57 protein-coding genes and 2 tRNA genes (1 of these 59 running past the window's edge) are annotated in these 53,399 nt (G+C 54.6%); 47 read left to right on the top strand and 12 right to left on the bottom strand.

Annotated features, from left to right (window positions below):
* The 20 genes from rplN to ACFPLB_RS05875 form a co-directional block, all read left to right on the top strand.
* Positions 1 to 287: the 3' portion of a 50S ribosomal protein L14 gene (rplN, locus tag ACFPLB_RS05970; RefSeq protein WP_378228461.1), read on the top strand. The gene continues 82 nt to the left of window position 1, outside the view; 287 of the gene's 369 nt are visible here — the last part of the coding sequence; the start codon falls outside the window, past its left edge; it ends in the stop codon at positions 285 to 287.
* A 12-nt stretch (positions 288 to 299) separates the two neighbouring features.
* Positions 300 to 614 (top strand): 50S ribosomal protein L24, encoded by a 315-nt coding sequence (gene rplX, locus ACFPLB_RS05965; protein WP_378228459.1) that lies wholly within the window; start codon positions 300 to 302, stop codon positions 612 to 614.
* The gene (rplE, locus tag ACFPLB_RS05960; RefSeq protein ID WP_378228457.1) at positions 607 to 1,179 is read left to right on the top strand and encodes a 50S ribosomal protein L5; all 573 of its coding nucleotides are present in this window, start codon (positions 607 to 609) and stop codon (positions 1,177 to 1,179) included. Before rplX ends, rplE begins: the two co-directional genes overlap by 8 nt.
* Positions 1,180 to 1,205: 26 nt before the next feature.
* On the top strand, positions 1,206 to 1,511 hold the full coding sequence (gene rpsN, locus ACFPLB_RS05955) for a 30S ribosomal protein S14 (protein WP_378228455.1): 306 nt from the start codon (positions 1,206 to 1,208) through the stop codon (positions 1,509 to 1,511).
* 12 nt (positions 1,512 to 1,523) lie between these two features.
* Positions 1,524 to 1,922, top strand: coding sequence for a 30S ribosomal protein S8 (gene rpsH / locus ACFPLB_RS05950; RefSeq protein ID WP_378228454.1), 399 nt, complete (start codon positions 1,524 to 1,526; stop codon positions 1,920 to 1,922).
* A gap of 98 nt (positions 1,923 to 2,020) precedes the next feature.
* Entirely contained in the window at positions 2,021 to 2,554 is a 534-nt protein-coding gene (gene rplF, locus ACFPLB_RS05945) for a 50S ribosomal protein L6 (protein WP_378228452.1), read from the top strand.
* Between the two features lie 198 nt (positions 2,555 to 2,752).
* Positions 2,753 to 3,112, top strand: a complete 360-nt coding sequence (gene rplR, locus ACFPLB_RS05940) for a 50S ribosomal protein L18 (protein ID WP_378228451.1) — start codon at positions 2,753 to 2,755, stop codon at positions 3,110 to 3,112.
* Positions 3,113 to 3,358: 246 nt separating this feature from the next.
* Positions 3,359 to 3,934, top strand: a complete 576-nt coding sequence (rpsE, locus tag ACFPLB_RS05935; RefSeq protein ID WP_378228449.1) for a 30S ribosomal protein S5 — start codon at positions 3,359 to 3,361, stop codon at positions 3,932 to 3,934.
* Between the two features lie 25 nt (positions 3,935 to 3,959).
* Positions 3,960 to 4,157 carry a 50S ribosomal protein L30 gene (rpmD, locus tag ACFPLB_RS05930; protein WP_378228448.1) on the top strand — a complete coding sequence of 66 codons (198 nt, stop codon included), beginning with the start codon at positions 3,960 to 3,962 and terminating at the stop codon, positions 4,155 to 4,157.
* A gap of 22 nt (positions 4,158 to 4,179) precedes the next feature.
* The gene (gene rplO / locus ACFPLB_RS05925; RefSeq protein WP_378228447.1) at positions 4,180 to 4,656 is read left to right on the top strand and encodes a 50S ribosomal protein L15; all 477 of its coding nucleotides are present in this window, start codon (positions 4,180 to 4,182) and stop codon (positions 4,654 to 4,656) included.
* Positions 4,657 to 4,786: 130 nt separating this feature from the next.
* Complete coding sequence (gene secY, locus ACFPLB_RS05920; RefSeq protein WP_378228446.1) at positions 4,787 to 6,127, top strand: preprotein translocase subunit SecY; 1,341 nt, start codon at positions 4,787 to 4,789, stop codon at positions 6,125 to 6,127.
* On the top strand, positions 6,124 to 6,714 hold the full coding sequence (locus ACFPLB_RS05915) for an adenylate kinase (RefSeq protein WP_378228445.1): 591 nt from the start codon (positions 6,124 to 6,126) through the stop codon (positions 6,712 to 6,714). The genes secY and ACFPLB_RS05915 overlap by 4 nt, the downstream gene beginning before the upstream one ends.
* A gap of 225 nt (positions 6,715 to 6,939) precedes the next feature.
* Positions 6,940 to 7,308: a 30S ribosomal protein S13 gene (rpsM, locus tag ACFPLB_RS05910; RefSeq protein ID WP_378228444.1), complete on the top strand. Its 369-nt coding sequence runs from the start codon at positions 6,940 to 6,942 to the stop codon at positions 7,306 to 7,308.
* Positions 7,309 to 7,429: 121 nt separating this feature from the next.
* On the top strand, positions 7,430 to 7,819 hold the full coding sequence (gene rpsK / locus ACFPLB_RS05905) for a 30S ribosomal protein S11 (RefSeq protein WP_378228443.1): 390 nt from the start codon (positions 7,430 to 7,432) through the stop codon (positions 7,817 to 7,819).
* A 100-nt stretch (positions 7,820 to 7,919) separates the two neighbouring features.
* On the top strand, positions 7,920 to 8,930 hold the full coding sequence (locus ACFPLB_RS05900) for a DNA-directed RNA polymerase subunit alpha (RefSeq protein WP_378228442.1): 1,011 nt from the start codon (positions 7,920 to 7,922) through the stop codon (positions 8,928 to 8,930).
* Between the two features lie 49 nt (positions 8,931 to 8,979).
* Positions 8,980 to 9,408 carry a 50S ribosomal protein L17 gene (rplQ, locus tag ACFPLB_RS05895; RefSeq protein ID WP_378228441.1) on the top strand — a complete coding sequence of 143 codons (429 nt, stop codon included), beginning with the start codon at positions 8,980 to 8,982 and terminating at the stop codon, positions 9,406 to 9,408.
* Between the two features lie 222 nt (positions 9,409 to 9,630).
* Positions 9,631 to 9,707, top strand: a tRNA-Pro gene (locus tag ACFPLB_RS05890).
* Positions 9,708 to 9,816: 109 nt separating this feature from the next.
* Positions 9,817 to 10,122 carry an ETC complex I subunit gene (locus tag ACFPLB_RS05885; protein ID WP_378228439.1) on the top strand — a complete coding sequence of 102 codons (306 nt, stop codon included), beginning with the start codon at positions 9,817 to 9,819 and terminating at the stop codon, positions 10,120 to 10,122.
* A 53-nt stretch (positions 10,123 to 10,175) separates the two neighbouring features.
* Positions 10,176 to 10,252, top strand: a tRNA-Arg gene (locus ACFPLB_RS05880).
* A 419-nt stretch (positions 10,253 to 10,671) separates the two neighbouring features.
* Positions 10,672 to 10,827 (top strand): hypothetical protein, encoded by a 156-nt coding sequence (locus ACFPLB_RS05875; RefSeq protein ID WP_378228438.1) that lies wholly within the window; start codon positions 10,672 to 10,674, stop codon positions 10,825 to 10,827.
* Positions 10,828 to 10,972: 145 nt separating this feature from the next.
* On the opposite strand, the gene ACFPLB_RS05870 is transcribed toward ACFPLB_RS05875, so the two are convergent.
* Together ACFPLB_RS05870 and ACFPLB_RS05865 are read right to left on the bottom strand one after the other, a co-directional pair.
* A complete protein-coding gene (locus ACFPLB_RS05870) occupies positions 10,973 to 11,404 on the bottom strand; it encodes a L,D-transpeptidase (protein ID WP_378228436.1) in 432 nt (143 codons plus the stop codon).
* Positions 11,405 to 11,673: 269 nt separating this feature from the next.
* Positions 11,674 to 17,595, bottom strand: coding sequence for a kinesin (locus tag ACFPLB_RS05865; protein WP_378228435.1), 5,922 nt, complete (start codon positions 17,593 to 17,595; stop codon positions 11,674 to 11,676).
* A gap of 375 nt (positions 17,596 to 17,970) precedes the next feature.
* Here ACFPLB_RS05865 and ACFPLB_RS05860 point away from each other — a divergent pair, with 375 nt between their 5' ends.
* Both ACFPLB_RS05860 and ACFPLB_RS05855 read left to right on the top strand, forming a co-directional pair.
* Positions 17,971 to 18,285, top strand: a complete 315-nt coding sequence (locus ACFPLB_RS05860) for a histidine kinase (RefSeq protein ID WP_378228433.1) — start codon at positions 17,971 to 17,973, stop codon at positions 18,283 to 18,285.
* Between the two features lie 154 nt (positions 18,286 to 18,439).
* Positions 18,440 to 18,760, top strand: coding sequence for a 2Fe-2S iron-sulfur cluster-binding protein (locus ACFPLB_RS05855; protein ID WP_378228432.1), 321 nt, complete (start codon positions 18,440 to 18,442; stop codon positions 18,758 to 18,760).
* 51 nt (positions 18,761 to 18,811) lie between these two features.
* On the opposite strand, the gene ACFPLB_RS05850 is transcribed toward ACFPLB_RS05855, so the two are convergent.
* Positions 18,812 to 20,311 (bottom strand): MDR family MFS transporter, encoded by a 1,500-nt coding sequence (locus ACFPLB_RS05850; protein WP_378228430.1) that lies wholly within the window; start codon positions 20,309 to 20,311, stop codon positions 18,812 to 18,814.
* Positions 20,312 to 20,553: 242 nt separating this feature from the next.
* Between ACFPLB_RS05850 and folP the strand changes: the two genes are divergently transcribed.
* The 3 genes from folP to folK are packed head-to-tail and all read left to right on the top strand — an operon-like array spanning position 20,554 to position 22,270.
* Positions 20,554 to 21,411 (top strand): dihydropteroate synthase, encoded by an 858-nt coding sequence (gene folP / locus ACFPLB_RS05845; RefSeq protein ID WP_378228429.1) that lies wholly within the window; start codon positions 20,554 to 20,556, stop codon positions 21,409 to 21,411.
* Between the two features lie 3 nt (positions 21,412 to 21,414).
* Positions 21,415 to 21,774, top strand: coding sequence for a dihydroneopterin aldolase (gene folB, locus ACFPLB_RS05840; protein ID WP_378228428.1), 360 nt, complete (start codon positions 21,415 to 21,417; stop codon positions 21,772 to 21,774).
* On the top strand, positions 21,758 to 22,270 hold the full coding sequence (folK, locus tag ACFPLB_RS05835; protein ID WP_378228427.1) for a 2-amino-4-hydroxy-6-hydroxymethyldihydropteridine diphosphokinase: 513 nt from the start codon (positions 21,758 to 21,760) through the stop codon (positions 22,268 to 22,270). Before folB ends, folK begins: the two co-directional genes overlap by 17 nt.
* A 42-nt stretch (positions 22,271 to 22,312) precedes the next feature.
* Here the strand turns inward: folK and ACFPLB_RS05830 are convergent, their stop codons facing one another.
* Genes ACFPLB_RS05830 through ACFPLB_RS05820 form a run of 3 tightly spaced genes read right to left on the bottom strand, consistent with a single transcriptional unit; the run spans position 22,313 to position 23,841 of the window.
* Entirely contained in the window at positions 22,313 to 22,861 is a 549-nt protein-coding gene (locus tag ACFPLB_RS05830; protein WP_378228426.1) for a DUF924 family protein, read from the bottom strand.
* 42 nt (positions 22,862 to 22,903) lie between these two features.
* Entirely contained in the window at positions 22,904 to 23,608 is a 705-nt protein-coding gene (locus tag ACFPLB_RS05825; RefSeq protein WP_378228425.1) for a TIGR02281 family clan AA aspartic protease, read from the bottom strand.
* Positions 23,605 to 23,841 (bottom strand): DUF1289 domain-containing protein, encoded by a 237-nt coding sequence (locus ACFPLB_RS05820; protein ID WP_378228424.1) that lies wholly within the window; start codon positions 23,839 to 23,841, stop codon positions 23,605 to 23,607. Before ACFPLB_RS05820 ends, ACFPLB_RS05825 begins: the two co-directional genes overlap by 4 nt.
* Positions 23,842 to 24,028: 187 nt before the next feature.
* On the opposite strand from ACFPLB_RS05820, the gene ACFPLB_RS05815 reads away from it, so the two are divergent.
* The gene (locus ACFPLB_RS05815) at positions 24,029 to 25,018 is read left to right on the top strand and encodes a nicotinate-nucleotide--dimethylbenzimidazole phosphoribosyltransferase (RefSeq protein WP_378228423.1); all 990 of its coding nucleotides are present in this window, start codon (positions 24,029 to 24,031) and stop codon (positions 25,016 to 25,018) included.
* 23 nt (positions 25,019 to 25,041) lie between these two features.
* On the opposite strand, the gene ACFPLB_RS05810 is transcribed toward ACFPLB_RS05815, so the two are convergent.
* Positions 25,042 to 26,562, bottom strand: coding sequence for a sensor histidine kinase (locus ACFPLB_RS05810; protein WP_378228473.1), 1,521 nt, complete (start codon positions 26,560 to 26,562; stop codon positions 25,042 to 25,044).
* Positions 26,563 to 26,730: 168 nt separating this feature from the next.
* Between ACFPLB_RS05810 and ACFPLB_RS05805 the strand changes: the two genes are divergently transcribed.
* The 3 genes from ACFPLB_RS05805 to ACFPLB_RS05795 all read left to right on the top strand — a co-directional run bounded on the left by ACFPLB_RS05805 (position 26,731) and on the right by ACFPLB_RS05795 (position 28,531).
* Positions 26,731 to 27,195: a thermonuclease family protein gene (locus ACFPLB_RS05805; RefSeq protein ID WP_378228422.1), complete on the top strand. Its 465-nt coding sequence runs from the start codon at positions 26,731 to 26,733 to the stop codon at positions 27,193 to 27,195.
* The gene (locus ACFPLB_RS05800) at positions 27,192 to 27,830 is read left to right on the top strand and encodes a uracil-DNA glycosylase family protein (RefSeq protein WP_378228421.1); all 639 of its coding nucleotides are present in this window, start codon (positions 27,192 to 27,194) and stop codon (positions 27,828 to 27,830) included. The genes ACFPLB_RS05805 and ACFPLB_RS05800 overlap by 4 nt, the downstream gene beginning before the upstream one ends.
* 209 nt (positions 27,831 to 28,039) lie before the next feature.
* The gene (locus ACFPLB_RS05795; protein ID WP_378228420.1) at positions 28,040 to 28,531 is read left to right on the top strand and encodes an Lrp/AsnC family transcriptional regulator; all 492 of its coding nucleotides are present in this window, start codon (positions 28,040 to 28,042) and stop codon (positions 28,529 to 28,531) included.
* Between the two features lie 172 nt (positions 28,532 to 28,703).
* Here the strand turns inward: ACFPLB_RS05795 and ACFPLB_RS05790 are convergent, their stop codons facing one another.
* Entirely contained in the window at positions 28,704 to 29,255 is a 552-nt protein-coding gene (locus ACFPLB_RS05790; protein ID WP_378228419.1) for a hypothetical protein, read from the bottom strand.
* 302 nt (positions 29,256 to 29,557) lie between these two features.
* On the opposite strand from ACFPLB_RS05790, the gene dksA reads away from it, so the two are divergent.
* Complete coding sequence (gene dksA / locus ACFPLB_RS05785) at positions 29,558 to 29,974, top strand: RNA polymerase-binding protein DksA (RefSeq protein WP_378228418.1); 417 nt, start codon at positions 29,558 to 29,560, stop codon at positions 29,972 to 29,974.
* Between the two features lie 84 nt (positions 29,975 to 30,058).
* Here dksA and ACFPLB_RS05780 read toward each other — a convergent pair whose 3' ends face one another.
* Entirely contained in the window at positions 30,059 to 30,742 is a 684-nt protein-coding gene (locus tag ACFPLB_RS05780; protein ID WP_378228417.1) for a hypothetical protein, read from the bottom strand.
* Between the two features lie 536 nt (positions 30,743 to 31,278).
* On the opposite strand from ACFPLB_RS05780, the gene cckA reads away from it, so the two are divergent.
* Positions 31,279 to 33,891: a cell cycle histidine kinase CckA gene (cckA, locus tag ACFPLB_RS05775; RefSeq protein ID WP_378228416.1), complete on the top strand. Its 2,613-nt coding sequence runs from the start codon at positions 31,279 to 31,281 to the stop codon at positions 33,889 to 33,891.
* Between the two features lie 54 nt (positions 33,892 to 33,945).
* On the opposite strand, the gene ACFPLB_RS05770 is transcribed toward cckA, so the two are convergent.
* Positions 33,946 to 34,383 (bottom strand): hypothetical protein, encoded by a 438-nt coding sequence (locus tag ACFPLB_RS05770; protein ID WP_378228415.1) that lies wholly within the window; start codon positions 34,381 to 34,383, stop codon positions 33,946 to 33,948.
* A 353-nt stretch (positions 34,384 to 34,736) separates the two neighbouring features.
* Between ACFPLB_RS05770 and ACFPLB_RS05765 the strand changes: the two genes are divergently transcribed.
* The 12 genes from ACFPLB_RS05765 to ACFPLB_RS05710 all read left to right on the top strand — a co-directional run bounded on the left by ACFPLB_RS05765 (position 34,737) and on the right by ACFPLB_RS05710 (position 46,143).
* Positions 34,737 to 34,862 (top strand): hypothetical protein, encoded by a 126-nt coding sequence (locus tag ACFPLB_RS05765; protein WP_378228414.1) that lies wholly within the window; start codon positions 34,737 to 34,739, stop codon positions 34,860 to 34,862.
* 75 nt (positions 34,863 to 34,937) lie between these two features.
* Positions 34,938 to 35,804, top strand: coding sequence for a VOC family protein (locus tag ACFPLB_RS05760; protein WP_378228413.1), 867 nt, complete (start codon positions 34,938 to 34,940; stop codon positions 35,802 to 35,804).
* Positions 35,801 to 36,631, top strand: a complete 831-nt coding sequence (kdsA, locus tag ACFPLB_RS05755; protein WP_378228412.1) for a 3-deoxy-8-phosphooctulonate synthase — start codon at positions 35,801 to 35,803, stop codon at positions 36,629 to 36,631. Before ACFPLB_RS05760 ends, kdsA begins: the two co-directional genes overlap by 4 nt.
* Positions 36,632 to 36,733: 102 nt before the next feature.
* Positions 36,734 to 38,008, top strand: a complete 1,275-nt coding sequence (eno, locus tag ACFPLB_RS05750) for a phosphopyruvate hydratase (protein WP_378228411.1) — start codon at positions 36,734 to 36,736, stop codon at positions 38,006 to 38,008.
* A gap of 138 nt (positions 38,009 to 38,146) precedes the next feature.
* Positions 38,147 to 38,458 carry an FtsB family cell division protein gene (locus ACFPLB_RS05745; protein ID WP_378228410.1) on the top strand — a complete coding sequence of 104 codons (312 nt, stop codon included), beginning with the start codon at positions 38,147 to 38,149 and terminating at the stop codon, positions 38,456 to 38,458.
* A gap of 310 nt (positions 38,459 to 38,768) precedes the next feature.
* Positions 38,769 to 39,809: a pyruvate dehydrogenase (acetyl-transferring) E1 component subunit alpha gene (gene pdhA / locus ACFPLB_RS05740; RefSeq protein WP_378228409.1), complete on the top strand. Its 1,041-nt coding sequence runs from the start codon at positions 38,769 to 38,771 to the stop codon at positions 39,807 to 39,809.
* 13 nt (positions 39,810 to 39,822) lie between these two features.
* Entirely contained in the window at positions 39,823 to 41,199 is a 1,377-nt protein-coding gene (locus ACFPLB_RS05735) for a pyruvate dehydrogenase complex E1 component subunit beta (RefSeq protein ID WP_378228408.1), read from the top strand.
* A 19-nt stretch (positions 41,200 to 41,218) separates the two neighbouring features.
* Positions 41,219 to 42,559 (top strand): pyruvate dehydrogenase complex dihydrolipoamide acetyltransferase, encoded by a 1,341-nt coding sequence (locus tag ACFPLB_RS05730; protein WP_378228407.1) that lies wholly within the window; start codon positions 41,219 to 41,221, stop codon positions 42,557 to 42,559.
* Positions 42,560 to 42,665: 106 nt separating this feature from the next.
* Positions 42,666 to 44,129: a dihydrolipoyl dehydrogenase gene (gene lpdA, locus ACFPLB_RS05725; protein ID WP_378228406.1), complete on the top strand. Its 1,464-nt coding sequence runs from the start codon at positions 42,666 to 42,668 to the stop codon at positions 44,127 to 44,129.
* Positions 44,130 to 44,251: 122 nt separating this feature from the next.
* Positions 44,252 to 44,509, top strand: a complete 258-nt coding sequence (locus tag ACFPLB_RS05720; protein WP_378228405.1) for a GlsB/YeaQ/YmgE family stress response membrane protein — start codon at positions 44,252 to 44,254, stop codon at positions 44,507 to 44,509.
* Positions 44,510 to 44,679: 170 nt separating this feature from the next.
* Complete coding sequence (gene lipA, locus ACFPLB_RS05715) at positions 44,680 to 45,651, top strand: lipoyl synthase (RefSeq protein WP_378228404.1); 972 nt, start codon at positions 44,680 to 44,682, stop codon at positions 45,649 to 45,651.
* Between the two features lie 12 nt (positions 45,652 to 45,663).
* On the top strand, positions 45,664 to 46,143 hold the full coding sequence (locus ACFPLB_RS05710; RefSeq protein ID WP_378228403.1) for a type II toxin-antitoxin system RatA family toxin: 480 nt from the start codon (positions 45,664 to 45,666) through the stop codon (positions 46,141 to 46,143).
* Here ACFPLB_RS05710 and ACFPLB_RS05705 read toward each other — a convergent pair.
* Positions 46,098 to 46,607, bottom strand: a complete 510-nt coding sequence (locus ACFPLB_RS05705) for a CinA family protein (RefSeq protein WP_378228402.1) — start codon at positions 46,605 to 46,607, stop codon at positions 46,098 to 46,100. The two genes, ACFPLB_RS05710 and ACFPLB_RS05705, sit on opposite strands and share 46 nt — an antisense overlap.
* Complete coding sequence (locus tag ACFPLB_RS05700; protein WP_378228401.1) at positions 46,604 to 47,833, bottom strand: bifunctional 2-C-methyl-D-erythritol 4-phosphate cytidylyltransferase/2-C-methyl-D-erythritol 2,4-cyclodiphosphate synthase; 1,230 nt, start codon at positions 47,831 to 47,833, stop codon at positions 46,604 to 46,606. The genes ACFPLB_RS05705 and ACFPLB_RS05700 overlap by 4 nt, the downstream gene beginning before the upstream one ends.
* Positions 47,834 to 48,106: 273 nt before the next feature.
* On the opposite strand from ACFPLB_RS05700, the gene dusB reads away from it, so the two are divergent.
* The 4 genes from dusB (at position 48,107) to ACFPLB_RS05680 (ending at position 53,292) form a co-directional block, all read left to right on the top strand.
* Positions 48,107 to 49,105: a tRNA dihydrouridine synthase DusB gene (dusB, locus tag ACFPLB_RS05695; protein ID WP_378228400.1), complete on the top strand. Its 999-nt coding sequence runs from the start codon at positions 48,107 to 48,109 to the stop codon at positions 49,103 to 49,105.
* A gap of 51 nt (positions 49,106 to 49,156) precedes the next feature.
* The gene (locus ACFPLB_RS05690) at positions 49,157 to 51,442 is read left to right on the top strand and encodes a sensor histidine kinase NtrY-like (protein WP_378228398.1); all 2,286 of its coding nucleotides are present in this window, start codon (positions 49,157 to 49,159) and stop codon (positions 51,440 to 51,442) included.
* Positions 51,432 to 52,793: a nitrogen assimilation response regulator NtrX gene (gene ntrX / locus ACFPLB_RS05685; protein WP_378228396.1), complete on the top strand. Its 1,362-nt coding sequence runs from the start codon at positions 51,432 to 51,434 to the stop codon at positions 52,791 to 52,793. The genes ACFPLB_RS05690 and ntrX overlap by 11 nt, the downstream gene beginning before the upstream one ends.
* Before the next feature lie 184 nt (positions 52,794 to 52,977).
* Entirely contained in the window at positions 52,978 to 53,292 is a 315-nt protein-coding gene (locus tag ACFPLB_RS05680) for a septal ring lytic transglycosylase RlpA family protein (protein WP_378228472.1), read from the top strand.
* Positions 53,293 to 53,399 lie beyond the last annotated feature (107 nt).

Here is a 53,399-nt window from a genome sequence, read left to right as displayed (position 1 = left end):
CGAAGCGGAAATATGCTTCTGTTGGTGACATCATTGTGGTGTCGGTCAAGGAAGCCATTCCGCGCGGGCGCGTCAAGAAGGGCGATGTGATGAAGGCGGTCGTGGTTCGCACGGCCAAGGACATTCGTCGTGCCGACGGCAGTGTGATCCGTTTCGACAAGAACGCAGCCGTTCTTGTTGACAGCAAGAAAGAGCCGGTGGGCACGCGTATCTTCGGCCCGGTTCCGCGCGAGCTTCGCGCCAAGAACCACATGAAGATCATCTCGCTTGCGCCTGAAGTGCTTTAAGGAGCCGCAACCATGCAAAAGATCCGCAAAGGCGACAAGGTTGTCGTTTTGGCCGGCAAGGACAAGGGCCGCTCCGGCGAAGTGCTTTCCGTTCAGCCGAAAGAAGATACAGCCATTGTTCGTGGCGTGAACCTTATCCGCCGTCACCAGAGGCAGTCTCAGTCTCAGGAAGGTGGCATCATTACCAGGGAAGCGGCGATTCACCTGTCGAATCTCGCTTTGGCCGATCCCAAGGACGGCAAGCCGACCCGCGTTGGCTTCCGCGTCGAAAAGGACGGCAAGAAAGTGCGCTTTGCCAAGCGCTCGGGAGAAACGATCAATGGCTAAGTCAGCACAGGCAGAAGCCAAAAACATGCCGCGTCTGAAGAAGGTCTATAATGAGACCATTCGCAAGGCGCTGCGCGAACAGTTTAAATACGCCAATGATATGCAGGTTCCGCGCGTCGAAAAGATCGTGCTGAACATGGGCGTGGGTGAAGCGACCGCAGATTCCAAGAAGCCGTCTGTTGCGGCTGAAGATCTGGCGCTGATCACCGGTCAGAAGGCCGTGATTACCCGTGCGCGCAAATCGATTGCCGGTTTCAAGCTGCGTGAAGACATGCCGATCGGTGCAAAGGTGACCCTGCGCAACGAGAAGATGTATGAGTTCATGGATCGTCTTGTGAACATTGCATTGCCGCGTGTTCGTGACTTCCGTGGTCTGAATGCAAAGAGCTTTGATGGTCGTGGCAATTTTGCCATGGGCCTCAAGGAACATATCGTGTTCCCTGAAATCAACTATGACAAGGTTGATCAGATGTGGGGCATGGACATCATCGTTTGTACGACTGCGAAGACGGATGACGAAGCCCGGGCGTTGCTCAAGGCTTTCAACTTCCCCTTCCGCCAGTAACGGCTGCGAGCAAAGGAAAATCTGAAATGGCAAAGACCAGCTCAGTCGAGAAGAATAATCAGCGTCGTAAGCTTGTTGCGCAATTTGCGGACAAGCGTCAGGCTCTCAAAGATATTATCATGGATAAGTCGCTGCCGCTTGAGGAGCGTTTTCGCGCTCAGCTCAAGCTGTCAGCTCTGCCGCGCAATTCGTCGAAAGTGCGTATCCGCAACCGTTGCGAAGTCAGCGGTCGTCCACGCGCTTATTATCGCAAGCTGAAAATTTCGCGTGTCGCACTGCGTGATCTGGGCAATACGGGCAAGATCCCGGGCCTGGTCAAGTCGAGCTGGTAAGGAGAAGACGATATGTCCCTGAGCGATCCACTCGGCGATATGCTGACCCGCATCCGTAACGCCTATGGCCGTAAGAAGACCAGCGTTTCGACGCCTGCTTCGCGTCTGCGCGCCCGCGTTCTTGAGGTGCTGAAGTCTGAAGGTTACATTCGTGACTACAGTCAGACTGATTTCGGCAGTGGTAAATCCGAAATCGAGATCGAGTTGAAATATTTTGATGGTTTTCCGGTTGTGCGCGAAATCTCGCGTGTGTCGAAGCCGGGCCGTCGTGTTTATGTTTCGGCCCGCTCGATTCCGCAGGTTGCCAACGGTCTTGGCATTGCCATTCTTTCGACCCCGAAAGGTGTTATGGCAGATCATGAAGCCCGCGAGCAGAATGTTGGCGGAGAAGTTCTCTGCCAGGTCTTCTGATCCGGTAACTGTTCCTGATGGGAAATGCTGGTGAGATTTTTTTAAAAAAATGATCTCCCGGCAGGTCCCGAAACAATGAGAGTGACGAGGACAAGGCTATGTCTCGTATTGGTAAAAGGCCTTTGGCCGTTCCACAGGGCGTGACCGCAACCGTTGATGGCCAGACCGTCACGGCGAAAGGCCCGAAGGGTGAACTGAAATTCGTCGTCAATGACGAGGTTCTGGTCAAGCTGGAAAACAGCGAGATCAGCGTTCAGCCGCGCGATTCTTCCAAGGATGCACATTCCAAGTGGGGCATGTCGCGTTCGCAGATTGAAAATATCCTGATTGGCGTCAAGGATGGTTTCGAGCGCAGGCTCGAAATTCAGGGCGTCGGCTATCGTGCCGCCATGCAGGGCAAGAATATCCAGCTTTCGCTGGGTTTCAGCCATGAAGTGATTTATCAGGCTCCCGAAGGCATCACGCTTGCTTGCCCCAAGCCCACCGAGATCACTGTGACGGGTATTGACAAGCAGAAGGTTGGCCAGGTGGCTGCCGAAATCCGCGAATATCGCCAGCCTGAGCCTTACAAGGGCAAGGGTGTGCGCTATGCGGGCGAAAAGGTCTTCCGCAAGGAAGGCAAGAAGAAGTAATCAGGAGCGCTTTCGTGCGTTTTTTCCGGACGCACCACGACGCTTTTGCAATTTGTTGTCATCGCATTTGCAGACAGTCAGATGTGAATAAAATATCTGACTGAAAAATGCTTCAACGCCACGGGAAATTGCCGCGGGAGATATAAAACAGGATCTACCGCATAGGGCAATTCCCGTTTTACAAGGCAGGAAATACACATGGCCTCCAAGGAAGTTATCCAGCGTCGCGCTGCCCGTGTCCGTCGTCAGCTTAAGGCTGTGGCCAATGGTCGCCCGCGCCTGTCGGTTCATCGCACCTCCAAGAACATTTATGTTCAGTTGATCGACGATGCAAATGGACGCACACTGGCTGCGGCCTCGACCCTTGACAAGGATTTCAAGACTTCGAAGAAGACCGGCGCCGACACCGCTGCTGCTGCTGAAGTAGGCAAGCTGATTGCCGAACGCGCCATCAAGGCCGGCGCCAAAGAGGTTGTGTTCGACCGTGGCGCTTATATTTTTCACGGCCGCATCAAGGCGCTGGCAGAGGCCGCGCGTGAAGGCGGCCTGATTTTCTAAGAGCGGTTTTGAAAAAAGTCGGCAATAAAACTTGCTGACTTTTTCGTTCAAATCGTTATGAGAGCAGTTTGCAGCCAAATGAAATCATCTGGTATTGCGTAAATGTGGCTTATAAAATCTGGACGATGATGATTTTCTTAAGAAAATTATCATGAACGGGTAAAAAATATCGCCGCCGGTATTCTTGAAACTAAGGATGCCGGCATTCATCAATCGGTGCTTCCGGAAAAGAATAAGGATCAGGGTATGGCACAGGAACAAAGGGAAGGCGGCCGCGATCGCAATCGCAATCGTGACCGCGAAGAGCGTGACGACGGGATTGTCGACAAGCTCGTTCATATCAATCGCGTCGCCAAGGTGGTGAAGGGTGGTCGTCGCTTCGGTTTTGCCGCTCTGGTTGTCGTCGGCGATCAGAAGGGCCGTGTTGGTTTCGGTCATGGCAAGGCGCGTGAAGTGCCGGAAGCCATCCGCAAGGCAACCGAATCCGCCAAGCGCGACATGATCTTCGTGCCGCTGCGCTCAGGCCGCACCCTTCATCATGATGTCGAAGGCCGTCACGGCGCTGGCCGCGTTTTACTGCGCACCGCCAAGCAGGGTACCGGTATCATTGCAGGTGGCCCGATGCGCGCTGTGTTTGAAACACTGGGCATGCATGACGTTGTCGCCAAGTCGATGGGCTCGTCGAACCCGTACAATATGATTCGCGCCACTTTTGATGCGCTCAAGAATCAGATGCACCCGAAAGATGTCGCTGCTGCCCGTGGCATCAAGTATTCGACCCTTCAGGCGCGTCGCGGCTCTGCCGTGACTGCCGAAGAATAGTCGGCGCTGACGAGGGACCATCATCATGGCAAAGAACGCTACCAAGACGATTACTGTTGAGCAGATCGGTTCGCCGATTCGCCGCCCGAAGGAACAGCGTGCAACGCTGGTTGGCCTTGGCCTCAACAAAATGCACAAGCAGCGCACTTTGGAAGATACGCCTTCCGTGCGCGGCATGATCGCTTCTGTCTCGCATCTCGTCCGCATTGTGGACGAGGGCTGAGCGACAGCGCAGGAGACTGGATATGAAACTCAACGAACTGCGTGATAATGAGGGGGCAACCCCTTCCAAGAAGCGCGTTGGCCGTGGTATCGGCTCAGGCGTCGGTAAGACCGGTGGTCGCGGCGTCAAGGGCCAGAAGTCGCGTTCCGGCGTGGCCATCAATGGCTTTGAAGGCGGCCAGATGCCGATTTACCGGCGTCTGCCCAAGCGCGGCTTTAAAAACATTTTCGCGAAGGATTTTAACACCGTTTCGCTTGGTCGCATTCAAACCGCGATTGATGCTGGCAAGCTTGATGCCAAGGAAACTGTGACGGTTGACGCGCTGATTGCGGCTGGCGTGGTGCGCCGTGCCAAGGATGGCGTGCGCATTCTCTCTGACGGTGAACTGAAGGCGAAGGTTTCTTTCGATGTTGCCGGAGCTTCCAAAACTGCCGTCGAGAAGATCGAAAAGGCTGGTGGCTCGATCAAGCTGCCGGAAGTCGCTGCTTCGGCGGAATAAAAGACTGAAATAATCAAGCGGCTGCATTCATGTGGCCGCTTGCATCTTGGCTGCGCCGGGCCTATCTGGGGTCTTCGGTGATACGCGCCGCCCGAAGCGGGCCCCCGCGTTGTCTTGCGGAGAATTTTGTATGGCTTCGGCTGCTGAACAACTGGCATCCAATCTCAATTTTTCGGCCTTTGCCAAGGCTGAGGATCTGAAAAAACGCATCTGGTTTACGCTGGGCGCGCTGTTTGTGTACCGTCTTGGTACATATATTCCCTTGCCGGGTATCAACCCGGACGCTTTTGCGCAGGCTTTCCAGCAGCAAAGCGGCGGTGTGCTTGGCATGTTCAACATGTTTGCCGGCGGTGCTGTCGAGCGGATGGCGATCTTTGCGCTGGGCATCATGCCTTATATTTCCGCATCCATCATCATGCAGTTGATGACTTCGGTTATCCCCACGCTTGAAGCCTTGAAAAAAGAAGGTGAGCAGGGGCGCAAGATTATCAATCAATATACCCGTTATGGCACAGTTCTGCTTGCGTTGGTTCAGTCTTACGGCATTGCCATAGGCTTGCAGGGCGGCAACAATATCGTCACCAGCCCGGGGCTGTTTTTCCAGATTTCCACGGTGATCACACTGACCGGCGGCACCATGTTCCTGATGTGGCTGGGCGAACAGATCACCGCGCGCGGCATCGGTAATGGTATCTCGCTGATCATATTTGCCGGTATTGTTGCAGGCATGCCTTCCGCCATCAGCGGTACTCTGGAACTGAGCCGCACCGGGGCGCTGTCAACCGGCCTTGTGCTGGCCATCATTGTTCTGGCCGTGGTGGTCATTGGCTTTATCGTTTTTGTCGAGCGTGCGCAGCGTCGCCTGTTGATCCAGTATCCGAAGCGTCAGGTTGGCAATCGCATGTTCCAGGGCGACACCTCACATCTGCCCTTGAAGCTGAACACTGCGGGTGTTATTCCGCCGATCTTTGCGTCTTCCCTGCTGTTGTTGCCTGCCACTCTTGCCGGATTTTCCAACCAGCAGAACATGCCGGCCTGGGCCACCAGCATTTTGTCGATGCTGGGGCCGGGGCAGCCGATCTATATGTTCCTTTACGGTGCCATGATCCTGTTCTTTGCCTTTTTCTATACGGCCATTGTTTTCAATCCCAAGGATACGGCAGATCAGCTCAAGAAGCATTCGGGCTTTATTCCCGGCTATCGCCCCGGCGAGCGCACAGCCGAATATATTGATTATGTGCTGACCCGTATCACCGTGGTTGGTGCGCTCTATCTGGTGGCTGTCTGTCTTTTGCCGGAATATCTGATTGCAGCAACAGGTGTTCCCTTCTATCTGGGCGGTACATCGCTTCTGATTGTGGTCAGCGTAACGCTTGATACTGTCGCGCAGATTCAAGGACATCTGATAGCGCATCAATATGAAGGGCTGATCAAGAAGTCGAAATTGCGCGGAGGCAAAAGGGGGCGATGAGACTTATTCTTCTTGGTCCACCTGGGGCAGGCAAAGGCACTCAGGCACAGCGGCTTGTTGAAAAATATGCCATTCCGCAGCTTTCCACCGGTGATATGTTGCGCGCTGCCGTTGCGGCACAGACGCCCGTTGGTCAAAAAGCCAAGGCGGTCATGAATGCAGGCGAGCTTGTTTCAGACGAGATCGTCAATGCAATTGTTGCCGAGCGGATTGACCAGCCTGATTGCGCGAGAGGATTTATTCTTGACGGTTATCCGCGCACATTGGCTCAGGCCGATGCGGTTGAACTGATGCTTGAAAAGCGTGGTCTGCAACTGGACGCCGTGATTGAGTTGCTGGTTGATGACCGGGCGCTGGTCGGGCGTATTGTCAGACGCGCGGAAGAGGCAAAAGCTGCCGGAGAAGCTGTTCGCAAGGACGATAATCCGGAAGTCTTTGAAGAGCGCCTGCGCGAATATTACAAAAAGACCGCGCCGCTGACTGGCTATTACCATGCCAGGAAAATGCTGCGCGGGGTCGATGGCATGGCGTCGATGGATGAGGTCACGGCTCAGATTGAGGCCTTGCTGCCTGAGACTGTTGGTTGAAAGCTGTTTTCTGCCTGATGGTGTCTATTGCCTGGCGCCATCTGTCGCTTGACGAAAGAGGACTTGTAGCGTAAGGCCACGCCTCATTCCCATAAGATTTGGGGCTGCGCATGCCATATGGCATGTCTGGCCTTGTCTTTAAGAAACACCCGCAAGGGCCGGCCTCCACCGGACGTGGGTAAATGCAATAGCGCTGGCGTGGGCCGGCCCAAATGGAGAACAAAGATGGCTCGTATAGCCGGTGTTAACATTCCGACCAACAAGCGCGTTGTGATTGCGCTTCAATATATTCATGGCATTGGCAAGAAATTTGCACAGGAAATCGTCGATTCGGTCGGCATTCCTGCAGATCGTCGTGTCAATCAGCTCACCGATGCTGAAGTTCTGGCAATTCGTGAAGCCATTGATCGTGACTATCAGGTCGAGGGTGACCTACGTCGCGAAGTTTCGATGAACATCAAGCGCTTGATGGACCTTGGCTGCTATCGGGGCTTGCGTCATCGTCGCTCGCTGCCGGTTCGTGGTCAGCGTACACACACCAATGCGCGCACCCGCAAGGGGCCTGCCAAGGCCATTGCCGGCAAGAAGAAATAAGAATTTGGCGGTTGGCGGCAGGTCATCGGGACTGAACCGATTGCCTGCTGTGATATTTTCAACTGCTGAAGGTGTAGCCGCTGGTGTTACGGCGGCGTAGAGATCGTTTGAAAGGAAAAACATGGCCAAGGAAGCCGGTCGCATTCGCCGTCGCGAACGCAAAAACATTTCGTCGGGTATTGCACATGTCAACTCGACCTTTAACAACACGATGATCACCATTTCAGACGCACAGGGCAATGCAATTGCCTGGTCGTCGGCTGGTGCTCAGGGGTTCAAGGGATCGCGCAAATCCACCCCGTTTGCTGCGCAGATGGCGGCAGAAGATGCCGCCAGGAAGGCGCAGGAACATGGCATGCGCACGCTTGAGGTTGAGGTTTGCGGTCCCGGCTCTGGTCGTGAATCGGCCCTGCGCGCCCTGCAGGCTGCTGGTTTTACCATCACCTCTATCCGTGATGTGACGCCGATCCCGCATAATGGCTGCCGCCCGCGCAAGAAGCGCCGCGTCTGACATTATATTTCTCGCTGCCTGAGCGCCTGTTGGCGTTTTGGTGGTTTTCCAGGTCGTCCGCCACGATTGGATGGTGGTGGAGAAACGGAAGGAAGGCAACATGATCCAGAAAAACTGGCAGGAACTGATCAAGCCCAACAAGGTCGAGTTCACGTCAAAGAACCAGACGGTAACAACGCTCATCGCCGAGCCGCTGGAGCGCGGTTACGGGCTGACGCTGGGCAACGCTTTGCGTCGCGTTCTGCTGTCATCGCTGCGTGGTGCTGCTGTGACAGCAGTGCAGATCGACGGCGTTTTGCATGAGTTCTCATCCATCGCGGGTGTTCGCGAGGATGTGACCGACATCGTTCTCAATATCAAGGAAATCGCCATCCGCATGGAAGGTGAGGGCCCCAAGCGCATGGTTGTTCGCAAGCAGGGACCGGGTGCGGTTCTGGCAAGCGATATCCAGACTGTGGGCGATATTGAAATCCTCAACCCCGACCATGTGATCTGTACTCTCGATGAGGGCGCGGAAATTCGCATGGAGTTCACGGTTGATACCGGCAAGGGCTATGTGCCGGCCGAGCGCAATCGCGCAGAGGATGCGCCGATCGGTCTTATTCCGGTTGACAGCCTTTATTCACCGGTCAAGAAAGTCTCGTACAAGGTGGAAAATACCCGCCATGGCGAGGAGCTTGACAAGGACAAGCTGACCATGACCATCGAAACTGATGGTTCGATCTCCGGCGAGGACGCCGTGGCTTTTGCTGCGCGTATTCTCCAGGATCAGTTGGCGCTGTTCGTCAATTTCGAAGAGCCGCAGAAGGAAGCCGTTGCCGAACAGGCAAGCGAGCTTGCTTTCAACCCGGCGCTTCTGAAGAAGGTGGACGAACTGGAATTGTCGGTGCGTTCGGCAAACTGCCTGAAGAACGACAATATTGTTTATATCGGCGATCTTATCCAGAAGACCGAGGCGGAAATGCTCCGTACCCCGAATTTTGGTCGCAAATCGCTTAATGAGATCAAGGAAGTTCTGGCTTCCATGGGGTTGCATCTGGGCATGGAAGTGCAGGAGTGGCCGCCTGAGAATATCGAAGATCTCGCCAAACGCTACGAAGACCAATACTAATCAACAGGCGGGCCTGAGGGCCTGACCGGATCATTCAAGGAGAAGGACCATGCGCCACGGATTCGCCGGCCGCCGGTTTTCCCGCAGTGCAAGTCACCGCAAGTCGATGTTTGCCAATCTGGCAATCTCGCTCATCGAACATGAGCAGATCGTAACCACCCTGCCGAAGGCGAAGGATTTGCGTCCGATCGTCGAAAAGCTTGTCACCCTTGGCAAGCGCGGCGATTTGCATGCACGCCGTCAGGTGATTGCCCAGATCGGCGACGATGCCGTGGTCAGACGTTTGTTTGACGTCATCGCGCCGCGCTATGCCACCCGCAATGGCGGCTATCTGCGCATCATGAAGGCGGGTTTCCGCCGCGGTGACAACGCCCCGTTGGCTGTGATCGAGTTTGTCGATCGCGATGTTTCCGCCAAGGGCGCTGGCGACCGTGCCCGTCTGGAAGCTGAGGGACTGGAAGAGGCAGAAGCTGCCTGATCCTGACCAGGCTGGATTGCACATTTTTTCATATGCAATTCACCTGCCTGATAAAATATAAAGAGCCTGACCACTTGCGCTCAGGCTCTTGTTCTTCTAGGACGATAGCAAGAATAAAGAGGGAAGTGATTTGTTCGCATTTTACTTCATCTCTTTGAAATATCCGGGTTTATAAGTTCAGATGAATCGGTTTGAACGGATTATGAATCAGGGTTTTCATGTCGGAGTGTAGCGCAGCCTGGTAGCGCACCTGATTTGGGATCAGGGGGTCGCAGGTTCGAATCCTGCCACTCCGACCATTTTAAATTCCGGGGAAAACGGCGCTATGTCGTTTGTGATATTGCCGCGGAACGATTTGCACAGTAAGCAATCGGCAATGCCGACAGGCCGAACAGCGATGAGGTTTTCATGTCAGCCCGCATTTTCAGCCCTGCCAAAACTGCCATGCAATCGGGTACAGCCAAGACTGGCCATTGGGTTCTGGAGTTTGAACCGGAACAGCGGCTCAAGATTGACCCGCTGATGGGCTATACCACGTCTGGCGATATGAAGAGGCAAATCAGGCTTCGTTTCCAGACGAGGGAAGAGGCCATTGCCTATGCCGAGCGTGAAGGGCTGGCCTATGAGGTTCAGGAGCCTAATCCGCCAAAGCGGCGTCAGATTTCATATGCTGAAAATTTCAGCCATGATCGACGCACCCCCTGGACGCACTGATTGAACAATCAGTCTTGCCCCGTATATAAATCAAGTCTCTGTTATAAGTTCAGGGTCCCGTAGCTCAGCTGGATAGAGCACCGGCCTTCTAAGCCGATGGTCGCAGGTTCGAATCCTGCCGGGATCGCCATAAAATCAAGTATTTACAGTCACGGCTCTGATAAAGTTCCAACTGTATTTTTTAAACAGTTTCAACTCTTGCGATTTGTTTGTTCGTATTTCCAGAGCATTTCTTATTTTCACGAAAAACGGATGAAATGCTTCAAGCGCTTGTTTTAACCGCATTTGTGCTTGCGTCAGATGGTGCCATCCATACTCACAAAATGCTTTGGATTGGGAATTGTTGGGCGGTCTGTTATGTCACAGATATATAATTTGTGACGCGCCCGACCGTTTACAAGACACGATGCATAGCATGAATTTCTCATGCCAATTCTGGCGAATCATGAATGAGGAATTCTTATGAAGGCACCGATTTTCGCAATTGCTCTTGCTATGCTGGCCTGACCTTCTCTTGCGTGCACACTCGAAGAAGCTCAAGCCAAGGCAATGGAACTCTCAACCAGAATGCAAGAACTTGCCGCTCAGGATCCTCAAAAAGCTGCCGAAGTTGGCCAAAAGCTTTCGCAAGTTCAGACGCAGTCCGTGGCTGATGTTGAAGGGGCCTGCAAGCTTTATGACGAGATGCTGGCAGAATTTGAATAATTTGACACAAAAAATGGCCCTGCTTCGCGCAGGGCCATTTTTCTAGAGCATTTTGCAGCCAGATGGAAACATCTGGCGTCGCACAAATGCGGCTAAAACAAGAGCTTAGAGCATTTCATGCGCTTCCATGAAAACAGGAAATGCTCTAGCGACGGACAATAATCTTGACATTGTTCAAGCCTTCCCGCCGGGCCAACTCGAAGAAGATGGCGGCATTTTTGGGATGAAGGCGGATGCAGCCGGCCGATGCCGGGCGGCCAAGCTTGCTTGTCTGATTGGTGCCATGAACTGCATAATTGCCATTGTAAAAGACCGAATAAGGCATTGGTGCATTGTTGTAGCGACTTGATTTGTGGTTTTTGGAGAGCCATTTGGCCTTCCAGCTACCTGTTGGGGTAACCTTGCCACTTCGCGCTGTCGATACTTTCCAGCGCCCGATCACATTGCTGCGGTGGTGCACTGTCATGGTTTGAGTGGAGAGACTGACATTGGCAATCAGTGTCGCAGCAGATGCCGATATCGGATTTCCGGCCAGAAGCAGAGTGACCAATCCGAAAGAGAACAGAATATGTCTCATTAGATTTCTCCCAAGCTATCTTGAGGAATTTATCCCGGTGATCGTTTTGACAGGGTAAATAACTCAAGCCCCTCGTTTAAAGCGTGTTGTGATCTTTCAGTTTTCTCCTTGCGCTTTAAAACAAGAGCTTAGAGCATTTCGTCCAGTTTTAAAGAAACAAGAAATGCTCTTGCGTAGATGGTCACTGTGTTTTGGTGCAGATTCTATTGTGGCGAATCATAAAAAAGGGCAGGAAAGACCTGCCCTTTTTTAGTTCAGTGCGGTTTTTGTTACCGCAAACGTCCACTGGCATGGGCCAGCATGGTGTAGACCTTGCCCGTATCGGAGGTCAGATAAGTCTGCATCATGATGTTGTCGCGATCCGTGCGCGCAATATCCTTGAGCAGCTTTTCAAAATCCTCGCAATAGCGATCTACCGCGGCCCGAAACTCGGCTTCTGCCTGATATTTGCGGCGGATTTCGTCAAAGGTCTGCTGGCCTTTGAGCGTGTAAAGGCGTCGCGTAAATACATCGCGTTCACCACGCCGGTAGCTGTTCCACAGTTCAATTGACGCTTCATGGTCAATGGCTCTGGCAATATCCACTGACAAGGAATTGAGCGATTCCACGACATGCAGTGGTGAACGCTCAGAAGGCTTTACTGTGCGTGGTGCGTCACCTGCAGGGCGCAACGGCTCACTGCGGGAAGCGCCGCTGAGCAGATCACGGACCCAGCCACTCTGCGCTTGCTGGTTTTCAGATTGCTGCCCCTGTGGCTTTTGGCCCTGAATTATTGGGCGCGTGTTTGAAATATCTGATTTCGGCTCCGGATTTGCAGCCAGTGCACCGCGCAGCGCCGTTTCTTCAAGAACAGTCGGGTGTGGCTGTGAACCTGCTGGAGCAGGCCGCAGCGTTTGCCTGGCCGGGGCTGGAGCAGGGGTCGGAGCAGGAGATTGCTTCTGTGTTTCCGGGCGCAGACTGTTGTGTTGAGGAGCTTCCGGGCCGCGGCTGGATTTGCTGACAATTGCCGACAGTTCTTTCAAGGCGTTGATCTGTTCGGAAACGGCACGGCGAATGGCCGTGGTCGATTCCTTGGCTTCGGCGGGCATTTCCACCACGCCGCGCTTTAATTCGGCGCGGGTGATGTCCAGCTCGCTCTTGATGGCAGCGGCCGTGCGGCGCATTTCTTCGGTGGCGTCAGCAAAGCGTCTGGTTGCCGTTTCCACGACATCGCCAATCGAAGAGCGGATCTTGTCGGCTGATTCCAGTGTCTTGTTTTCAGCCGTCTGCAAGGTGCGCCCGACAAGAGATTCAAAGGATTTCATGACCTTTTCAAGGTCTTCCGACTTCTTCACCAGACCCACCGCCAGATCGTCGAGCGAGGATTGACGCTCCAGCGTATGTTCCAGATTGCTCTGTGCCGATCCCAAAAGTTCGGAGGCGCTGGACAGCAGGCGGCTATGCTCATCAAAGCGGGTGGCGATGGAGGCAACCTCACGCAAGGTGTTGGAGGACAGATCGGTGAGGCGCGTTGTGTTGGTTTCAACCAGACGCGCTGAGCTGGCAAAGGTTTGCGCCGCCTTTTCAGTGGTTGCGGCAAAGCTTTGCGTGCTGCCGGAAAGCTTTTCGTCAATCTCATTCAGATTGCTTGTTGCCCGTTCGATAAGCTGGCCCAGCCCCTGGCTGGAAGCACCAAGACGACCAATCAGATCATTGATGTCTTCAGCAAGATTGGCGCGGGCATTTTCCACCGCCGACAATGTTTCAGCAGTACGGCTGGTCAAGGCATTGGTGAGGCGGGCATTTTCCTGCCGCAGCTTTTCGGTGGCGTATTCGGTGGCTTCCTCCATGCTTTTTTGCAATTGTGAGCCGCCATCGGCAAAGCGCTCGACCAGCGGCCGGGCCGTCTCATCAAGAATGCGGGTGATTTCAGCCGAGCGCGAGGCCAGCATTTCATTCAGCTCGCGCGTATTGGAACCGATGGCTCTGGCTGCTTCATTGGTGCTTTGGCCAATGTGCTGACCAACGGCGCTGAATGTTTCAGCAATGGTGTTGGCACGGGCCACGAGCTGCTGTTCTGCTTGTGAAATCTGCTCATTGAGCTTTTCACCCATTGTCTCGCCAGACCGGGCGAGGCGGCCTTCAACGCTGGCAACCTCCTCGCCGATCCGGCTTGCAATATGGGCAGCGCCGGCAGCAAGACGTTCATCTGCACTGGCAAGTGTGGCTTCAATGGAGCGCGCCTGATCGGCAAGGGCTTTGCCTGTCTCGGCAGAGCGTGCAGCGACCTGACGCTCTGTCTGCTCAAAGGCCCCGATAATATTTTCAGCATGATGGCCGATACTTGCTGCCGTATCTGTAATGCGCGAGGCGATCCGGTTGTCGGCCTCATCGAAGACACGGGCAATTTCGCCAGCGCGACCGGTCAGGGTCTGAGACCCTTCTTCAATGCGGGCCATGAGCTTTTCATCTGCGGCGTCAAAGATGCGGCCAAGATCTGCTGCACGCGCAGCCAGCGCCTCGGCAGATTCGCCAATGCGTAGGCCAAGGCGGGTATCGGCATCTTCAAAGTTGCGCAAAATATCACCGGCGCGCGAGGCCAGAGACTGGGCCGTTTCAATGGCGCGCTGGGCAAGGCGCTGGTCGGCGACTTCAAAACTCTCAACAATCGACCCGGCTTTGGCCGCAAGAGTTTCAGCCGTTTCTTCAGCGCGGGCAATCAGCATGGAAGATGTGTCTTGCGCACGGTTGCTCAGGCGGCTTTCGGCCTCTTCAAAGGCCCGTGAGATATCTTGTGTGCGCAACAGTAGGGCGGCGGAAGTCTGTTCGGCGCGTTCGGCAATCTTGCGGTCGGCATCGGTCAATGCCATGCTGGCCTGCTCGTTAAGCATGGCGGTGATTTCCAGCACCTTGTCACGCAAGGCGCCTGCAACCGATACGGCACTGTTTTCAAGGGTGCCGCGAATATTCTCGACACCGAGTGAAAGGGCGCGCTCCATGGTGCCGGTGCGCTCTTCAATGATCCCGGTCTGGCGCTCAAAACTGTCTTCAATGCGCGCAATATCACCTGAAATCGCATCAGAAATACGTGAACTGGTGGTTGCGATGCGGCCAATATGGTCATCAACGGCCAGGTCGATTTCGCGGCGCACTTCGGCCAGTTTTTCAACCTGTCCGGTAACGACATGTTTAATCTGGCCATGGCTCAGGTGAATTTTTTCCAGATCATCCTCAAGTGCCTGCGACAGGGTATTGCGATCCGTAACCAGGCGCGCGGCATGCTGCTCGATAAGGCTGTTGACGCGGGTCAGTTCTGCATCGAATGTCTGCGAAATCCTTGCCCGCTCTTCAGCCATCTTGTCTGCCTGTTCAGCAATGGCCTGTTGAATGGCGCCAAGGTCGGCTCCCAGTGCCCGTTGCAGAATGTTGCGGCCTTCTGCCAGTTTTTCGACCTGTGTAACGACCAGCCCGTCAATATCGGTGTGGGCTTGCGACAGTTTGGCGAGATCGGCTTCCAGTGCCCGTTGCAGAATGTTGCGGCCTTCTGCCAGCTTTTCCACCTGCCCGGCAACCAGCCCGTCAATGCTGGAGCGGCTTTCGGCCAGTTTGGCAAGGTCATCTTCCAGCGTCCGCGACAGCGCAACGCGCTCCTGCATCAGCCGGTCGGCGTGAGCACCAACCAGATTGTTGACATTGCGCAGGTCCTCTTCAAGCGTGTGGGAGAAACGTTCTCTTTCACCGCCAAGCTGCTGTGATTGCTCGGCAATCATGTTGCGGATGGTGTCGAGATCGCGTTCGAGCGCATCCTTCAAAATGTCGCGCCCCTGAGCGAGTTTCTCAAGCTGGCTGGCGACCAGACCGTCAATGCTGTCGCGGCTCTCCGCCAGCCGGGCCAGATCTGCTTCCAGCGTCTGGGTAAGCAGATTGCGGTCGCCGGAAAGTTTTTCGGAATGCTCGGCAACCATGAGGTTGATGCTGGCAAGATCGGTCTCCATGGCGCGGCGTAGAATGTCGCGCCCTTGTGCCAGCTTTTCCACCTGCCCGGCAACCAGCCCGTCAATGCTGTTGCGGCTTTCCGCCAGCCGCTCAAGATCGGCTTCCAGCGCCCGTGTAAGAATGGTGCGGCCCTCGGCCAGCTTGCTGACATGGCTGGAAACCATTTCGTCAATATTTGCACGAGCTTGCACGAGTTTTTCAGAGTCTTCATGAAGCGACTGCGCCAATCGTGACCGGCTGGATTCGAGTGTTTCAAGGTGGCTGGCCAGCGACAGATCAATGGCGGTACGCGATTCATCGACCTTGCGCAGATCGTCTTCAAGCGCTTGTGAAATCAGGTTGCGGCCTTGCGTCAGTTTTTCGATCTGGCTGGAAACAACCGTGTCGATTTCGGCGCGGCCTTCGGCAAATTTCGACAGATCGTCATGCAGGGCTGCGGCCATGCGCTCGCGGCTTTGCGCCATTTCGGTGCTGTGCTGGCGGACCGCCTCATCAATACCGGCGCGCGCCTGAGCCAGCTTTTCAATATCGGCGTCAAAAGCGGAAGAAACAGTGTCGCGGGCAGCGTTGAGACTGCTGACAAAATCGCCAGCCCGGGATTCAAGCATGGTGGAGGTTGAAGAAATCAACCCGGCCATGCCTGTGTCGATCTGCTCGCGGCCCTGTTCGATGACCTGTGACAGGGAATCCTTGCCGGAATTGAAGGTTTCGGCAATGTCGCGGGTGCGATCAGCCAGAGTTTCATTGATCTGGCGGGCGCGGGCTTCCAGTGCGGCATTGAGTTTCTGGGTGCCGGTATCGAGCGCCTCGGCGCGGGTTTCAAACTCGCTGATCAGCGCCTGGCCACGCTCGGCCAGGGTGCGTTCAATGCCCGAAAGGCTGGCTTCAAATTCAGAGGTGAGGGTGCGGGCAGCCCCGCCCAGCAATGAGACCATGCCGGATGTGCGGTCGTCCAGAAGCTCGGTCAGTGAACGGGTGATGCCATCGGCGCTGTCGGTCAGCTTGGCAATGCGGGTGTCGAGAAGCGAGGCGAAGGCTTCACCCGAAGTCGACAGGCGATCGGTAATGGAATCCAGCCGGTTCTCGACGGAATCGAAAATCGACACAGAGCTTTCATTGATGCGGTCAATCAGACTGTCACCAGAAGAGGTGATGGTCATGGACAATTGGGTTGAAGCACCCATGATACTGTCACGAATGGCGTCGCCAGCAGAGCTGATTTCGTCACGCAATGTTTCATGTGCACCGGCAATTGAGGCGCGCATCCGTTCAGCATGGTCTGAAACGGCCTCGCGTTCGCTGCCCAGACCGTCAACCAGCGAGCGGATACGCGCCTCATTCTCGGAATAGGAGCGTTCGATCTGGTTGACCTCGCTGTGAACCAGCGTTTCCAGTTCGACAGCACGGGCAAGGGTGCGCTCAATGCCTTCGCCCATGGCGGCAACTTCACGGCGCACGGCCTGACCAAGCGCCATGACGCGATCTTGGGCAATGCTTTCAGGCTCGGCCAGACGAAACGCCATTTCCGTCATGGACTGGGCGGCAAGGCGCATTTCCTGCGCACGGCGCACCATGGCTGCAAATGCCCAGAACAGGATAATCGGCAAGATGGTGGCAAATGCCAGACCGATCAGTTGTGGCCGGGCAAGGAATTGTTCAAGTGAAGAGATGCGCCAGATTTCGGGGCCGACCATTATATTGGCAAAAGCAGCCGCACCGGCAATCCAGACAAGCGACAGCAGTGCAACCATCCAGTAAATGGTGTTGGGGGCGCGGCGGTTGAGAGCATGGAGAAGCGACTTGTAGTCCTTCTGGCGGTCGTCATTGGCCGGTGCAAAGCCGGCCGGCTGTGCTGGCTCGACAGGACGAAGATCGACGGGCGCTGGTTGTGGCTTATGGGATGCAGACGCTGGGGCCACAGGCTTTGAGGCTTGGGGTTTGGGGGGAGCGACTTTGTTGACAGTGGGCTTTTGCGCAGAAGAAGGAGCCTGCGGCTGTGGGGGGACCACAGGCTTTGCCTGCTTTTCCTGCGAATTGCGGCTTGCCCGGGCAAGCTCGTCTGCGGCCTCTGCAATCTGGGCTTCCAGATCGTCCATCGAGGCTGCAATATCAAGATCACCCAGATCGACAGCGTCCAGATCAAGTTCGAGGGCTTTTTCAAGCTCCTCGGCGACGTCCTTGTCGAGCGACTGTGCCGTTGTGATTTTCTTCGCCATGCCTTCGCTACCTTAGTACTAGCTGCGTGCTGCGTCTTGTTCTGGTTCTTTGAAACCCTGCAAAGAGGCCAATTATGGAAGCCCCGTATCGTAATGGCACAGGGGGGTAAATAAAATATGCATTTGCGCAAATGCGTAAAACTTTAAATATAAGGTTAACGACGACGTGATGCCAAAGTCGCAGAATCGGAGCCTTTTTGACATTATGCGTGTCGCAATCCTTAACCCGCCATCCACAGGCTTGCCCGTAAGCTGGCTGCTTGCGCTCTTCTGAAACGGGACCGTTCAGGTTTGCACAGATAGAATTGAGGTCGCAATAAGGGCAGGGGTATGGCCAATCTGGAAGATGGCGCTCAAAGCTGTGGGAAACTGTCTTTGAGTGTCGTAGATCGTGCTCATCTGGAACAGCAGACGATGGGTGACCGGCAATTGCAGCAAGAGGTACTGGGCCTGCTGGCGGGGCAACTGCGTTCGGTTTGCCAACATATGGTTCTTGCTTCGCCGCAGGAGCGAGCCAGATTGGCGCATGGGTTGAAAGGGGCGGCACTTGGGGTTGGCGCCTTTGCGCTTGCGCAGTGCGCGGATGCGGTGGAGCAGGAACCGGATGTGAAAAGACATCTGCACCAATTGGAGCAGGCTGCCGATACATTCCTGAATTTTCTGCCGCAGTTGACTTGGGGCGTGGAGTGATTATGTCGGCAATGATGCTTTTAAAAGCCTGTCTCGTAAAGCGTACCGCTTTTTTCTCAGATACTCTCTTTACGCTTTAACCCCTTGTTGTAGGAGCATTTGTGCTTGTGTCAGATGGTGCGATCCGTACTCACAAAATGCTTTAGGTGATGTGATGACCAAATTGTCCTTTATTGCCCATGATGGCACCCGTTTTGATGTCGAGGCTCAAAATGGCTCATCTGTGATGGAAAATGCCATTCGCAATTCCATACCGGGCATCGAGGCTGAATGCGGGGGAGCCTGCGCCTGCGCCACATGTCATGTCTATGTTGACGAGGCATGGACAGGCATTGTCGGAGAGCCGGAGGCAATGGAAGAAGACATGCTCGACTTTGCCTATGATGTGCGCCCGAATTCGCGCCTGTCCTGCCAGATCAGGGTTCGCGATGAGCTGGACGGGTTGGTCCTGTCCATCCCCGAACGTCAGGGCTGATTTTTTTAAAAAGCATTTAGTTGTCGGATGGTTGCATCTGACAGCAAAACTCTATTCGGGCATGATTGCAGGCGTGGTTGCTTCATAGCCGCGCAAGGGATTTTGCGGCATGAAGAAAAAGACGGCAAGGGCTGCAATCAGCATGATGCCTGAGGCCAGAAATATGATTGAAAACGATCCATGCGAGCCTGAAATTCCCGCTGTAGCCATGCCTTGACCAGTCATGCCTTCACCAGCCAGCGGAATATCATGGCCCAAAGCCAGCGCGCCAAGTGCGGCAACACCCAATGCACCACCCAGCGAGCGCAGGAATGTCAGCAGGCCTGTTGCAATGCCAAGGTCTTTTCTTTCAACCGCATTCTGCACGGAAACGGTCGTAACCGGGAAGATTGTACCAACGCCGATACCGACAATGGTGGTGGCGACTTCAACCGCCAGAAGACCGGCAGTGTCGGCAATATAAGCAAGAATGCCAAGACTTATGACCGAACCGGCAATCCCCAACTGGGCAATGCGTTTATAATTCTGGACGCGCGGAACAAGGCGTCCGCTTATACCGGCGCCCAGCGTTGTGCCCAGCAAAAGCCCGAACATCGCCAGGCCCGCATCACCTGGTGACAGCGCCAGCGTGGTCTGCAAGTAAACCGGAAGATAGACTGCAAGCCCGATGCTGCTTGCCTGTATCAGGAACATTGTTACCGTTCCGGCCAGCACGATGCGATTGCCCAGCACCTCCAGTGAAACCAGAGGTTCTTTGGCTCGCTGAAGCCTGAAGCCAAACAGGAACCAGAAAATGCCTGATCCCGCCATCAATGCCAGGATGTGCAAAGAGGTCCAGGCATAGGTGTTGCCACCCCAGTTAACGGCCAGCAGCAGCAAGGACGTGGCGATAATGAGCAACACTGCGCCCCAGCCATCGATATAGTGTCTGGTTCCGCTGACAGCGAGTTTTTTCAAAGGCTTGTTGATAACAGCAAGGGCAATAAGGCCCAGCGGCAGGTTGATCCAGAAAATGAGCGACCAGTGCAGATGCTCGGCAAATCCACCCCCCAGCAAGGGTCCGGCGATGCTGGCAACAGCCCATGTGCCGGAAATCCATGCCGCATAGCGGGCGCGCTCCAGCGGTGGCACGAGGTCGCCAATGACTGTTTGCGTCAAGGCAAACAACCCGCCGCCGCCAAGGCCCTGAATCGCACGCCCGATGATCAGGATCAGCATGTTCGGGGCCAGTGCGCAAATGATGGAGCCGGTCAGAAAGATAAGAATTGCCGAGAAAATAATGGGTCGGCGTCCATAAATATCCGACAGTTTTCCATAGAGCGGGGCGACTGCCGTGGCGGTCAGCAGATAGGCGGTCACTACCCAGGGCAGATATTCAGCATGGCCAAGTGCTGCCGCCATGGTTGGCATGGCTGGTGCGACGATGGTTTGATCAAGCGCCGCCAACAGCATGGACAAAAGCACACCGCCGATAATGACGTTCTTTTCACTGTCTTTCAGTGAAAAGCCAGGCGCGGCCTCTTGCAGCCGCCTGCTGGTTGGCTGGTCCATTATCATGCGTCTCCGGTTGGATACCCAAACTATGCGCGGCGTAAAAACTCAACTTTGCCTGACTGCCTTGTTCAGCCCTTTGCTGCGTTAAGGCAAGAGGTGCGCAAGCCTGTTTTCAAAATTTATGCCTTTAACACGATCAAATTCGATCCGGGTGTGGTTGTCTCTGGCTTCACCTTGGGTTACCCCGGCATTCGAGGCAATAAAAAGCACGCATTCGCCACAGGTTGAACGGCAGATATATGGCAAAGTGGCATCTGGCGCATGGTCGCCAAATCGAACTTGGAAAAAGCTCCGTAGTCATGGGCATTTTAAACGTGACCCCCAACAGCTTTTCGGATGGGGGGCGCTATGCTGCGCCTGACAAGGCGCTGATACAGGCCCGCACAATGGTCGCGCAAGGTGCGGCAATCATCGATGTGGGAGGCGAATCCACCGGCCCCAAAGCTGCTCCCGTCACGGCGCTGGAAGAACAAAGGCGTATTGTGCCGGTCATTGAGGCGCTGTCTGCGCTTGATAGCGTGCTTGTCTCTGTCGATACCTACAGAGAAGAGACGGCGCGGCTGGCGGTGAAGGCAGGCGCGCATATCGTCAATGATGTCTGGGGGCTTCAGAAAGAGCCGGGCATTGCTGCGGTGGCGGCAGAGGCTGGCGCCGGGCTGGTCATCATGCATACGGGCCGGGACCGCAAAAAACATGCCGATGCCCTAAAAGACCAGTTTTTGTTTTTGCGCCACTCGCTGGATATTGCCCGTAAAGCTGGCATTGATGACAGGCAGATCGTGCTGGACCCGGGGTTTGGTTTTGCCAAGGAAACACCGGCAGATAATATTGAATTGATGGTGCGATTTGAAGAATTGCACGCACTGGGCTTTCCGCTCTTGGCGGGCACATCGCGTAAACGCTTTATCGGTGCAATCACCGGCCGTGAAGACGCGCTGCAGCGAGATGCGGGAACCGCAGCCACCAGCGCTATCCTGCGCCTGAAGGGAGCCGCGCTTTTTCGTGTCCACAATGTCGCAATCAATGTGGATGCTCTGGCTGTTGCGGATGCTATTGTCGCGCATCGCTCTGGTTTGGCAGCTCATTTGGAAGACTAGAATATGTATATTATTCGCATGAAAAACTGTGCTTTTTTTGCACGCCATGGTCTGCTGGATGAGGAAGAGCGCCTCGGCCAGCGTTTTTATGTCGATGCGGTGCTGCATGTTGAGCCAGGCACAATGCTGGAATCGGTTTCGATGAACGAGACCGTGGATTATGGCGTCGCCTTTGAGGTGATTGAGGAAATTGTGACCGGTCGTCGGCATTTTCTGATCGAGACGCTGGCCTATGAGGTTGCCAAAGCCCTTGCCGCGCGCTTTCCCCAAATCCGGCATTCAGAAATTACAGTGCGCAAGCCCAATGCACCGGTTCGCGGCGTTCTCGATCATGTCGAGGTGAGTGTTGCCTGGCCTCAATAAGCGCGTTTTTTTAAGTCTTGGCGGCAATCTCGGCGACCCGGAACAATCCATGGCTGCCGCCCTTGTCGCCCTTGATGCGCATGCGTCTGTGCAGGTGGTCAATGTCTCGTCGCTTTATCGCACCCGGCCATGGGGCAGGCTGGATCAGCCTGATTTTTTAAATGCTGCGGCCGAGCTTTCAACCGTGTTGCAGCCGTTGCCATTCTTGAAACTGTGCCTTGAGACAGAGCGCAAATTAAAACGTGTGCGTCAGGAGCGCTGGGGCCCGCGCCTGATCGACATCGATATTTTGATGTTTGACGATTGCATCATTCAGGAAGCGGGACTGGAAATCCCGCACCCGCGGATGCTGGAGCGCGCCTTTGTGCTGGCGCCGCTGGCCGAGCTTGCGCCTGATCTGGATACAGGCGGCAAGCCGGTTAGTCAAAGATTGGCAAAGATGGATATTTCCGGTGTCGAGCGGCTGGATTCAGGCCGCAACTGGTGGCGTAATTAGCGCATTTCTTGTTTTCACAGAAACGGATGAAATGTTCTAAATTCAGCCAGCAAAGCCGCCGCCATCGAGAAACATCTGTTCCTGTTCTGTCGTTTTACGCCCAAGCGGGCCGTTGCGATGGGGAAAACGGCCAAAACGCTCGATAATGTCGTAATGATCCACCGCATATTTCAAATAGCTGGCCGCATTGGCCTCGTGCAGATCAACCGAGCGCTTCTGGTCGTCCATATTTTCCGAATGCTCATAGGGCAGATAAAAGAACACGCGAATCTGTTCATCGACAGCCATGTCATGCCCGGCCTTGATGGCTTGCGTCGCGTAATGGCGCGCCAGAGAATCGGTGGCAAACATATGGCCGGTGCCGCGAAAGCAATTGCGCGGAAACTGATCGAGCAGGATCATGAGGGCAAGTGCGCCTTCTGCATCATCCAGCCAATGGCCCAGTTCACAGCGCGCCGCAGCATAGTGCAGATCAAGAAAACGTGAGCGGAATTCACGATCAAAAGCATCGTTTTTGGCAAACCATGCTTCAGGTCCGGCCTCACGCCAGAAATCTGTGACGCTGCGCGGATCTATGGTTGAAATATCCATCTCGATTCCTTTTGTTTTGGGCTTTTGAGTTTAAGCAAAAAATCAATCGCGCAAAATCATGCGGTCGCCGCGCACATCAAAGCCCGATAGCGAGCCAATAAAATTCATGCCAAGCAGGCTTTGCTGAAGCGCGCCGGGTGCGGCGACAAGCACAGGCAGATTGCGGCGTGTGATATTGCCAATAGTGATGTCATCGACCCGTATGGCTGCGGCATTTGCCGTGCCGTTGGCGGTTGAAACCTGCACCGTGTAATGCAGGGATTGAGGATCAAAACCGATAGCGCGCGCAGCTTCGGAACTGAGCACGGTGGTGGTGGCGCCTGTGTCAATGATGGCCTGCACTGGCTTGCCGTTGACTTCCATACGCACTGCGAAATGACCATTGCGCCCTTTATCCAGCACTACGGTGGCGCGACCATCCTCAAGTCCGAGCATCAAAGGGCTGCCGGGGATAAGGCCAGCGGTGATGCGGCTGCCAAAATCCTGTATTTCATAGCGGTATTGGTAGCCTGCCACCAGCGCCAGCACGATCAGAACCCACAGACCAAGACTGCGCGCCATTTCACTTACGCGGTGGCCGGAGCCCAGCAGCCCTGCGCCAATGACAGTGGCCAGTATGCCCAACCAGATCAGATTGGCAAAATCCTCATTGAGAAAGCCAAGCGTTGTGCCCGATTGAGTGTTGAACATCAAAATAAGTGCGGCGCCGGCGATGATGGCCAATATGATCCACAGCATACGACTCATTTGGACGTTTCCGCACGTTCGCGTGCCAGGCGGGCGCGATATGTTTCGCGCCGGGGCTTACGCTCAACCGTTTCAAGCCGGGCGGAAAGTTCTGCCATGATTTGGCTGCGCTGTTGCCCGGTGAAAGAAACCCAATTTGAAATTTCGTTTTGCGTGCGACCGCAGCCGAAGCAATAGCCGGTTTTCAAATCTATTGAACAGACAAGGATGCAAGGCGATTCGATTGCCGTCATGATTGCTTTCTATTCTCTTTTGAATGGGAAGCGTATTTCTTCCACATGGTGCACCCTGCCTGTCGATGCAAGCCTTTCTGCTTGCGTCGCTTCATTGTACGGATTGCGTCGTTTTGGCAGTGGCAGTTGTCAGCAAGATGGGAGAGGGCTATGCGAACGACAGATTTGCAAGGTGGAGCCGGTTCCCATGGTCAGCGCATTGCCATTTGATGATTTTCGCACCCTTTTTGACAGGTTGCCCGAACCTGACGAGATAATTGAAAAAGATATTCGCAAGATTTTTTCCAGGGCAACTCTGGCGCAAGGCCCGCTTGGGCAGATGGAAGATATGGCTGCGTGGTTTGCCAGTTGGACAGAGCGCCCGCGCCCGCAGGTAATGCGCCCTCTGGTGGCCATTTTTGCCGGAACCCATGGTGTGGCGGCGCATGGGGTTTCGCCGCGTCCTGTTACAGCCACACAAGAGGCCGTGGAATTATGCACGGCCGGTGGTGCAGCCATCAACCAGATCTGTCTGACCTATGATCTGGGCCTAAAAGTGTTTGATCTGGCGCTGGATTTGCCAACGGGCGACATTATTGCTGAACCGGCACTGGATGAGCGCGGCTGTGCGGCCACCATGGCCTTTGGCATGGAAGCCATTGCCGGTGGTGCAGACCTGCTTTGCCTTGGTGATATGGGGGTTGGCAATACAACTGTGGCCGCTACTTTGCTGGCGGCATTGTTTGGCGGGCAGGGGCGCGATTGGGTTGGTGCGGGAAGTGGCGCCGATGAAGCAGGCATTGCGCGTAAAATACAGATTGTCGATCAGGCGCTGGAGCTTCACGGGCCTTATCTTGATGATCCGCTGGAGGCGCTGGCGCGTGTTGGCGGTCGCGAATTTGCAGCCATTGCAGGGGCAATTCTGGCCGCGCGCATGGAGCGTATTCCGGTTTTGATCGATGGTTTTGCGGCCATTGCTGCCGCAGCCGTTCTGCACAAGGTCAAACCCGGCGCGCTTGACCATTGCCTTGTAGCCAGCCTGTCACCGGAGCCGGGGCATGAGCGGGCACTGGCGTTTTTAGGTATGAAGCCGGTGCTTGATCTGGGGATTGGCCATGGGCAGGCTGTGGGGGCGGCCCTTTGCGCCGGATTGGTCAAAGCCGCAACGCAGATGGCCTCAGGCATGGCAGTAGCGTAACAACGTAATAATAAAGTTGGAATCTACCATCTGGAATTGGCGGCAAGCGCAGTTGGAAAGGCGGCCTGCTCTTCCATGACGCGCGCCGGCGGGAAGATGGCGATTGCTTCTGCCCCTTCGCGCAATTGGGAATGCAGTTCAAATGTGCCGCCATGCAGGGCGATCAGCCCCTGTATGATGGGCAGCCCCAGACCGGTTCCCTGTTCAGCGCTCTTGATGGCGATCGCGCCCTGACCAAAGGCCGACAGGACGACGGAAAGTTCGTCGGGTGCAATGCCGGGGCCATTATCCTTCACCGAAATATATTGCCCGCCACCAGCCGTCCAGCCAACACGAATGCGAATTTCTCCACCAGAAGGTGTAAACTTGATGGCATTTGAGAGAAGGTTCAGCAAAATCTGGCGAATGGCGCGCTCATCGGCAAACAGATACGGCAATGCCTGCTCATAATCCTGAATGATCTGGATGTTTTTATTGTGCGCCCGCAGTTCCACCATATGGCAGCAGTCGCTGGCCACCCGGGCCAGATCGACCGGCTCTTCCTGAAGCTGATAGCGTCCGGCCTCGATGCGCGACAGGTCAAGAATTTCATTGATGAGATTAAGCAGATGCTGACCGGACTGGTGGATGTCGCTGGCATAATCCTTATAGGTTGTGTTGCCCACCGGTCCTAAAACCTCTTTGGCCATGACTTCGGAAAAACCGAGAATGGCGTTGAGCGGCGTGCGCAATTCATGGCTCATGGTCGCAAGAAACCGTGACTTGGCCATATTGGCCTCTTCGGCGTGGTAGCGGGCTTCATCAGACATGGATTTGGCGGTTTCCAGATCAACGATGAGCGAATCCTTTTCCGAGCGGAAGAAAAGCAGCATGAGATTTGAGCGCTGCAGGTGATGGGCAATATAAGACAGGAAGGGCAGGGCGATGATCAAAAGTCCAAGCATCATCATCTGGCTGACAGGCATCGGCCAGCCGAAAGCATAGGCAATTGCAGCTATGGGCAGGATAAAGGTGGCCAGCAAGGCCCCTTTGAGAGAAGAGGTTATGAGTGCCGTGATGGCCATGGCCACAAGCAATATAACAGCCTGTAGGATGGGAAACTGACCCGCAGCACAAGATGGGCAATCCAGTATGGGAAAAACAACCCAGCCAAAGCCTGAAAGCGTGTGGGCAATCAAAAAATGCCGTTTTGTCCGGGCCGGATTGATAAGGGCGGGGTCAGTCTTGTTGACATGTCGGGCCTGCACCAGAACTGTCAGGTTGAACAGCAGGGCCAGACCGCCCCATGCCAGCATCTGATGGCCTGCGCCAAGAGCCATTGCCCCAAAACTTGCCAGAAGGATGAGACCCGGAAGATAAAAGGCACCATCGACCATGGCGTGTGCATGCAATTTCAGCATTTCACGGTCGAAATCGGGATTGCCTGCCTGCTGCGCCAGATGATCGCGGGCTTTGCGCACAGCACGGGCTACATCGCTGTTGCGATGCGGTTGGCGGCGGTCCACAATGTTCTTGTCCGCTGAAGTTGAGTGGTTCAACAGCATGAAAAGCTTCAATCTATGCAGCAGCATGAACAAGCGATAATAGGGCTGAATGTTTAAGACTTTGTTTGCCATATGACTATGCGTGTCCATCGTCTCCGGCCACGCCGCAAGCCGGTCCGGCACAGGTCGGCAAAGCGCAGCCCGACAAGGCGGTTTCTGGATTATGGCATGGCCTTTGCACTCTTTGCTGTGCTGGCTGTTGCTGTTTCATGGCTTGATCGGGAAAATATACGCATATCGCAAGGCACGGCCCGGATCGTTGACGGCGATTCCATCGAGCTTGATGGCCAGCGCATCCGTTTGCTTGGCATTGATGCGCCTGAATATCGGCAAAATTGCACCCGCAATGGACGCCAATATCCATGCGGAAAACAATCCCGCGCATTCCTGTTGCAATTGACCCAAAACAAGACCGTGACCTGTCGCGGCGCCAAAAATGATCAATATGGGCGCTTTCTGGCCAGTTGCGAGGCCGGGGGCGCAGATCTTAACCGCCTGCTGGTGGCTGAAGGCTGGGCGGTTGCCTATGGTGATTTTGAGGATGAAGAAAAGGCTGCCCGTAAAGGCAGGCGTGGCATGTGGGCTGGTGAATTTGAGCGGCCACGCCAATGGCGCGACCGGCAAAGCCGATGAGGCGAGCAAAAACCGGACCAGATGAGGCTTTGGCGCTGTTGACCCGGAAGGCAAGGGCCTGTCGCCTTTGCGTGGAAAATCCGATCGGCAAACCATTGCCGCATGAACCGCGCCCGGTTTTGACCCCGTCGTCAACAGCGCGCATTTTGATTGCCGGTCAGGCTCCGGGCACAAAAGTTCACTTGAGCGGCGTGCCCTTTACCGATGCCTCGGGGGATCGCTTGCGCATCTGGCTGGGGGTTGGTTGCGCAGAATTTTACGATTCGGATAAATTCGCCATCCTGCCAATGGGATTCTGCTTTCCGGGGCAGGATGCCAAAGGCAGCGATCTGCCGCCGCGCCGGGAATGTGCACCGGCATGGCGGCATGAATTGATGGCATTGATGCCGCAGGTCGACCTGATCCTGGCCGTCGGCCTTTATGCCCAGAAATGGCATATGGGACCGTTGCGTCAGCCATCATTGACAGAAACGGTGAAGGACTGGCGGGCAATCTGGCAAGCGCAAGGCCGGGTCAAGGTGCTGCCGATGCCGCATCCTTCCTGGCGCAATTTGGCCTGGCTGAAGCGTAATCCATGGTTTGAGAAAGAGTTTTTGCCTTTTCTGCAGGAAGAAATTCGTCAACGGATCGGGTGATGTATGAGAATAATTCACTCTTAATTGGCATGTAAGGCGGAATTTATTTCTTGTTTAATTCAGGATTCTGGCCGAGAACCGGACAGGATTTCTAAAGCGAGCCGCTCTTCATTTCAGAGGAGCCTGGCCCGCTTCAGGTCTTTGTTTTGCGCATGTCTTGATCCCGAAACTGGTTCCAGTTCGGGAGACGGGTTTTAAAGGGACTGCTGATGGACCGCCTCGACCGAAAAATTCTGCGCCTTTTGCAGGAAGATGCGACACTGGCTGTGGCCGATATTGCCAAAAGGGTGGGCCTGTCCACCACACCCTGCTGGCGGCGCATTCAAAAGCTGGAGGAAGAGGGCGTTATCAAACGGCGCGTGGCGCTGATTGACCCGGCAAAAGTGAATGTGCGCGTCAATGTGTTTGTCTCTATCCGCACCAAATCACACAACCATGAATGGTTGCTGAGGTTTTCAGAAGTGATTCAGGAATTTCCGGAAGTGGTCGAATTTTATCGCATGAGCGGCGATGTCGATTATCTTTTGCGGGTCGTGGTGCCTGATATTGCCGCCTATGACGCCTTTTACAAGCGCCTGATCGCCCGAATCGAGATTCATGACGTGTCCTCTGCCTTTGCCATGGAGCAGATCAAGAGCACGACAGAATTGCCGCTCAATTATATGGTTCTCGATAGGGAAACGGGCGATAGCGCTGGCTGACAAGACAGCTTTTAACCGCCTTTGTGCTTGCATCAGATGGTGTCATCTGATGCAAGCACAAAGGTTTTAAAGCGTGTCGCTTTTCTTTCAGATTCACGCGACCCGCTTTAAATCTTTATTTTTACGCATGTCTTTATCTCGAAACTGGTTCTCAAGTCTCGAGAGACAGGCTTTAGTTGCGGGCAAGTTTGCCCACGGGCTTTTCACCGACGCGCTTCAAATTCATGCCGATAACCGGCACGACCTGTTTATCGACCTTGACGGAAACGGTCACAATCATCGAATCATCATCGGGAATGCGCGCCTGCATCACGCCGTCGAGCTGTTTGCGGTTAATGGCAAAGACGACTTTGCGCGGGTCGACATTGCCAGCCACAATATCAAGCCCTTCCCCGGACGCGCCGCCCATGAAGGACCCCTTATAGCCGCTGCGCCCCTTATGCTCGACAATTGCCGTCATTTTCTGGGTGAAAACCCCAACACGGCAGGAGCCGTCAAGCGTCATGCCGGTTTTCAATTCAGGCGATGAACCTTGAAAGGAGCAGGTAAAACGGGTGCCCTTGTATTTGCCGGCAACGATTTCGCCCGGACCCGTCCATTTGCCTTCAACAGTCTGAAAAAACTGCTTGTCGCTTTCCCCGGCAAAGGCTGAGCCGGGAAGGCTGGCCATTGCCGTGACAGCCATCATCAATGGCAGCGTGGAAGACACGATTACGCTTTTCATCAAAACACCCGGCTACACATTATTTGAGAAAATCTCATATGGACCATGGGCAAGAATGGTTAACGGTTTCTCAAGGCCGGTCGACAAACTGACTTTTTGAACCAGATCAAGATTTTTCATGTTTCCAAACAAACAGATGAAGGGCTTCCATGAAATTATGGCCGATGGCGGTGCTGCAAAAGGTTGGACTTATCAACAAAACCCTTGTCACAGCTTTGTGTGAATAGGTGACTACAGGCTTGTGCGGCGCTCTTTCGGTGAATATATAGGCGCCAATCCTTGGGGGCTGTTGGGTGAGTCGAATGAAACAAAACCTTACTGCCGAATATGTGCCTTCTGATGACGAACCGTTCATGAGTGAGCGGCAGAAGTCTTATTTCCGCAACAAACTTGTTGTCTGGAAAAATGACATATTGCGCGAAGCGCGCGAAACGCTTGAAATCCTTCAGCAGGAAAACGCCAATCTTCCCGATCTTGCGGATCGTGCCTCTTCCGAGACTGACCGTTCTATCGAATTGAGGGCGCGTGATCGCCAGCGCAAGCTGATTTCAAAGATTGATTCGGCATTGCAGCGAATCGATGAAGGCACTTACGGCTATTGTGAAGAAACGGGGGATCCTATTTCCCTTAAGAGGCTTGATGCACGACCGATCGCGACCTTGTCGATCGAAGCGCAGGAACGCCATGAGCGTCGTGAAAAAGTCTATCGCGACGACTAAAAGCTATGCTCTGGGTTTTTCCGGAAACAGTAAAAAAGGCCGCGCCTGAAAGGACGCGGCCTTTTTATTATAAAATATTTTAACCTATCGCCTGGTGTTGGATAATTCGCCAAGCAGCCTCGACATTTCATCATCCGGTGTCGGTGCCGAAGCGGCCACATTGGGCGCCGGGTCACCAAGCGAGAGCGCCAGTTCATTGGCCAGCGAGGCATCGAGTGCTGCTTCTGACACCTGCATTCGCTGGTCGGGTGCAGGTATATTTGCCGATGGTGGTGTGGGCTGCGCCTGTTCAACAGGTTTTGCAGCAGGCTGTGGCGGCAAAGGCTGGGACTGGGCTTGCGTCTGGGGCTGGGGAGCAGCAACGCGCGCAGGGCGCTGAGGCGCAACCGGCGATATACGCGGCTGTGACGGTGGCTGGACTGGCCGGGGTTGCGGGGCAGGGGCTGGTGCTTGTGTCATCACCGGTTCTGTGCGCTTGGCTCCGGCCAACCGGATTTCGCGCTCGACCACCAGATCGGTGGGGCCGCCAATCAAGATAAGATGCTCTACATCGTCGCGGCGCACCAGAACCAGACGTCGGTGGCTGTCGATAGCTGTTGCGTCCATCACAGCCAGACGTGTCTTGCGATTGCGACCGCCCGAGATGAATGTGCCGAAATTCATGCGACGAATCATCTTGACGACGATCAGCAGCAGGATGAGCAGAACCAGCGCTGCAATGATCCACAAAATCACGGACCCATAGGCGCTATCAATAAATTCAGACATCGGTATCCCCGAATATAGCCGTAAAAAGAAAAAGACAGTAGAACGTGGCCTTGCCTCGCGACAAGCAACCTTTTTGGTTTCTGCGCCATCAGATGGAGAAACGGCCATCAAAAGGCGCGATTAAAATGCTCCAGAGTTGCTCCTTGCGGCTTTTCGGGGCAAGGAGAGGAGCGGATAACCAGCTTGAACCGATTGCCGCATGTCTTTTAGAGCATTTTGTGAGTACAGACGGAATCGTCTGGCGTCGCAGAAATGCGGCTAAAACAAGAGATTAGAGCATTTCATCCGTTTCCATAAAAACAAGAAATGCTCTAAAAGTAAAAATCACTTTTGAGGTGAAGATATGCGTAAAAACAGGGTATGAGAGCATTTTGCTGTCGGATGGAATCATCTGACGTCGTACAAATGAAGATAAAACAAGAGCTTAGAGTATTTCGTCTCTTTTTTTATGGAAACATGAAATGATCTGAAGCCTCAATTGCGAATCTGAAAGATCGCAGCAGGCTTTGAGACAGAAGTCGTTAAGCAGGGGGCAAATGGCCAAGGAAGTGCGCGGCGATTTCTATCCGGTGCCGATGGTAGATCAGAATATGCGACCGGGGACGGTCGCGCGCCTGATCATTTTCATTCTTGTTCTCATCATCTCGGCCGTGCTGTTTGGGCTGTTTCGGGAACGTTTCGGCGATCCGTTCCTGCTTGGAATGCTGGGCGTTCTGGCGATGATCGGCGTCGGGTTCTTGTTCGCCACAGCCATGGGCTTTGTCCAGATCGCCCCGCGCTCGACCGGAGACGAGCTTTCCAAGGCTTTTGTCGATTCCATGGCGCAGGGCCTTGTTGTTACAGATGTGAAAAACCGCATCATCTATGCCAACCGGGCCTATGCTGACATGACGGGCGCAACCTCTGCTGCTGATGTGCGCACGGTTGAGGGGCTGTTGTCGGATATGCCTGAGGCTTCGCCTGTGATTCACAGGCTGGTATCCGGTCTGCGCGATGGCCAGCAAGGTGATGGCGAGTTTCGCCTGGGGCAGGCCATTCGTCCCGGGTCTGGTTCGGCCGCAGATCCCGGCGCTCACTGGTATCGGGTGCAGGCCCGTTCATTTCGTATGCCGGGGCAGCGCCAGCCGCTGAATGCGTGGAAACTGGCCGATATTTCACGCGAACGTGAAGAGCAGGAACGCTTTTTCCTCGATCTGCAAAAGGCCATTGATCACCTTGACAATGCACCTGCCGGTTTCTTTTCCACCGATCAGGAAGGCCGGGTTACCTATATAAATGCCACGCTGGCCGGATGGCTGGGCATTGATCTGGCAAGTTTTACGCCCGGATCGGTGTCCTTGTCTGATTTCGTGGCGGGAGATGGCATGGCGCTGGTCAATTCGGTCCGCCCCGAACCTGGAAAAGTGCGCAATGCCGTCATCAATTTTGACCTTACCACGATGAAGGGTGAGGCGCTGCCGGTGCGGTTCTTGCATCGGGTAACCGCGACAAAGGATGGCCATGTGGGGCCTGCCCGCACCATCGTTTTGAACCTGAATGAAGGCGAGGACGCTTCTGCTGATTTGCGCGCTTCGGAAGTCCGTTTCACACGCTTCTTCAATTCCACGCCCATGGCGATTGCCGGTGTTGATAAGGAAGGCAGGATCTTGCGCACCAATGCGCCATTTCTGTCCCTGTTCGGCTCTGAGGTGGATCGTGATGCGCTGGACCGGCGCGTCAGGCTGGACACCGTCATTTGCGAGCGTGACCGGCCGGCCTTTGCGGCTGCGCTGGAAAAAGCGCGTCAGCGGCAAGCCGATATTGCGCCGATCGATACCATGCTGCCAGGCAATGAGGAGCGCCATATTCGCTTTTACGTCAATGCGGTTGCCGATGGCGACGGGGCAGAAGAGGCAGCCATCGTTTACGCCGTTGATACGACCGAGCAAAAGGCGCTGGAAGCGCAGATGGCGCAAAGCCAGAAGATGCAGGCGGTGGGCCAGTTGGCTGGCGGCATTGCCCATGATTTCAACAATGTTTTGACAGCCATAATCATGGCGTCGGACCTGTTGCTGACAAATCATCGCCCATCCGATTCGTCCTTCCCCGACATCATGAATATCAAGCAGAACGCCAACCGCGCCGCCTCGCTGGTGCGCCAATTGCTGGCCTTCTCGCGCAAGCAGACGCTGCGCCCCGAAGTGCTGACCCTGACGGATGTTCTGGCTGACTTGCGCATGTTGCTGGCGCGCCTGATTGGCAATGATATCAAGCTGCAAATTGATCATGGCCGCGACCTGTGGCCGGTCAAGGTCGATATTGGCCAGCTTGAGCAGGTGATCGTCAATCTTGCCGTTAATGCGCGTGATGCCATGCCCGAAGGCGGCGCGTTAACAGTGCGCACCCGTAATGTGACCGAAGACGAGGCCAAGGCCTTCCAGTATCGTGAACTGGAAGCAAGTGACTATGTGCTGGTCGAGATCGAGGACAATGGCAGCGGCATTCCCCCCGATATATTGAAAAAGATTTTTGAACCTTTCTTCACGACCAAGGATGTGGGCAAAGGCACGGGCCTTGGTCTTTCCATGGTTTACGGCATCATCAAGCAAACCGGCGGCTTTATCTTCTGCGATTCGGAAGTGGGCAAGGGTACGGTTTTTCGCATCTTCCTGCCGCGCTATATGCCCGAAATTGTGGCGCAACCCGCAGCAGATACAGAGCAGAAAATTCTGACTGGAGATGCAGATAGCCAAAAAATTGCTGCGCCGGTCAAGGTCGTCGATACTGTCAAAGACCTTTCAGGTTCGGCAACAGTTCTGCTTGTCGAAGATGAAGATGCGGTGCGCATGGGCGGCGTGCGTGCGCTGACCTCGCGCGGCTATACGGTGCATGAGGCATCATCGGGTGTCGAGGCGCTGGAATTGTTTGCTGAGCTTGATGGCAAGGTGGATATTGTCGTCTCCGATGTCGTCATGCCTGAAATGGATGGGCCAACCTTGCTGGGCGAATTGCGCAAGCGCCAGCCTGACATCAAGTTTGTGTTTGTCTCCGGCTATGCCGAGGATGCATTTGCCAAAAATCTGCCTGAAGATGCACAGTTTGGTTTTCTGCCCAAGCCGTTTTCGCTCAAGCAATTGGCAACCGTGGTCAAGGAAGTTCTGGAAGCCTGAACCGCGCAAGTTCTGTTTAAAGCTGTCTCCCGAAACTGCTTTCGGGAGGCAGCTTTATTTTTTGGTGCAGGTCGCTGCCGTGAAGGAAGCTTGTGCATGGCGCATGATGATGTCGAAAGAGGCGTTTTCCGGGTCGCGTGATGTGACTTGCGTCAATGAAATGCTGTTGCCGCCGGAGGTAAAACCGCCCAATGGCCCCAGCCAGGCAATCTCGCCATTGCTTTCAAGCTGATAATTATAGCCCTGCTGCGCCACCGGGAAATAGCTTGGTGGCGTATAGACATTGCCCTTGATGGTGATGGCGCCAAGGTTGAGAAACAGCCCCAGAAGATAGACCTCACAATGATAAAGACCATCAGGCAGGCGTGTGCCGGCATGTGCTGACCCAACCAGTGTGCAGGCCATGAAGAAGCTGACGATGAGCGGCAGAACGGTTTTGACGCCCCTTTTGTGGGCCTTGTTTTCAATTGGCAGTGCTTGGTTTCTCCCCAAAAAAACATCCTTTTCCATACGCTCTCAATCTCAAAATTGCTTTTCAGACTGGCGACAGATTTTGAATTATACCGGCTTCTTGCCATGAGGGCGATAGCGCCTGTCATGCAAACTTAAGAGCCGGTTTTGAGATAAAGACATGTGTATAAACAAAGGCTTAAGGTGGATCAGGAAATGCTTTAGAAAAGAAATTACAACCATTGCGTGTATATGTAGAAATAGTGTACCATTAGAAGAAATATCTGTTCCACGTTCAACCTGTTCATGATCCGGGCAATTGGCGAGGAGGAGTGATGGAGCGTTGTCTGGAAGATCATCAAAAAAGGCGGCTCACAGAGCCTGATGATATTTTGATGGCAATCAGGATTTTGAAGTCTCGGGGCTGCCATGAAGATGACATGCTCACAGAGATTACACGTGTCTTTTATGTTGATCTGGACCTCTATCAGGAAGTTCTGGAGCAGGTGCGCTCGGTCTGAATGTTTTCAGCAATTTGTGGGGTTGATCCGGCATTCTCTTGAATGGTGAGGTCAAATGAGGCATGACCGCCTATCATGACGCACCCGCTTGACCATCTCGTTTTGCCTACAGCCAGTCTTGAGGTGGCTCGTGCCCGGCTTTCTCTGCTTGGCTTTACAGTTTCTGCGCGTGGCAAGCATCCGTTCGGGACAGAAAATTGCTGCGTCTATTTTCCTGACGGCACATTTGTCGAACCGCTTGCCGTTACCGATCAGGATGCAGCCGATGCTGCAGTGATTGCCGGAAATGTCTTTGTGGCGCGTGACCGTCTCTACCGTGAAAAATTTGGACCCGAAGGCTTTTCGGCCGTGGTTTTTACCAATCTCGATGCCGATGAGGATCATCGTCGCTATGTCGGGGCTGATATTTCCGCTGGGGACCGGCTGGATTTTTCAAGGCCGTTTGTCGATGCTTCCGGCCAAAGCGATACGGTTTCATTCCGTCTGGCCTTTGCTGCCCTGCCGCAGATGCGTGAAAATTTCGTCTTTGCCTGTGAAAAGGCGAACGCACTGAATATTGATCGCGCAGCACTTGAAACTCACGCCAATGGGGTTGTTGCAATCACGCAAATCATCGCAATTGCATCCGAGCCTGCAAAAATGATGCATTTTTTGGGCATTGCAGCAGCAGAAGCGACATGTGAATCAGATCACCGGCTCAATTTGCCCAATGCGCAGATCGTGGTGATGACTCCGGCCCGTTATGCTGAAAAATTCGGCCTTGCCTGTCATGAGGACAACAATTTTGGCTTTGCGGCCATAGTCATGGCTGTTGCCGATAGGCAAGCTGCGCGCCGCCATCTTGTATCAGCCGGTATCAATCACGAAATACGCGATCAACGCATCATCATTGCGCCAGCGCCCGGACAAGGGGCGGCTTTCATCTTTGAGGAACAGTCATGACTAAGCCTGCTGCTGCTGTAAAAGCCGGTGCTGTAACTTTTGCCAATAATGCGCCGCTGGTTCTGATTGCCGGTCCTTGTCAGTTGGAAACACGCCAGCATGCTTTCGATATGGCGGGTGCGTTGAAGGAAATGACCGAAAAGCTCGGCATCGGCCTTGTTTACAAAACCAGCTTTGACAAGGCCAACCGCACCTCGCTTGGTGGTCAGCGCGGAGCCGGACTGGAAGCTGCGCTGCCGATTTTTGATGATATTCGCAAGGAGTTTTCGCTGCCGCTGCTGACCGATATTCACACGCAAGAACAATGCGCCATTGTCGCGCCGCATGTGGATATTCTGCAAATTCCCGCCTTTCTTTCGCGCCAGACTGATTTGCTGATTGCAGCGGCCCGCACTGGCAAGGTGGTGAATGTCAAGAAAGGCCAGTTTCTGGCGCCCTGGGACATGAAGAATGTGGTCGCCAAACTTGTGGAATCGGGCAATTCCAATGTGTTGGTGACCGAGCGTGGTGCATCCTTTGGTTACAATATGCTGGTATCGGATATGCGTTCCTTGCCGATCATGGCGGAACTTGGCACGCCGGTTATTTTTGACGCCACCCATTCCGTGCAGCAGCCGGGCGGGCAGGGCGGCTCCTCCGGGGGCGAGCGCCGCTTTGTCGAAACGCTGGCGCGTGCGGCTGTGGCGGTCGGTGTGGCCGGTGTGTTTATTGAAACCCATCAGGACCCGGATAATGCGCCTTCCGACGGACCCAATATGGTGCCGCTGAAAGATATGCCAAGGCTGCTTGAAAAGCTTATGGCCTTTGATGCCATTGCCAAGATTTGACACTTTTGTTCTGGAGATTGTCCCGGTAAAGCGATTGCCTTTTGGGGCGCGCATTGGCTATGACGAGGCTCATTTTGTCTATAACCGGAACGAGGATTTCAAATGACCGCTATTGTTGATGTTGTAGGCCGGGAGATACTCGACAGCCGGGGCAATCCGACCGTCGAGGTTGATGTGGTTCTCGAAGATGGCTCGATGGGCCGCGCTGCCGTGCCGTCAGGGGCTTCGACCGGGGCGCATGAGGCGGTGGAACTGCGCGATGGCGGGCCGCGTTATCTTGGCAAGGGTGTAGAAAAAGCCGTTGAGGCTGTTAATGGCGAGATTTTTGAAGCCATTGGCGGTCTTGAGGCGCAAGACCAGATCCATATAGACCAGACCATGATTGAACTGGATGGCACGCCAAACAAGAGCCGTCTGGGGGCTAATGCCATTTTAGGGGTTTCGCTGGCTGTCGCCAAGGCTGCTGCCGAAGCCTCCGGCCTGCCGCTCTATCGTTATGTGGGTGGCGCGCAGGCGCATGTCCTGCCGGTGCCGATGATGAACATCATCAATGGCGGCGCCCATGCCGATAACCCGATTGATTTTCAGGAATTCATGATCATGCCGGTCGGCGCCTCCTCGATCCGCGAGGCGGTGCGCTGGGGGGCGGAAGTGTTTCATACGCTCAAGACGAGCCTGAAGGATGCGGGCCATAACACCAATGTCGGTGATGAAGGTGGGTTTGCGCCCAATTTGAAAAGCGCGCAAGCTGCCCTTGATTTCGTTGTGGCCGCCATTGAAAAAGCCGGTTTCAAGCCGGGTGATGACATGGCGCTGGGGCTGGATTGTGCAGCAAGCGAATTCTTCAAGGATGGCAATTACGTCTATGAAGGCGAGAACAAGACCCGTGATCCCAAGGCGCAGGCCAAATATCTGGCGAAGCTGGCGGCTGATTACCCCATCATCTCGATTGAAGACGGTATGGCCGAAGATGACTGGGACGGTTGGAAATATCTGACTGAGCTGATCGGCAAGCAGGTGCAGCTTGTTGGTGATGATCTGTTTGTGACCAACTCAGCCCGCCTTCGTGATGGCATTCGCATGGGCGCTGCCAATTCGATCCTCATCAAGGTCAATCAGATCGGCACTTTGACCGAAACGCTGGATGCGGTGGAGACGGCGCATAAGGCAGCCTATACGGCGGTGATGTCACACCGCTCGGGTGAGACGGAAGATTCCACCATTTCCGATCTGGCGGTCGCCACCAATTGCGGACAGATCAAGACCGGTTCGCTGGCGCGCTCTGACCGCACCGCCAAATACAACCAGCTTATCCGTATTGAGGAAGCGCTTGGCCGGCAGGCCCGCTATGCCGGCCGCTCCATCCTCAAGGGATAATGGTGCGGATCAAGGACAAGAATTGCATGAAAAGGGCGGGGTAACCCGCCCTTTTTCATGATCAAGAACCGTGTGAGTGTAACTGTCCATTAAGCACAATCGGCGACAAGTAAGGAGAAAAGGAAATCCGGTCACGCCATGTGGACACGTCAATATAAGCAGAGAAAAACAGGTCGGCTGATTGTTCCGGCCCTGTGTGCGGCTTTTGTCGCTTATTTCAGCTTCCATGCCTATCATGGCCAGTATGGCATCAATTCGCATGAGCGGATGAAGGAGCAGGCAGGCTTTTTGCAGGCGCAGCTTGATCAATTGCAGGCTCAGCGTCAGGAGCTTGAGCGGCGGGTGCGCTTGCTGCATGACGGGTCTTTGGAAAAAGACATGCTGGATGAACTGGCGCGAAAGGCTCTGAATATGTCTTCGCCTGATGAAGTGATCATCATGATACGCTGATAATTACGATTAACTGAAATCAAGTTAATCATTATAATTTTCAATAAAAATAAAAACTTAGCTGCATATCAGCCATGCATTTTCTGCATGGCGTAATGAAAACAGGCATGATAGTTTTCCCTGAAGCTCAAGGGCGCGCTGATCATTCTGGAATGATCGGGCCGCTCCGGGCTGTGATTTAACAGGCATGATCTTGTTTTGAAAAAACCTGCAATTTTTCGAGATTATGCTTTAAATGGCGGGGGGAGGGTGTCTCCCGCAAGTCCGACAAGAGACGTTCACGTCAAAAGACGTTTACAGGGAGAAGTGCATGGCCACCACAGCCAGAAAAGCGCCTGCCAGATCGAAGGGTGATGCAAAGTCATCCAATTTGGTCGCGCCCAAGCCAGCAGAATTTGACAAGGAGCAGGAGCTTGCGGCCTATCGGCAGATGCTGCTGATCCGGCGCTTTGAAGAAAAAGCAGGTCAGCTCTATGGCATGGGCTTCATTGGCGGTTTCTGCCATCTTTATATCGGGCAGGAAGCGGTTGTTACCGGCATAAGAATGGCGATGCAGGATGGTGATCAGATGATCACCGCCTATCGTGATCATGGGCATATGCTGGCCATGGACATGTCACCGCGCGGCGTGATGGCCGAGCTGACCGGTCGGCAGGGTGGCTATTCCAAGGGCAAGGGCGGCTCCATGCACATGTTCTCCAAGGAAAAGAGGTTTTATGGCGGCCATGGCATTGTTGGCGCGCAGGTGCCGCTGGGCACCGGCCTGGCCTTTGCCAACCGCTATCGTGAAAACAGCAATGTTTCGCTGACTTTTTTCGGCGATGGCGCCTCCAATCAGGGGCAGGTTTATGAAAGCTTCAACATGGCGGCCCTATGGAAGCTGCCGGTGGTCTTTATTATTGAAAACAACCGCTATGCCATGGGAACTTCGGTGACCCGCTCATCGGCCGAGACGGATTTTTCCCAGCGTGGTGCGTCTTTCAAGATTCCGGGCGTCAAGGTGGACGGGATGGATGTGCGGGCGGTCAAATCCGTATCCGACATGGCGCTGGAATGGTGCCGTAGCGGCAATGGGCCGATCATTCTGGAAATGAACACCTATCGTTATCGTGGTCACTCCATGTCTGATCCGGCCAAATACCGGTCGAAGGAAGAAGTGCAGAAAATGCGCTCCGAGCATGACCCGATCGAGCAGGTCAAGGCGCGTCTTCTGGAAAAGAAATGGGCCGATGAGGACGAGTTGAAAATCATCGACAGGCAAGTCCGCGATATTGTCGCTGATGCGACCGAGTTTGCGCAAAATGATCCTGAGCCGGCAGAATCCGAGCTCTGGACAGATATTGTTCTTTAAGGGGAGAGAGCACATGCCGATTGAAATTCTCATGCCTGCGCTCTCGCCCACCATGGAAGAGGGCAATTTGTCGAAATGGGTCAAGAATGAAGGTGACAAGGTCGCGCCGGGCGATGTGATTGCTGAAATCGAGACCGATAAGGCGACCATGGAAGTCGAAGCGGTCGATGAGGGCGTGCTGGGCAAGATTCTGGTTCCTGCCGGTAGCGAAGGCATCAAGGTCAACACCCCCATTGCCGTCCTGCTGGAAGATGGCGAAAGTGCTGATGATATTGGCAACAAGGCTGCTCCTGCTGCAAAGGTGAAGTCTGAGGTCGAGGCAGCCTCGGAAGCAAAACAGCCCGCGCCTGTATTTGCTGCGCCACAGGCAAAAATTGCTGCTGATCCCGACATTCCTGCTGGCACGGAAATGGTGTCAACCACGGTGCGTGAAGCGCTGCGCGATGCCATGGCTGAAGAAATGCGCCGCGATGCGGATGTTTTTGTCATGGGTGAAGAGGTTGCCGAATATCAGGGCGCCTACAAAATCACACAAGGGCTGCTTCAGGAATTCGGGGAGCGCCGAGTTGTCGATACGCCCATTACCGAACACGGGTTTGCCGGTGTTGGCGTGGGGGCGGCTTTTGCCGGTCTGAAGCCGATTGTGGAATTCATGACCTTCAACTTCGCCATGCAGGCCATTGACCAGATCGTCAATTCGGCAGCAAAAACGCTTTATATGTCGGGTGGCCAGATGGGCGCGCCGATTGTGTTTCGTGGTCCCAATGGGGCCGCAGCACGTGTGGCGGCCCAGCATTCGCAATGTTATGCGGCCTGGTATAGCCATATTCCGGGCCTGAAAGTGGTGATGCCCTATACGGCGGCTGACGCAAAAGGCTTGCTCAAGGCGGCAATCCGCGATCCCAATCCAGTGATCTTTCTTGAAAATGAGATCCTTTATGGTCAGCATTTCGATGTGCCGAAGCTGGATGATTTTGTCTTGCCTATCGGCAAGGCCCGCATTCACAAGCAGGGTAAGGATGTGACGCTGGTCTCCTTCGGTATCGGCATGACCTATGCGGTCAAGGCCGAGGCGGAATTGGCGGCTTTGGGCATTGATGTTGAAATCATCGATCTGCGCAGCATTCGTCCGCTCGACTTTGACACGATTATCTCCTCCGTGCAGAAAACCAATCGTCTGGTGGTTGTGGAAGAAGGTTTCCCGCAAAGCTCGGTTGGCGATCATATTGCTGCTCAGGTGTCACAGCGCGCCTTTGATTTCCTTGATGCGCCGGTGATTACCATTGCTGGCAAGGATGTGCCGATGCCTTATGCTGCCAATCTTGAAAAACTGGCCTTGCCCAATATTGGCGAAGTGGTGGAGGCGGTGAAAGCCGTCACCTACCGGTAAAGGCGCAAGGAGGGACAATATGCCAATCAACATCACCATGCCTGCCCTTTCGCCAACCATGGAAGAGGGCAATTTGTCGAAATGGCTGGTCAATGAAGGCGACAAGGTTGCACCGGGCGACGTGATTGCCGAAATTGAGACCGATAAGGCAACCATGGAAGTCGAGGCCGTGGATGAAGGCACGATTGCAAAAATCGTGGTTCCGGCTGGTACGGAAGGCGTCAAGGTCAATGCCTTGATTGCCGTTCTGGCCGAGGATGGGGAAGATGTGCAGACAGCAGCCGCCGCTGCGGGCAGCGCGCCGGTTGCCGGTGGAACTGCAAAGATAGAAGCAGCACCTGCACCTGTGGAGACCCCAAAGGCGCAGGCTTCTGTCTTAGTGCCTTCTGCTTCTGATGGGGAAAAGCGACCGGCAGATCGTATCTTTGCCACGCCCCTGGCGCGGCGTATTGCTCGTGAGGCTGGTGTCGATCTTTCTGCTATTTCCGGTTCAGGCCCGCAGGGGCGTGTGGTCAAGGCCGATGTCGAGGCAGCCATTGCCGGTGGCCTGAAAGTGGCGGCACCAGTGGCTGAGGCTTCTGCACAGGCAACAAAACCTGCTGTTGCGCCAATGTCGGATGATGCAGTGCTGAAATTGTTTGAGGAAGGCTCTTATGAGTTGATCCCGCATGACACTATGCGCCGCACCATTGCAAGGCGTCTGGTTGAGGCAAAATCAACCGTGCCGCATTTTTATCTGACCGTTGATTGTGAGCTGGATGCGCTGCTGGCCTTGCGCAAGCAGTTGAATGATGCAGCGCCAGTCAAAAAGACCGAAGAGGGCGACGAGCCAGCCTATAGGCTGTCGGTCAATGACATGATCATCAAGGCGCTGGCGCTGGCGCTGAAAGAGGTTCCTGACGCCAATGTGTCATGGACGGAAGGGGCGATGGTCAAGCACGCCTACGCCGATGTGGGGGTGGCTGTTTCCATTCCCGGCGGATTGATTACGCCGATCGTGCGCAAGGCAGAGGAAAAGAGCCTGTCGATGATCTCGCAGGAGATGAAGGATCTGGCGGGGCGCGCGCGCAATCGCAAATTGAAGCCGGAAGAATATCAGGGTGGTACCACGGCGGTGTCGAACCTTGGCATGTTTGGCATCAAGGATTTTTCCGCCGTCATCAATCCGCCCCATGCAACGATCCTGGCGATTGGTGCTGGCGAGCAGCGGGCGGTGGTGAAAGATGGTGAGGTCAAAATTGCGACTCTCATGTCGGTCACGCTATCGACCGATCACCGGGCTGTGGACGGGGCGCTGGGCGCTGAACTGATCGGCGCCTTCAAGCGCCTGATCGAAAACCCGATTGCGCTGGTGGTGTAACAGGGCTGGGCTGGCCTGAAATCATGACGTCTTAGGCCATCGCCAGCAATGAAAAAACGGGATTGGTCGCTTCTTGTGCAATGCGGCTTGAAGAAAGGCAGATATCATGGCCGAAAATTATGACGTTATCATCATAGGGTCCGGTCCGGGCGGCTATGTCACGGCTGTTCGTGCAGCCCAGCTTGGTCTGAAAGTCGCAATTGTTGAGCGCGAGCATCTGGGCGGCATCTGCCTCAATTGGGGCTGCATCCCGACCAAGGCGCTGCTGCGCTCTGCTGAAATCAAGCACTATGCTGAAAATCCAGCCGCTTACGGGTTAAAGATCGATGGCAAGGTCAGCGCTGATATTGAGGCCGTGGTCGAGCGTTCCCGCGGAGTCTCGCGTCGGCTGAATGGTGGCGTCGCCTTCTTGATGAAAAAGAACAAGGTCGATGTGATCTGGGGTGAGGCAAAGCTTTCCAAAGCGCCTGCTGGTGGAAAGCCGGGCGAGATCATCGTTGCAAAAACCACCAAAAAGCCGATGGAGCCGCAAAATCCGGTGCCCAAGGGTGTCAAGGGCGAGGGAACCTATCAGGCTAAACATATCATTGTCGCGACAGGCGCACGTCCACGTGCGCTGCCGGGCATTGAGCCTGACGGAAAGCTGATCTGGAGTTATTTCGAGGCGATGGTACCAAAGGAAATGCCTAAATCCCTGCTGGTCATGGGCTCGGGCGCTATCGGTATTGAATTTGCCTCCTTTTATCGTGCCATGGGTGCGGACGTTACCGTTGTTGAGGTGATGTCGCAGGTGATGCCGGTTGAGGACACGGAAATTTCCAAATTTGCTCAGAAGCAGTTTGAAAAGCAGGGCATGAAGATCATGCTTGAAGCCAAGGTGGCCAAGGTTGAGAAGGGCGCCAACTCAATCACCGCTCATGTTGAGACCAAGGACGGTAAGATTGAAAAAATTACGGCCGAGCGCATGATTTCGGCTGTAGGCGTCGTTGGAAATATTGAAAATCTTGGGTTGGAAGCCCTTGGCGTCAAGATGGAGCGCGGCTGTATCGTGGTGGATGGCTATGGCAACACCAATGTGCCCGGCATCCATGCCATTGGCGATGTCGCTGGCCCGCCCATGCTGGCGCATAAGGCTGAACATGAAGGCGTGATCTGCATTGAAAAGATTGCCAGCCTGCCAAATGTTCATGCAATGGATAAGTCAAAAATTCCCGGCTGCACCTATTGCAACCCGCAAGTGGCCTCGGTTGGCCTGACAGAAGCCAAGGCCAAGGCGGAAGGCCGCGATATTCGTGTGGGCCGCTTCCAGTTTGCCGCCAATGGCAAGGCGATTGCGCTGGGCGAAGATCAAGGGCTGGTGAAAACCATTTTTGACAAAAAGACCGGCGAATTGCTTGGTGCCCATATGGTCGGCGCGGAAGTGACAGAACTCATTCAGGGTTTTGTGGTGGCGATGAATCTGGAAACCACCGAAGAAGAACTGATGCACACAGTCTTCCCGCATCCAACCCTTTCGGAAATGATGAAGGAAAGCGTTCTTGACGCTTATGGGCGTGCATTGAATGCCTGATTTTTCAGGCAATCCGGTGAAGGTTTGTTCAGGTCTTCACTACAAGGCAGGGTTGCTTTGGAACCGATGAAAGGCCAGCACGTTGTATGATTATTCCAATCCTGTAAGGAGGGACTTTTCATATGGACGTCAATGGAGTGGGCTGGATAGCAGCCATTGTGGTCGGCGGTGTAGCCGGGTGGCTGGCCGAAATGATAATGAAGAGCAATATGGGCATCCTCATGAATGTGGTTCTGGGGATTGTCGGGGCGGTCTTGCTCAACGCCATATTGCAGGCGCTCAATCTGGGCTCTTTCGGGGCGGGTTGGATTGCCTATCTCATCACAGGCTTTATCGGCGCGTGTATTCTGATTTTTATCGGGAGGCTGATGCGCAGATAGACGATAAGCCTCAACACATATTTTTCCTCAAGGCTGTGGCGACTTGCTTTGCCACGGCCTTTCTTATTTGGGCAAAACATCCTAAATGACAGGCAGGGCATTTCATCTGTTTCGTAGGAAAAAGATGAAATGCCCTGGTTTGCGTGTTTGCGAAATATATTGGATCGGACATGGTTACTGTTGTTGATAACATCGCCAACCCGCGACGGGTGCGGCATCCTGAAAAAGCACATCGCCCGGATCAGGAAGTGTTACGCAAACCGGAATGGATTCGTGTCAAGGCGCCTGTGTCAAAGGGCTATGCGGAAACCCGCTCAATTGTAAAAACAAACAAGCTGGTGACAGTATGCGAAGAAGCAGGCTGCCCCAATATTGGCGAGTGCTGGGAAAAGAAACACGCCACATTCATGATCATGGGTGAAATCTGCACCCGCGCCTGTGCTTTTTGTAATGTGGCGACCGGTATTCCAACTGCACTTGATCCTGACGAGCCTGCACGGGTTGCACATGCCGTGCGCCAGATGGGGCTGAGCCATGTGGTTGTCACCTCGGTGGACCGCGACGATCTCGACGATGGCGGAGCGCAGCATTTCGTTGATGTCATCCATGCCATTCGCGCCGCTTCGCCTTCAACCACCATCGAGATTCTGACACCCGATTTCCTGCGCAAGGATGATGCCAATGCGCTGGAAAAAGTGGTGGCGGCAAAGCCGGATGTATTCAACCACAATCTGGAAACAGTACCTTCCAACTATCTGACGGTGCGGCCCGGTGCACGCTATTTCCACTCGATCCGGCTGTTGCAGCGGGTGAAGGAACTTGATCCGTCGATCTTCACCAAATCGGGTATCATGCTGGGTCTGGGCGAGGAGCGGAATGAAGTCTTGCAACTCATGGATGATTTGCGCACCGCCAATGTCGATTTCATGACCATTGGCCAATATCTTCAGCCAACCCGCAAACACCATCCGGTCAAGCGTTTCGTGACGCCTGAAGAGTTCAAATCCTATGAGACCATCGGCAAGACCAAGGGCTTTTATCTGGTGTCGTCCAGCCCGCTGACGCGCTCGTCTCACCATGCGGGTGATGATTTTGCCCGGCTGAAGGCTGCACGTCAGGCCGCACTCCAGAAAACAGCCTGAAGTCTTTCACCCATGCCGCAATTTGAGGCCACCCGCCACGTTGCCCATACAGCCGAGCAGATGTTTGAACTGGTGGCCGATGTTGAGCGCTATCCTGAATTTGTGCCGCTTTGCGAGGCGCTGAATGTGCAGTCGCGCCGTGAGCGCGATGACAAGACCCTGCTCGTCGCCTCCATGAGTGTCGGCTACAAGGCTATTTCCGAGACATTCACCACTCAGGTTCTGCTCAAGCCGCAGGAGCGGGTGATCGAGGTCAAATATATCGACGGCCCATTCAAATATCTGAGCAATATCTGGGATTTTCAGGAAGAAGATGGCGGCTGTCTGGTGCGCTTCTTTATCGACTATGAGTTCAAGAGCCGTTTACTAAGTGCGGTCATGGGCTCGGTGTTTGACCGGGCATTTCGCATGTTTGCCGAAGCCTTTGAAAAGCGCGCCGATGTGATTTACGGGCGCACGTCCGGGACGGATAGCGCCTCAATGCCCATTTGAAGCGCATGCTTGACCGTTTCACGGCGGATAGGATCGCGACCGAGATTGCCAAACAAGCGCTTTTCAACGTGAACCGGCTGGTCTTTGCGGGCCAGTCCGAACCAGACCAGCCCGACAGGTTTTTCCTTGCTGCCGCCATCTGGTCCGGCAATGCCGGTCACAGCAAGGGCGATATCGGCATGGGAGTGGTGCAGCGCGCCTTTGGCCATTTCGCCAGCGGTTTGGGCCGAAACTGCGCCATGAGTGTCCAGCGTCATTTCCAGAACACCCAGCATTTCCATCTTGGCCTTATTGGAATAGGTGATGAAGCCGCGATCGACCATTGCAGAAGAGCCTGCAATATCGGTCATGGCGGCAATGATCAGTCCCCCGGTGCAGCTTTCGGCAGTGGCGGCCATCATGCTGTTTTGCTTGCAGGCTTCCAGAAATTTTTTGGCCAGTTTTTCAGTTTCAGCATCACTCATGCCGGGACCTCGCCGGGATAGATGACGCTTGCGGTGACAATTGCCGCAATGCCTTCCTCACGCCCAATGAAACCCAGCCGTTCATTGGTGCTGGCCTTGATTGAAATACGGTCTCCTGAAATGCCCAGCATTGAGGACAGTTCGGCCACGATGGCTTCGCGATGGGGGCCAATTTTGGGGGCTTCACAAATCAAGGTGATGTCGGCATTGGCAATCCGCCCGCCACGCTCGCGCACAAGTTTTACCGCATGTTCAACAAATTGCCGCGATGCCGCCCCTTTCCATTGCGGGTCGGAAGGCGGAAAATGCGTTCCAATATCACCGGCCCCGCAGGTGGCAAGTAGTGCATCGGTGAGCGCATGAAGCCCCACATCGGCATCGGAATGGCCCGACAATTTGCGGGTGTGGGGAATGGAAACGCCACACAAGACAACATGGTCGCCATCTTCAAAGCAGTGAACATCATAGCCATTGCCCGTGCGTACATCGGGGAAACCTGATGCTGATCCTTTAAGCCTCTGGTCTGCCATTGAAATATCCCTTGCCCAGGTGAGTTTTACATTATCGGGCGATCCCGGCACCAGCATGACCGGTATTTTTGCCCATTCGGCAATGCTGGCGTCATCGGTAAAATCATGACGGCCAAGCGCATGCGCCTGCTCATGCGCTGCAAGAATGGCGGCAAAGGGAAAACCTTGTGGTGTTTGTGCGCCGTGCAGTCCTGTGCGTGGTACGGTTTCAGCCACAATGCCGCCCGGCGCCTCTCGCTTGAGTGTATCGGCAACCGGTAAAGCAGGCAGCGCGCCTTGATCATGGGTGATGGTGTCAATGGTGCGATTGATCAGCTCCATGTCGCAAAAGGGGCGCACACCATCATGAATCAGCACTTTGGCAGGCTGGTTTGGCAAAAGAGCCAGAAGACCCAACCGCACGGATTCTTGCCGTGTTGGCCCACCGATAACAATGGTGATGCGGTCATGATGCTCTTTGGCTGCCTTGTGCAGCAATTCGCGGTCATCGGCATGAATGGCGATGACGATGTCATCTATGTGCGGATGAGACAAAAATGTTTCCAGCGTATGCGCAATGATAGCACGGCCGCCGATGTGGCGATATTGCTTGGGCCCATCTGCTTGCCCGGCACGTTCGCCACGGCCAGCGGCCACAATTACGGCAGCGATGCCGCCTTTTTGCTGTTTTCTGGAAATGTCAGTTCTTTCAATCATGGTGCAGGCTTAGAGCATTTTGCAGCCAGATGCTTATATCTGGCGTCGTACAAATGCGGTTAAAATAAGAGCTTAGAGCATTTTTCGTAAGTACAGATGGAATCATCTGACGTGCCAAGAATGCGGTTAAAAAACAGATAGAGCGCAATGGAGGGAAAGCCAGTCTTTTTGAAAGGCCATATGGCAGGGGTGATTGTGCATTGCATCATTTTGGCAGGCTGAATAAACATTGCCTATCAATAAAGTTTGATGGTTTTGTGTATGAGCAACCAGATGAACCTTCTGGCGCCTTTGAATATAGGTGGCGTTGAAATTCGCAACCGCGTTTTTCTGGCGCCGATGTCGGGCATCACCGATACGCCGTTTCGCAAGCGGGCTTATGATCATGGTGCAGGGCTTGTCGTTTCGGAAATGGTGGCCAGTGGTGAACTGGCAAAGGGGCGTGCCGGGTTTGATATGCGTATCCGCCATTCCGGGCTGCCTGTCCATATGGTCCAGCTTGCCGGGCGCGAAGCCGCACATATGGCGGAGGCTGCCCGTATTGTGCAAGGTGAGGGCGCCGACATTATCGACATCAATATGGGCTGTCCGGCCAAGAAGGTGACGGGTGGCTATGCCGGTTCGGCTCTGATGCTTGACCTTGACCATGCGCTGTCGCTGATCAAGGCCGTTATTGGCGCTGTTACAGTGCCTGTGACCGTCAAGATGCGGCTGGGCTGGGACGAGGAGGGGCTGAACGCGCCAGAACTTGCCCGCCGTGCCGAGCAGGCAGGGGTAAAAATGGTGACGGTGCATGGCCGCACCCGCTGCCAGTTTTACAAGGGCAAGGCAGACTGGCAGGCTATTGCCCGTGTCCGGCAAGCCGTTTCCATTCCGGTGGTGGCCAATGGCGATGTTGCAACAGCGCAGGATGCCGCCGCTATTTTAAAGCAATCCGGGGCAGATGCGATCATGATTGGCCGGGCGCATTATGGAGCGCCGTGGATGGCAGGAAAAATCGCCAATGGCGGCAGTTATGTGCCTGATCCGGGCAAGGATCTGGCAGACTATGTTACAGCCCATTATGAGGATATGCTGACGCTTTATGGCGTTGAAAGCGGCTTGCGACAGGCGCGCAAACATCTTGGCTGGTATCTGGACCGCCATGCACCAAATATCACGCTTGAACAGCGCAAATCCGTGCTGACATGTGGCGAGCCTGCAAAGGTGATTTCTCTTATGTTGGGAATTTTGAGCAAAGAGAGCCATAATCTCGCCAGTTTTGTTGCATAACCGCAACAATGTTGCAGACATGTAACGCAATTCATGATGCCATAGGGCAATATGACGACTCACATTCTCACCAATGGTCGCTTGCGCCTGCCAAAACACCACTCTCAGGAAGGGCGGCGGCTGCTTGCGCTTCCGGGTATCCTGGCAATTTTGGGCGCGCTGCTTGCGGCAGGCATATCATTTGCGATCCTTGTGGGCGCCACGCCCATCATTCCTGACGGCAGAACCACACTTTTTCTGATTGGCGTGAATGGGGCCTTCATCCTCGTGTTGATGGCCCTGATCGGGCGCGAAATTCACCGTATCGTGATGGCGCGCCGTATCGGCAAGGCAGCGTCGCGCCTGCATGTGCGTATTGTGGCCATGTTTGCGCTGGTGGCTGCCATTCCAGCCATTATGGTGGCGATCGTCGCCTCGATAACCCTTGATATCGGCCTTGACCGCTGGTTTGAGATTCGCACCAAGACCATCATCAATTCCTCGCTTTCGATTGCCGATGCCTATGTGCAGGAAAATGCCCGCAATCTTCAGGGCACGACCTTGTCGATGGCTTTTGATCTCGATAATGCGCGCACCCTTTACGGCCTTGACCGGACGGGTTTTTTAGACCTGATGAACAAGGAGGCAGCCGGTCGGGGGCTGGCTCATGCAGCACTTTTGCGCTCTGACGGGTCTTTTGTGATGAGCGCCCAGACGCAAGCCAGCTTTGCCATGCCCGAGCCACCGGAAGGGGCCATTCAGGAGGCTGAGAACGGGCCGCCATTGCTGATTGAACCACGCACCCGCAATATTATGGGGGCGATCGTCAAGTTGCGCGAACTGGAGGGCTTGTTTCTTTATACAATCCGCGTCATCGATCCCGAAGTGATCAAGGCGCGTGAAATCGTGCGCAGCAATGTCGATGAATATCAAGGGCTGGAATTAAACCGGCGTCCCTCACAGATTGCGTTTGCGCTGCCTTATCTGTCGATGACGCTTATCATCATTTTATCTGCTGTCTGGACCGGTATTGCCGTGGCTGACCGGCTGGTGCGGCCGATCCGTCAGTTGATCGGCGCTGCAGATGAAGTGGCCAGCGGCAATCTTGATGCCGCGGTGAAGGTGCGCCATTCGGATGGCGATGTCGCCTCGCTGGGAGCCACCTTCAACAATATGCTGCTGGAATTGAAATCACAGCGCAATGAATTGCTGACCGCCAATGACCAGATTGATGAGCGCAGGCGCTTTTCGGAAGCTGTTTTAGAAGGTGTGACCGCAGGGGTGATCGGCGTCGATGCCGATGGCATTGTCACCATTGTCAACCGTTCGGCAGAAACCATGCTGTCGATTGACGCCAGAACCGCAATTGGCCAAAATCTTTCCGTATTGCTGCCGCTGGTGGGGCGCGCCTTTGAAATTGGGCGCAGCAAATCCGACCGGCCCGTCTATCGTGAACAGGTGACATTTTATCGTGCAGGCACCGAACGCACCTTCAACATTCAGGTAACGATGGAAGGCGAAGACAATGATAATACGTCAAAATCCTATGTTGTGACGGTCGATGACATTACCGATCTCGTGCAGGCGCAGCGCTCGTCCGCCTGGGCCGATATTGCGCGCCGCATCGCCCATGAAATCAAGAATCCGCTGACCCCGATCCAGCTCTCGGCAGAGCGCATCAAGCGCCGTTATGGCAAGGTCATCACGCAGGATCGTGAAGTCTTTGATCAGTGTGTTGACACCATTGTGCGTCAGGTGGGTGATATTGGCCGGATGGTGGATGAGTTCTCCTCCTTTGCCCGGATGCCGAAGCCGGATATGAAGCAACTGGATTTGCGCGAACCGTTGCGCGAGGCGTCTTTTCTGGTTGAAGTGAGCCATCCGCAGATCAGCTTTGAACGCGAATTCGGCCCTGAGCCTGTTTACGCGACCTTCGACAGCAGGCTTTTGTCGCAAGCCTTTGGCAACATCATCAAGAATGCGGCGGAAGCCATGGAGGGGGTTGAACATGAGCCGGGAACGACCGGGGTGATCCGCATCCGTGCGTTACAGACAGATAACAGCGTCCGCATTGATGTGATTGACAATGGCAAAGGGCTGCCGCGCGAGCACCGGCAAAGGCTGCTGGAGCCTTATACGACAACCCGCGACAAGGGCACCGGACTTGGCCTCGCAATCGTCAAGAAGATTGTCGAAGATCATGGTGGACGTCTGGAACTCCATGATGCGCCGCAGGATTTTCATGGCGGCAGGGGTGCTATGGTCAGTATCATCTTGCCCGTCGTGACAGGAGCCGCCCAGCCTCCCGGCAATCAAATGTCGGCAAAAGAAACTGTAAGGGTCAAAAATGGCGTCTGATATTCTTATTGTTGATGACGAAGAAGATATTCGCGAACTGGTTGCCGGAATTTTGAGCGATGAAGGCCATGAGACGCGCACCGCCCATGACGCCGACAGCGCATTGGCCGCCATTGCCGGACGGGTTCCGCGCCTGATCTTTCTCGATATCTGGATGCAGGGATCGCGGCTGGATGGGCTGGCTTTGCTGGATGAGATCAAGACGCTGCACCCCAACTTGCCGGTGGTGATGATTTCAGGCCATGGCAATATTGAAACCGCTGTGTCGGCGATCCGGCGTGGCGCCTATGATTTCATCGAAAAGCCGTTCAAGGCAGATCGTCTCATTCTGATAGCTGAACGCGCATTGGAAACCTCCAAATTGAAACGCGAGGTTTCAGACCTGAAACAGCGCAGCGGCGAGACGTTTGACCTGATCGGCATGTCTTCGGCCATGAGCCAGTTACGCCAGACGATCGAACGGGTATCGCCCACCAACAGCCGTGTTATGATTGTCGGTCCTTCAGGATCGGGCAAGGAGCTTGTGGCGCGCGCCATCCATGCTCTTTCTAGCCGCAAGAACGGACCTTTTGTGACTTTGAGTGCGGCCAGCATCACGCCTGAACGCATGGAAATTGAACTGTTTGGCACCGAAACCAACGGCACCGAGCGCAAGGTGGGCGCGCTGGAAGAGGCGCATCGCGGCATTCTTTATATCGATGAAGTGGCCGATATGCCGCGTGAGACACAAAGCAAGATTTTGCGGGTGCTGGTTGAGCAGCAATTTGAACGGGTAGGGGGCACCAAGCGGGTCAAGGTGGATGTGCGTGTGGTTTCGTCCACGGCGCAAAATCTTGAAGCCATGATTGCCGAGGGCCGGTTCCGTGAAGATCTTTATCATCGCCTTGCCGTGGTGCCGGTCATGGTGGCCGGTCTTGCCGAGCGGCGCGAGGACATTCCCTATCTGGTCGATCACTTCATGAAGCAGGTGGCCCGCCAGCTTGGGGTAAAACCCCGGCATATCGGGGATGACGCCATGGCTGTGCTTCAGGCGCATAACTGGCCCGGCAATGTGCGCCAGCTACGCAACAATATCGAGCGGCTGATGATTCTGGCCCGCGATGAGGATTCTGAGGCGCCGATTTCCGCCGATTTCTTGCCGTCTGAAATTGGCGATGTCATGCCGCGCACACCCGGACAATCCGACCAGCACATCATGTCACTGCCGCTTCGGGAAGCCCGTGAGCAATTTGAGAAGGAATATCTTGTCGCCCAGATCAACCGCTTTGGCGGCAATATATCGCGCACCGCCGAGTTTATCGGCATGGAGCGTTCAGCACTACACCGGAAGCTGAAATCCCTGGGTGTGTGAGCAGCCTTCTGACAAACTGTAACCAGAGTTAGTCAAACGTGTTCGGTCAAGGCAAAACAAAGGCTTTAAGCGCCTCATTTGCTTCCTCATTCATTTCCTAGTCGCTCCGTGACGATAAACGGAGCCATTTTTGATGAGACGAATAAATGGGCCGCTTCTGGCCCTGGCCACTATTGTAGCCGCAATGGCGGCAGACATGCCCGCCACTGAAGCATCCGCAGCCCTTCAATGCGGGCGCGCTTCCTGGTACGCACTTCATTCCAGAACCGCCTCAGGCGAGCGCATGAATCCGGCGGCCATGACGGCTGCGCATCGCAGTTTGCCTTTTGGCACACGGTTGAAAGTCACCAATACAAAAAACGGCAAGAGCGTTGTTGTGCGCATCAATGATCGCGGACCGTTCGTGAAGGGCAGGGTTCTTGATCTGTCAAAGGCAGCGGCCCGCGAACTGGGCTTTATCAATTCGGGCCACACACCAGTTTGCATGGCCAAAACCTGAATTGCATAAATTGCAGGGTGAAAAAAGCCGCCCTGACCTAGGTTGTGGTGACGATTTAACTATCTGAGCCATATTGCGATTGCAGCGAGTTTGACGAAGCCCATGAA

The sequence above is a fragment of the Aquamicrobium segne genome, from assembly GCF_042656785.1.
GTDB lineage: Bacteria > Pseudomonadota > Alphaproteobacteria > Rhizobiales > Rhizobiaceae > Mesorhizobium > Mesorhizobium segne.
The sequence above is the reverse complement of the archived record's forward strand: the minus strand, read 5'-3'. Positions and strand labels throughout refer to the sequence as shown.

Excerpts from the sequence above, each read along its gene's own strand:
- rplX (WP_378228459.1), top strand. The coding sequence starts at position 300 with ATGCAAAAGATCCGCAAAGGCGACAAGGTTGTCGTTTTGGCCGGCAAG.
- rplE (WP_378228457.1), top strand. The coding sequence starts at position 607 with ATGGCTAAGTCAGCACAGGCAGAAGCCAAAAACATGCCGCGTCTGAAG.
- rpsN (WP_378228455.1), top strand. The coding sequence starts at position 1,206 with ATGGCAAAGACCAGCTCAGTCGAGAAGAATAATCAGCGTCGTAAGCTT.
- rpsH (WP_378228454.1), top strand. The coding sequence starts at position 1,524 with ATGTCCCTGAGCGATCCACTCGGCGATATGCTGACCCGCATCCGTAAC.
- rplF (WP_378228452.1), top strand. The coding sequence starts at position 2,021 with ATGTCTCGTATTGGTAAAAGGCCTTTGGCCGTTCCACAGGGCGTGACC.
- rplR (WP_378228451.1), top strand. The coding sequence starts at position 2,753 with ATGGCCTCCAAGGAAGTTATCCAGCGTCGCGCTGCCCGTGTCCGTCGT.
- rpsE (WP_378228449.1), top strand. The coding sequence starts at position 3,359 with ATGGCACAGGAACAAAGGGAAGGCGGCCGCGATCGCAATCGCAATCGT.
- rpmD (WP_378228448.1), top strand. The coding sequence starts at position 3,960 with ATGGCAAAGAACGCTACCAAGACGATTACTGTTGAGCAGATCGGTTCG.
- rplO (WP_378228447.1), top strand. The coding sequence starts at position 4,180 with ATGAAACTCAACGAACTGCGTGATAATGAGGGGGCAACCCCTTCCAAG.
- secY (WP_378228446.1), top strand. The coding sequence starts at position 4,787 with ATGGCTTCGGCTGCTGAACAACTGGCATCCAATCTCAATTTTTCGGCC.
- ACFPLB_RS05915 (WP_378228445.1), top strand. The coding sequence starts at position 6,124 with ATGAGACTTATTCTTCTTGGTCCACCTGGGGCAGGCAAAGGCACTCAG.
- rpsM (WP_378228444.1), top strand. The coding sequence starts at position 6,940 with ATGGCTCGTATAGCCGGTGTTAACATTCCGACCAACAAGCGCGTTGTG.
- rpsK (WP_378228443.1), top strand. The coding sequence starts at position 7,430 with ATGGCCAAGGAAGCCGGTCGCATTCGCCGTCGCGAACGCAAAAACATT.
- ACFPLB_RS05900 (WP_378228442.1), top strand. The coding sequence starts at position 7,920 with ATGATCCAGAAAAACTGGCAGGAACTGATCAAGCCCAACAAGGTCGAG.
- rplQ (WP_378228441.1), top strand. The coding sequence starts at position 8,980 with ATGCGCCACGGATTCGCCGGCCGCCGGTTTTCCCGCAGTGCAAGTCAC.
- ACFPLB_RS05885 (WP_378228439.1), top strand. The coding sequence starts at position 9,817 with ATGTCAGCCCGCATTTTCAGCCCTGCCAAAACTGCCATGCAATCGGGT.
- ACFPLB_RS05875 (WP_378228438.1), top strand. The coding sequence starts at position 10,672 with ATGGAACTCTCAACCAGAATGCAAGAACTTGCCGCTCAGGATCCTCAA.
- ACFPLB_RS05870 (WP_378228436.1), bottom strand. The coding sequence starts at position 11,404 with ATGAGACATATTCTGTTCTCTTTCGGATTGGTCACTCTGCTTCTGGCC.
- ACFPLB_RS05865 (WP_378228435.1), bottom strand. The coding sequence starts at position 17,595 with ATGGCGAAGAAAATCACAACGGCACAGTCGCTCGACAAGGACGTCGCC.
- ACFPLB_RS05855 (WP_378228432.1), top strand. The coding sequence starts at position 18,440 with ATGACCAAATTGTCCTTTATTGCCCATGATGGCACCCGTTTTGATGTC.
- ACFPLB_RS05850 (WP_378228430.1), bottom strand. The coding sequence starts at position 20,311 with ATGGACCAGCCAACCAGCAGGCGGCTGCAAGAGGCCGCGCCTGGCTTT.
- folP (WP_378228429.1), top strand. The coding sequence starts at position 20,554 with ATGGCAAAGTGGCATCTGGCGCATGGTCGCCAAATCGAACTTGGAAAA.
- folB (WP_378228428.1), top strand. The coding sequence starts at position 21,415 with ATGTATATTATTCGCATGAAAAACTGTGCTTTTTTTGCACGCCATGGT.
- ACFPLB_RS05830 (WP_378228426.1), bottom strand. The coding sequence starts at position 22,861 with ATGGATATTTCAACCATAGATCCGCGCAGCGTCACAGATTTCTGGCGT.
- ACFPLB_RS05825 (WP_378228425.1), bottom strand. The coding sequence starts at position 23,608 with ATGAGTCGTATGCTGTGGATCATATTGGCCATCATCGCCGGCGCCGCA.
- ACFPLB_RS05820 (WP_378228424.1), bottom strand. The coding sequence starts at position 23,841 with ATGACGGCAATCGAATCGCCTTGCATCCTTGTCTGTTCAATAGATTTG.
- ACFPLB_RS05815 (WP_378228423.1), top strand. The coding sequence starts at position 24,029 with ATGGTCAGCGCATTGCCATTTGATGATTTTCGCACCCTTTTTGACAGG.
- ACFPLB_RS05810 (WP_378228473.1), bottom strand. The coding sequence starts at position 26,562 with ATGCTGTTGAACCACTCAACTTCAGCGGACAAGAACATTGTGGACCGC.
- ACFPLB_RS05805 (WP_378228422.1), top strand. The coding sequence starts at position 26,731 with ATGGCCTTTGCACTCTTTGCTGTGCTGGCTGTTGCTGTTTCATGGCTT.
- ACFPLB_RS05800 (WP_378228421.1), top strand. The coding sequence starts at position 27,192 with ATGAGGCGAGCAAAAACCGGACCAGATGAGGCTTTGGCGCTGTTGACC.
- ACFPLB_RS05795 (WP_378228420.1), top strand. The coding sequence starts at position 28,040 with ATGGACCGCCTCGACCGAAAAATTCTGCGCCTTTTGCAGGAAGATGCG.
- ACFPLB_RS05790 (WP_378228419.1), bottom strand. The coding sequence starts at position 29,255 with ATGAAAAGCGTAATCGTGTCTTCCACGCTGCCATTGATGATGGCTGTC.
- dksA (WP_378228418.1), top strand. The coding sequence starts at position 29,558 with ATGAAACAAAACCTTACTGCCGAATATGTGCCTTCTGATGACGAACCG.
- ACFPLB_RS05780 (WP_378228417.1), bottom strand. The coding sequence starts at position 30,742 with ATGTCTGAATTTATTGATAGCGCCTATGGGTCCGTGATTTTGTGGATC.
- cckA (WP_378228416.1), top strand. The coding sequence starts at position 31,279 with ATGGCCAAGGAAGTGCGCGGCGATTTCTATCCGGTGCCGATGGTAGAT.
- ACFPLB_RS05765 (WP_378228414.1), top strand. The coding sequence starts at position 34,737 with ATGGCAATCAGGATTTTGAAGTCTCGGGGCTGCCATGAAGATGACATG.
- ACFPLB_RS05760 (WP_378228413.1), top strand. The coding sequence starts at position 34,938 with ATGACGCACCCGCTTGACCATCTCGTTTTGCCTACAGCCAGTCTTGAG.
- kdsA (WP_378228412.1), top strand. The coding sequence starts at position 35,801 with ATGACTAAGCCTGCTGCTGCTGTAAAAGCCGGTGCTGTAACTTTTGCC.
- eno (WP_378228411.1), top strand. The coding sequence starts at position 36,734 with ATGACCGCTATTGTTGATGTTGTAGGCCGGGAGATACTCGACAGCCGG.
- ACFPLB_RS05745 (WP_378228410.1), top strand. The coding sequence starts at position 38,147 with ATGTGGACACGTCAATATAAGCAGAGAAAAACAGGTCGGCTGATTGTT.
- pdhA (WP_378228409.1), top strand. The coding sequence starts at position 38,769 with ATGGCCACCACAGCCAGAAAAGCGCCTGCCAGATCGAAGGGTGATGCA.
- ACFPLB_RS05735 (WP_378228408.1), top strand. The coding sequence starts at position 39,823 with ATGCCGATTGAAATTCTCATGCCTGCGCTCTCGCCCACCATGGAAGAG.
- ACFPLB_RS05730 (WP_378228407.1), top strand. The coding sequence starts at position 41,219 with ATGCCAATCAACATCACCATGCCTGCCCTTTCGCCAACCATGGAAGAG.
- lpdA (WP_378228406.1), top strand. The coding sequence starts at position 42,666 with ATGGCCGAAAATTATGACGTTATCATCATAGGGTCCGGTCCGGGCGGC.
- ACFPLB_RS05720 (WP_378228405.1), top strand. The coding sequence starts at position 44,252 with ATGGACGTCAATGGAGTGGGCTGGATAGCAGCCATTGTGGTCGGCGGT.
- lipA (WP_378228404.1), top strand. The coding sequence starts at position 44,680 with ATGGTTACTGTTGTTGATAACATCGCCAACCCGCGACGGGTGCGGCAT.
- ACFPLB_RS05710 (WP_378228403.1), top strand. The coding sequence starts at position 45,664 with ATGCCGCAATTTGAGGCCACCCGCCACGTTGCCCATACAGCCGAGCAG.
- ACFPLB_RS05705 (WP_378228402.1), bottom strand. The coding sequence starts at position 46,607 with ATGAGTGATGCTGAAACTGAAAAACTGGCCAAAAAATTTCTGGAAGCC.
- ACFPLB_RS05700 (WP_378228401.1), bottom strand. The coding sequence starts at position 47,833 with ATGATTGAAAGAACTGACATTTCCAGAAAACAGCAAAAAGGCGGCATC.
- dusB (WP_378228400.1), top strand. The coding sequence starts at position 48,107 with ATGAACCTTCTGGCGCCTTTGAATATAGGTGGCGTTGAAATTCGCAAC.
- ACFPLB_RS05690 (WP_378228398.1), top strand. The coding sequence starts at position 49,157 with ATGACGACTCACATTCTCACCAATGGTCGCTTGCGCCTGCCAAAACAC.
- ntrX (WP_378228396.1), top strand. The coding sequence starts at position 51,432 with ATGGCGTCTGATATTCTTATTGTTGATGACGAAGAAGATATTCGCGAA.
- ACFPLB_RS05680 (WP_378228472.1), top strand. The coding sequence starts at position 52,978 with ATGGCGGCAGACATGCCCGCCACTGAAGCATCCGCAGCCCTTCAATGC.